The organism is Kribbella sp. NBC_01510 (assembly GCF_045040325.1).
Taxonomy (GTDB): domain Bacteria; phylum Actinomycetota; class Actinomycetes; order Propionibacteriales; family Kribbellaceae; genus Kribbella.
This window is the reverse complement of the sequence record NZ_CP109418.1, coordinates 2,892,815-2,950,485: the sequence shown is the minus strand read 5'-3', so window position 1 is coordinate 2,950,485 and position 57,671 is coordinate 2,892,815. Positions and strand designations below refer to the sequence as shown.

General features: G+C 69.1%; 47 protein-coding genes (2 of these 47 running past the window's edge). 19 read left to right on the top strand and 28 right to left on the bottom strand.

The features are described from left to right. Both OG558_RS14635 and OG558_RS14630 read right to left on the bottom strand, forming a co-directional pair. On the bottom strand, positions 1-628 hold the 5' portion of the coding sequence (locus tag OG558_RS14635) for a response regulator transcription factor (RefSeq protein WP_329483774.1). 29 nt of this gene lie to the left of the window's left edge; only the first 628 of its 657 coding nucleotides appear in the window; its start codon is at positions 626-628; its stop codon lies beyond the left edge, outside the window. Then, a complete protein-coding gene (locus OG558_RS14630; protein WP_405070744.1) occupies positions 625-1,815 on the bottom strand; it encodes a sensor histidine kinase in 1,191 nt (396 codons plus the stop codon). The genes OG558_RS14635 and OG558_RS14630 overlap by 4 nt, the downstream gene beginning before the upstream one ends. Before the next feature lie 143 nt (positions 1,816-1,958). Here OG558_RS14630 and OG558_RS14625 point away from each other — a divergent pair, with 143 nt between their 5' ends. The 3 genes from OG558_RS14625 (at position 1,959) to OG558_RS14615 (ending at position 4,074) form a co-directional block, all read left to right on the top strand. Next, the gene (locus OG558_RS14625; protein ID WP_405070743.1) at positions 1,959-2,846 is read left to right on the top strand and encodes an ABC transporter ATP-binding protein; all 888 of its coding nucleotides are present in this window, start codon (positions 1,959-1,961) and stop codon (positions 2,844-2,846) included. 28 nt (positions 2,847-2,874) lie between these two features. Next, complete coding sequence (locus tag OG558_RS14620) at positions 2,875-3,681, top strand: ABC transporter permease (RefSeq protein WP_405070742.1); 807 nt, start codon at positions 2,875-2,877, stop codon at positions 3,679-3,681. Positions 3,682-3,885: 204 nt separating this feature from the next. Further along, positions 3,886-4,074: a DUF3073 domain-containing protein gene (locus tag OG558_RS14615; RefSeq protein ID WP_329483770.1), complete on the top strand. Its 189-nt coding sequence runs from the start codon at positions 3,886-3,888 to the stop codon at positions 4,072-4,074. 159 nt (positions 4,075-4,233) lie between these two features. On the opposite strand, the gene purM is transcribed toward OG558_RS14615, so the two are convergent. Both purM and purF read right to left on the bottom strand, forming a co-directional pair. Further along, entirely contained in the window at positions 4,234-5,307 is a 1,074-nt protein-coding gene (gene purM, locus OG558_RS14610) for a phosphoribosylformylglycinamidine cyclo-ligase (RefSeq protein ID WP_405070741.1), read from the bottom strand. Positions 5,308-5,332: 25 nt separating this feature from the next. Beyond that, a complete protein-coding gene (gene purF, locus OG558_RS14605) occupies positions 5,333-6,895 on the bottom strand; it encodes an amidophosphoribosyltransferase (protein ID WP_405070740.1) in 1,563 nt (520 codons plus the stop codon). Positions 6,896-7,197: 302 nt separating this feature from the next. Here purF and OG558_RS14600 point away from each other — a divergent pair, with 302 nt between their 5' ends. Further along, positions 7,198-8,181, top strand: coding sequence for a LuxR C-terminal-related transcriptional regulator (locus OG558_RS14600; RefSeq protein ID WP_405070739.1), 984 nt, complete (start codon positions 7,198-7,200; stop codon positions 8,179-8,181). A 31-nt stretch (positions 8,182-8,212) separates the two neighbouring features. Next, a complete protein-coding gene (locus OG558_RS14595) occupies positions 8,213-8,518 on the top strand; it encodes a hypothetical protein (RefSeq protein WP_405070738.1) in 306 nt (101 codons plus the stop codon). Positions 8,519-9,520: 1,002 nt separating this feature from the next. Here the strand turns inward: OG558_RS14595 and OG558_RS14590 are convergent. The 4 genes from OG558_RS14590 to OG558_RS14575 are packed head-to-tail and all read right to left on the bottom strand — an operon-like array spanning position 9,521 to position 13,692. Continuing rightward, positions 9,521-10,891 carry an NAD(P)(+) transhydrogenase (Re/Si-specific) subunit beta gene (locus tag OG558_RS14590; RefSeq protein WP_405070737.1) on the bottom strand — a complete coding sequence of 457 codons (1,371 nt, stop codon included), beginning with the start codon at positions 10,889-10,891 and terminating at the stop codon, positions 9,521-9,523. Next, positions 10,888-11,193 (bottom strand): NAD(P) transhydrogenase subunit alpha, encoded by a 306-nt coding sequence (locus OG558_RS14585; RefSeq protein WP_328525458.1) that lies wholly within the window; start codon positions 11,191-11,193, stop codon positions 10,888-10,890. The genes OG558_RS14590 and OG558_RS14585 overlap by 4 nt, the downstream gene beginning before the upstream one ends. Continuing rightward, positions 11,190-12,314, bottom strand: coding sequence for an NAD(P) transhydrogenase subunit alpha (locus OG558_RS14580; RefSeq protein ID WP_329483764.1), 1,125 nt, complete (start codon positions 12,312-12,314; stop codon positions 11,190-11,192). Before OG558_RS14580 ends, OG558_RS14585 begins: the two co-directional genes overlap by 4 nt. A gap of 43 nt (positions 12,315-12,357) precedes the next feature. Then, entirely contained in the window at positions 12,358-13,692 is a 1,335-nt protein-coding gene (locus OG558_RS14575) for a dipeptidase (RefSeq protein ID WP_405070736.1), read from the bottom strand. A 120-nt stretch (positions 13,693-13,812) separates the two neighbouring features. On the opposite strand from OG558_RS14575, the gene OG558_RS14570 reads away from it, so the two are divergent. Continuing rightward, complete coding sequence (locus OG558_RS14570; protein ID WP_405070735.1) at positions 13,813-14,754, top strand: hypothetical protein; 942 nt, start codon at positions 13,813-13,815, stop codon at positions 14,752-14,754. Here the strand turns inward: OG558_RS14570 and OG558_RS14565 are convergent. Further along, a complete protein-coding gene (locus tag OG558_RS14565) occupies positions 14,751-16,274 on the bottom strand; it encodes a serine/threonine-protein kinase (protein WP_405070734.1) in 1,524 nt (507 codons plus the stop codon). The two genes, OG558_RS14570 and OG558_RS14565, sit on opposite strands and share 4 nt — an antisense overlap. 172 nt (positions 16,275-16,446) lie before the next feature. Between OG558_RS14565 and OG558_RS14560 the strand changes: the two genes are divergently transcribed. The 8 genes from OG558_RS14560 (at position 16,447) to OG558_RS14525 (ending at position 24,435) form a co-directional block, all read left to right on the top strand. Next, positions 16,447-17,610, top strand: a complete 1,164-nt coding sequence (locus OG558_RS14560) for a hypothetical protein (protein ID WP_405070733.1) — start codon at positions 16,447-16,449, stop codon at positions 17,608-17,610. Between the two features lie 55 nt (positions 17,611-17,665). Further along, the gene (locus tag OG558_RS14555) at positions 17,666-18,403 is read left to right on the top strand and encodes a metallophosphoesterase family protein (protein WP_405070732.1); all 738 of its coding nucleotides are present in this window, start codon (positions 17,666-17,668) and stop codon (positions 18,401-18,403) included. A gap of 17 nt (positions 18,404-18,420) precedes the next feature. Next, a complete protein-coding gene (locus tag OG558_RS14550; protein WP_405070731.1) occupies positions 18,421-19,551 on the top strand; it encodes a histidine kinase in 1,131 nt (376 codons plus the stop codon). A gap of 9 nt (positions 19,552-19,560) precedes the next feature. After that, entirely contained in the window at positions 19,561-20,310 is a 750-nt protein-coding gene (locus OG558_RS14545; protein ID WP_405070730.1) for a LytR/AlgR family response regulator transcription factor, read from the top strand. 15 nt (positions 20,311-20,325) lie between these two features. Further along, a complete protein-coding gene (locus OG558_RS14540; protein ID WP_329483756.1) occupies positions 20,326-20,706 on the top strand; it encodes a hypothetical protein in 381 nt (126 codons plus the stop codon). A gap of 25 nt (positions 20,707-20,731) precedes the next feature. Further along, positions 20,732-22,270 carry a cation acetate symporter gene (locus tag OG558_RS14535; protein WP_405070729.1) on the top strand — a complete coding sequence of 513 codons (1,539 nt, stop codon included), beginning with the start codon at positions 20,732-20,734 and terminating at the stop codon, positions 22,268-22,270. Between the two features lie 189 nt (positions 22,271-22,459). Beyond that, positions 22,460-22,792, top strand: coding sequence for a DUF485 domain-containing protein (locus tag OG558_RS14530; protein ID WP_405070727.1), 333 nt, complete (start codon positions 22,460-22,462; stop codon positions 22,790-22,792). An 11-nt stretch (positions 22,793-22,803) separates the two neighbouring features. Beyond that, positions 22,804-24,435 carry a cation acetate symporter gene (locus OG558_RS14525; RefSeq protein ID WP_405072165.1) on the top strand — a complete coding sequence of 544 codons (1,632 nt, stop codon included), beginning with the start codon at positions 22,804-22,806 and terminating at the stop codon, positions 24,433-24,435. Positions 24,436-25,519: 1,084 nt separating this feature from the next. Here the strand turns inward: OG558_RS14525 and OG558_RS14520 are convergent. From OG558_RS14520 to OG558_RS14510, 3 genes are read right to left on the bottom strand one after another with little or no spacing between them, the layout of a single operon-like run. Continuing rightward, positions 25,520-27,010: a CHAD domain-containing protein gene (locus tag OG558_RS14520; RefSeq protein WP_405070726.1), complete on the bottom strand. Its 1,491-nt coding sequence runs from the start codon at positions 27,008-27,010 to the stop codon at positions 25,520-25,522. Positions 27,011-27,041: 31 nt separating this feature from the next. Then, on the bottom strand, positions 27,042-27,185 hold the full coding sequence (locus tag OG558_RS14515) for a hypothetical protein (RefSeq protein ID WP_405070725.1): 144 nt from the start codon (positions 27,183-27,185) through the stop codon (positions 27,042-27,044). Beyond that, on the bottom strand, positions 27,182-27,982 hold the full coding sequence (locus OG558_RS14510; RefSeq protein WP_405070723.1) for a methyltransferase: 801 nt from the start codon (positions 27,980-27,982) through the stop codon (positions 27,182-27,184). Before OG558_RS14510 ends, OG558_RS14515 begins: the two co-directional genes overlap by 4 nt. A 28-nt stretch (positions 27,983-28,010) precedes the next feature. On the opposite strand from OG558_RS14510, the gene OG558_RS14505 reads away from it, so the two are divergent. Beyond that, entirely contained in the window at positions 28,011-29,738 is a 1,728-nt protein-coding gene (locus tag OG558_RS14505; protein ID WP_405070722.1) for a PLP-dependent aminotransferase family protein, read from the top strand. A 103-nt stretch (positions 29,739-29,841) separates the two neighbouring features. Here the strand turns inward: OG558_RS14505 and OG558_RS14500 are convergent, their stop codons facing one another. The 3 genes from OG558_RS14500 to OG558_RS14490 form a co-directional block, all read right to left on the bottom strand. Continuing rightward, positions 29,842-30,810, bottom strand: coding sequence for a hypothetical protein (locus OG558_RS14500; RefSeq protein WP_405070720.1), 969 nt, complete (start codon positions 30,808-30,810; stop codon positions 29,842-29,844). Positions 30,811-30,822: 12 nt separating this feature from the next. Continuing rightward, positions 30,823-32,109 (bottom strand): MFS transporter, encoded by a 1,287-nt coding sequence (locus OG558_RS14495; RefSeq protein WP_405070719.1) that lies wholly within the window; start codon positions 32,107-32,109, stop codon positions 30,823-30,825. Between the two features lie 120 nt (positions 32,110-32,229). Continuing rightward, positions 32,230-32,574, bottom strand: coding sequence for a sterol carrier family protein (locus OG558_RS14490; protein ID WP_405070718.1), 345 nt, complete (start codon positions 32,572-32,574; stop codon positions 32,230-32,232). Between the two features lie 113 nt (positions 32,575-32,687). On the opposite strand from OG558_RS14490, the gene OG558_RS14485 reads away from it, so the two are divergent. Next, positions 32,688-33,317 carry a hypothetical protein gene (locus tag OG558_RS14485; protein WP_405070716.1) on the top strand — a complete coding sequence of 210 codons (630 nt, stop codon included), beginning with the start codon at positions 32,688-32,690 and terminating at the stop codon, positions 33,315-33,317. A 25-nt stretch (positions 33,318-33,342) separates the two neighbouring features. On the opposite strand, the gene OG558_RS14480 is transcribed toward OG558_RS14485, so the two are convergent. From OG558_RS14480 to OG558_RS14450, 7 genes are all read right to left on the bottom strand, one after another. Continuing rightward, positions 33,343-34,881, bottom strand: coding sequence for an alpha/beta hydrolase (locus OG558_RS14480; protein WP_405070715.1), 1,539 nt, complete (start codon positions 34,879-34,881; stop codon positions 33,343-33,345). Further along, entirely contained in the window at positions 34,878-35,921 is a 1,044-nt protein-coding gene (locus OG558_RS14475) for a stage 0 sporulation family protein (RefSeq protein WP_405072164.1), read from the bottom strand. Before OG558_RS14475 ends, OG558_RS14480 begins: the two co-directional genes overlap by 4 nt. A gap of 96 nt (positions 35,922-36,017) precedes the next feature. Beyond that, positions 36,018-36,992 carry a DUF4190 domain-containing protein gene (locus OG558_RS14470; protein WP_405070714.1) on the bottom strand — a complete coding sequence of 325 codons (975 nt, stop codon included), beginning with the start codon at positions 36,990-36,992 and terminating at the stop codon, positions 36,018-36,020. A gap of 16 nt (positions 36,993-37,008) precedes the next feature. Next, positions 37,009-37,677 (bottom strand): DUF4190 domain-containing protein, encoded by a 669-nt coding sequence (locus tag OG558_RS14465; protein WP_405070713.1) that lies wholly within the window; start codon positions 37,675-37,677, stop codon positions 37,009-37,011. A 123-nt stretch (positions 37,678-37,800) separates the two neighbouring features. Further along, positions 37,801-39,009, bottom strand: coding sequence for a DNA polymerase III subunit delta' (locus OG558_RS14460; RefSeq protein ID WP_329483742.1), 1,209 nt, complete (start codon positions 39,007-39,009; stop codon positions 37,801-37,803). Then, positions 39,006-40,991 carry a dTMP kinase gene (gene tmk, locus OG558_RS14455; RefSeq protein ID WP_405070712.1) on the bottom strand — a complete coding sequence of 662 codons (1,986 nt, stop codon included), beginning with the start codon at positions 40,989-40,991 and terminating at the stop codon, positions 39,006-39,008. Before tmk ends, OG558_RS14460 begins: the two co-directional genes overlap by 4 nt. A 9-nt stretch (positions 40,992-41,000) precedes the next feature. Beyond that, positions 41,001-42,101: a pyridoxal phosphate-dependent aminotransferase gene (locus OG558_RS14450; protein ID WP_405070711.1), complete on the bottom strand. Its 1,101-nt coding sequence runs from the start codon at positions 42,099-42,101 to the stop codon at positions 41,001-41,003. A 78-nt stretch (positions 42,102-42,179) separates the two neighbouring features. Here OG558_RS14450 and OG558_RS14445 point away from each other — a divergent pair, with 78 nt between their 5' ends. After that, positions 42,180-43,583 carry a PLP-dependent aminotransferase family protein gene (locus OG558_RS14445; RefSeq protein ID WP_405070710.1) on the top strand — a complete coding sequence of 468 codons (1,404 nt, stop codon included), beginning with the start codon at positions 42,180-42,182 and terminating at the stop codon, positions 43,581-43,583. A 274-nt stretch (positions 43,584-43,857) separates the two neighbouring features. Here the strand turns inward: OG558_RS14445 and OG558_RS14440 are convergent, their stop codons facing one another. Then, positions 43,858-44,787: a LysR family transcriptional regulator gene (locus tag OG558_RS14440; protein ID WP_405070709.1), complete on the bottom strand. Its 930-nt coding sequence runs from the start codon at positions 44,785-44,787 to the stop codon at positions 43,858-43,860. Between OG558_RS14440 and OG558_RS14435 the strand changes: the two genes are divergently transcribed. Next, a complete protein-coding gene (locus tag OG558_RS14435) occupies positions 44,786-45,709 on the top strand; it encodes a zinc-binding dehydrogenase (protein ID WP_405070708.1) in 924 nt (307 codons plus the stop codon). The two genes, OG558_RS14440 and OG558_RS14435, sit on opposite strands and share 2 nt — an antisense overlap. Positions 45,710-45,842: 133 nt before the next feature. Here the strand turns inward: OG558_RS14435 and OG558_RS14430 are convergent, their stop codons facing one another. From OG558_RS14430 to OG558_RS14410, 5 genes are all read right to left on the bottom strand, one after another. After that, the gene (locus OG558_RS14430; RefSeq protein WP_405070707.1) at positions 45,843-48,638 is read right to left on the bottom strand and encodes a glycoside hydrolase family 2 TIM barrel-domain containing protein; all 2,796 of its coding nucleotides are present in this window, start codon (positions 48,636-48,638) and stop codon (positions 45,843-45,845) included. Positions 48,639-48,737: 99 nt separating this feature from the next. After that, positions 48,738-50,516, bottom strand: a complete 1,779-nt coding sequence (locus OG558_RS14425) for a sialidase family protein (protein WP_405070706.1) — start codon at positions 50,514-50,516, stop codon at positions 48,738-48,740. 125 nt (positions 50,517-50,641) lie between these two features. Continuing rightward, entirely contained in the window at positions 50,642-51,079 is a 438-nt protein-coding gene (locus OG558_RS14420; protein WP_405070705.1) for a Fur family transcriptional regulator, read from the bottom strand. Between the two features lie 133 nt (positions 51,080-51,212). Continuing rightward, positions 51,213-53,954: a type I DNA topoisomerase gene (gene topA, locus OG558_RS14415; RefSeq protein WP_405070704.1), complete on the bottom strand. Its 2,742-nt coding sequence runs from the start codon at positions 53,952-53,954 to the stop codon at positions 51,213-51,215. A gap of 258 nt (positions 53,955-54,212) precedes the next feature. Then, positions 54,213-55,547 (bottom strand): alpha/beta hydrolase family protein, encoded by a 1,335-nt coding sequence (locus OG558_RS14410; protein WP_405070702.1) that lies wholly within the window; start codon positions 55,545-55,547, stop codon positions 54,213-54,215. Positions 55,548-55,704: 157 nt separating this feature from the next. Here OG558_RS14410 and OG558_RS14405 point away from each other — a divergent pair, with 157 nt between their 5' ends. Beyond that, positions 55,705-57,671, top strand: partial view of an NPCBM/NEW2 domain-containing protein gene (locus tag OG558_RS14405; protein ID WP_405070701.1) — the 5' portion only. Its footprint extends 1,711 nt past the window's final position; 1,967 of the gene's 3,678 nt are visible here — the first part of the coding sequence; its start codon is at positions 55,705-55,707; its stop codon lies off the right edge, out of view.

Below are 57,671 nucleotides of genomic sequence, written 5' to 3'. Positions count from 1 at the left end.
CGAGGATCGCGACCTGGACCCGGTTGGTGGCCGAGAGTTTCACCAGCGTCCGCGAGACATGCGCCTTCACCGTCGCCTCGCTCATGAACAGCGTCTTGCCGATATCGGAGTTCTGCAGTCCGCGGCCGACCTCGATCAGCACCTCCCGCTCCCGTTCGGTGAGTTTGCTGATCCGCTCCTGGGCCAGCCGCCGCCGATCCGCGCGCGGGTCCGCGGCGAAGTGCCCGATCAGCCGCCGGGTCACCGCCGGCGAGAGCATCGCGTTCCCGGCCGCCACGATCTTGATCGCCTGCACCAGCTCACGCGGCGGTGTGTCCTTCAGCAGGAAGCCACTCGCGCCTGCCTGCAGCGCCCGGAACACGTAGTCGTCCAGGTCGAACGTCGTCAGGACGACGATCTTCGGCGGATCCGGCAGCGCCTGCACCGCGCGGGTAGCGGCCAAGCCGTCCAACCGCGGCATCCGGATGTCCATCAGAACGACATCGGGACGGTGCTCCTTCACCATGGCCGCCGCGTCGGCTCCGTCATCGGCCTCGGCGACCACCTCGAGGTCGTCGTCCGACTCGAGGATCATCTTCAGCCCGGCCCGCACCAGCGCCTCGTCGTCCACGATCAGCAGCCGCGTCATCGTTCCCCTTCATCCACGAACACAGGCTCAGCACTCCGTCGGTGGTCTTCCCAGGGCAGCCAGGCTTCCACCCGCCAACCGCCTTCCGCCGTCGGCCCGGTCGTCAGCCGACCGCCCACCAGTTGCACTCGCTCCCGCAGGCCGACCAGTCCGGCCCCGGCGCCCGGGAGCAGTGAACCAGCAGCCACCGGCCGCACGTTCGTCACCCTGACCGTGACGCCTTCACCAGGAGCGCCGTGCACTTGCACCTCGGTCGACGCTCCCCGCGCATGCTTGTGGACGTTGGTCAGCGACTCCTGGACCACGCGATAGATCGTCCGCCCGAGCGACGTCGGTACGTCGTCCGGCAGCGCGAACTCGCTCGTCACGCTGACCCCCGCGTCCCGCGACGCCGCGACCAGCCGTTCGAGATCCGCCGCCTGCGGCACCGGAGCCAGGTCGGCGCCGTCCACACTGACGTCGGAGCGCAGTACGCCGAGAACCTCGCGAAGATCCTCCATCGCCTGCCGCGCGGTCTCCCGGATCAGCCGGGCCGACCCTTCCACCTTGTCCGGGCCGACAGCCGGGTTCACCTCGAGGCCGCCGGCGTGCAGTGCGATCAGCGAGACCTTGTGCGCGAGTACGTCGTGCATCTCCTGGGCGATCCGGGCACGCTCCCCCAACCGGGCCTGCTCGCTGCGCAGCTCGCGCTCCGCCTCGGCCCGCTCGGCCCGGTCCCGCAACGACACCATCAGGTCGCGGCGGGCGCCGATGTACGCGCCGATCGCGACCCAGGTCCCGATCAGGAACAGCCCGGTGAACACCGGCACCCAGAACTGGCCGTCGGTGCGCCAGGTGTTGAGGACAGAGGCGGCGTACGCGGCCAGGCTCAGGAGCACCAGGACCAGGTCGCGCCGGCGGATCGCCAGGGTCAGCAGGGCGAGGCCCATCGGGACGAAGATGCCCGCGGTCAGCATCGCGAGTACGGCGATCGCGGTGACGGTCGCCGGGAACCGCCGGCGCCAGAGCAACGCGACCGACGCCACCACACCGGCGCCCAGGACGAACCAGTCCTTGATCGTCCAGCCCCCACCACCGGAGGCGGCCTGCGCGACGATGGTGAGCAGGCTGAAGCCGGCGAACAGGAAGTCGCGCAGGCGCGCGGCATGCCTGACCCACCAGGCGTACCACCGGCGCAACCGTCGCATTCTGTCAGCGTAGTTGTCCGGTGGACGTGCTCACGTCCCCCTTCCGGGTGTGATCCAGGGCGTTCCCGGACGACTTTCGTAGGGGGTCGGTGCAGCCGGTCGTCCGATGTGCGACAGGGGTCGCCGACGGTTGACTCGTTGCCATGATCACCGTCGAGAATCTGACCAAGCGCTACGGCAGCACCACGGCTGTCCAGGATGTTTCGTTCACGGTCCAGCCCGGCAGCATCACCGGCTTCCTCGGCCCGAACGGCGCCGGCAAGTCCACCACACTGCGGATGCTGACCGGGCTCACCCCGCCGTCGTCCGGCACCGCGACCATCACCGGCAAGCGGTACGCCGACCTGCCGAATCCGGGCCGGGTAGTCGGGGTCATGCTCGACGCCGCCGCGCAGCACCCCGGCCGCACCGGCCGGGAGACGCTGCTGCTGAACGCGAGCCTGCTCGGCGTCCCGAAGGGCCGCACCGACGAGATGCTCGAGGCGGTCGGACTCAGCGACGCCGCGAAGCGCCGCGTCGGGCAGTACTCGCTCGGCATGCGGCAGCGGCTCGGTATCGCTTCGGCGCTGCTGGGCGATCCCGCCGTACTGATTCTCGACGAGCCGGCCAACGGCATGGACCCGGAAGGCATCCGGTGGATGCGCGGTCTGCTGCAGGACTTCGCTGCCCGCGGCGGCACAGTGATCCTGTCCAGCCACCTGCTGGGCGAGGTGCAGGCGACGGTCGACCGGCTGGTCGTCATCGGCGGCGGCCGGATCGTCGCCAACGGCTCGCTGCAGGAGTTGCTGGCCGGGACCGGCACGCTCGTCCGCGGTCTCGACCCGATCGGCCTGAACCAGGCCCTGACCGCCGCCGGCCTGGACCTCGAGCCGCTGCACGACGGCGCGCTGCGGGTCGACGCCACCGCCGAGCAGGTCGGGCGGGCCGCCGCGGCCGCCGGTCAGATCCTTCTCGAACTCCGCCAGAGCGACGGTGCCGGCCTGGAGGACCTGTTCTTCCAGCTGACCGCCCCGGTCGCCGCAGCGGCCTGATCACACCTACTTCTTGGAGCTCATACTCATGACCACCGTCACTGACATCGCGCCCACGGCGCCTGCGAAGCACCGGGCCGAGGTGGCGACCGCGCTGCCACCGGCCCGCGGGCAGTCCTTCCTGAAACTCGTCACCATCGAGCTGCGCAAGTCCGTGAACACCCGCAGCGGCCGGGTCCTGATCGCGGCGATCCTGTTGCTCGCGGCGGTCGCGATCACCTGGCAGCTCACTCACCTGCCGGAGGGGCCGGCCGGCTTCGACGGCTTCCTCGGCGCCGCATCGACCGGCGTCATGCTGATCCTGCCGGTGATCGGCGTGATGGCGATGACCAGCGAGTGGACCCAGCGGACCGCGCTGACCACGTTCACGCTGTCGCCCCGCCGGGTGCGGGTCCAGCTGGCCAAGTTCGTCTCCGCGATCGTGCTGAGTGTCGTGGTGATGACCGCGGTCGTCGTACTCGCGTTCGCCGGTACTGCGCTGGCCGGAGCGGTCACCGACCACACAACGACGTACGCCGGACTCGGCGGACAGCTCGCCGGGGCCTACCTGACTGTCGCGCTGAACGTGGTGATGGGCGCCGCCTTCGGTGCGGTGATCGCCCAGACCGCGGTCGCGATCCTGGTGTACTTCATCGCTCCGACCGCCTGGTCGCTGGCCGGGCCGGCGCTGTTCAAGGACAACGCGAACTGGCTGGACCTGTTCGGCGCCTTCGGCCGGATCGCGGAGCGTGATCTGCACGGGATGCTGCCCGAGACGCTGGTCGCGGTCGGGGTCTGGATCGTCGTCCCGACCATCGTCGGACTGTGGGCAAGCTCACGTCGCGAGGTCAAGTAACGGGGCCGAACGCGGCGGGGTGGGCCGGTTTGAGGGGACCGGCCCACCCCGCCGGCGGTGTGATCGGACCTCTCCGGATTCCAGCCAGGGGGCGGTGCGTGTGTCGATCCCCCGCTCCGGGTATCCTTTAACCACGATTACTGACGACTGATCCGTGGGCGCCACGCTGCGTACCCGGTTGACTTGTGCGAGGGGGTCGACGCTATGGGGCGCGGCCGTGCAAAGGCCAAGCAGACGAAGGTCGCTCGCGACCTGAAGTACCGCACCTGGGACACCGACTTGGACCAGCTCAAGCGTGAGCTGTCCGGCGGCGACCAAGGTGGCGACCGTTCTGCCAACGGCGAGAACGACGGCGACGACTACGACGCCGACGACTACCACCCCCGTCGGTAAGCAACACCAGCCCGGCTGACTGCTCAGCACCCACCAGGGTGCCTGAGCAGTTCACCGTGCGCCGACGAGTTCCACCACACCAGCAGTACCCGATGCAGTGCCGCCTACCCTGAAACCTCGGCGCGCTCCTGCGTGCCGTGATCTCGGGGTAGGCGGGGCCTACTTCGCGTAGGTGCCCTCGAGGGTGACCGTGCCACCGGCGTTCGCGGTGACCTCACCGCACACCCAGGCCGGGATGTCGCGCGCCGCCAGTGCGGCGATCGCGGCATCGGCTGCGGACGGGTCGAGTACGGCGACCATGCCGGCGCCCATGTTCAGGGTCTTCTCCAGCTCCGGCAGTGCGACGTCGCCGAGCAACCCGACCAGGCCGAAGATCGGCGCCGGCGACCACGTGGACCGGTCGATACGGACTGACAGCTCGTCCGGGATCACCCGCGCCAGGTTCGCCGCGAAGCCACCGCCGGTGATGTGTGACATCGCGTGCAGCGGTCGTTCGTCCCCGGCGTTCAGCTCCTGGATCAGCTCCAGGCAGTGCTTGGCGTACACCCGGGTCGGCGTCAGCAGCACCTCGCCGAGCGTGGCGCCCAGCTCCGGGACCTCCCGGTCCAGCGTCCACTTGGCCCGCTCGAAGAACACGTGCCGGACCAGGCTGTACCCGTTCGAGTGCAGCCCCGACGACGCCATCGCCACGACGACATCGCCCGCGCGCACCCGCTCCGCGCCGAGCACCTCGTCGGCCTCGACCACACCGGTCGCCGCGCCGGCCACGTCGTACTCGTCCGGCTCGAGCAGGCCGGGGTGTTCCGCGGTCTCTCCGCCGACGAGCGCCGTACCGGCCTCGACGCACGCCTCGGCGATGCCCTTCACGATCTGCGCGATCGTCTCCGGGACCACCTTGCCGGTGCAGATGTAGTCGGTCATGAACAGCGGCTCGGCGCCGCACACGACCAGGTCGTCGACGACCATCCCGACCAGGTCGAACCCGATCGTGTCGTGCTTGTCCAGCTTCTGCGCGATCGCGACCTTGGTCCCGATCCCGTCGGTCGAGGTCGCCAGCAGCGGCCGCCGGTACGACGTCAGCGCGGTCGCGTCGAACAGCCCGGCGAACCCGCCGAGCCCGCCGACCACCTCCGGGCGGGTCGCCTTGGCCACCCACTCCTTCATCAGCTCGACGGCCCGGTCACCGGCCTCGATGTCGACTCCGGCCGCGGCGTAGCTCGCGCCTTGACTCACGTTCTTCTCTCCTTGGTACGGCGTACTACGGGCGGCTGAGCGCGTCGGCGGCGCCACCACCGCCGGAAACCGTGGCCAGCCCGTCGGCGTCGGTGGCCACCGGCAGCTCGAGCAGGTGCTTGCCGAGCTGCTCCGGCTCCGGTAGTGCGACGGGGTAGACACCGTCGAAGCAGGCGCGGCAGAGCCGCTCCTTCGGCACCGTGGTCGCCTCGACCAACACATCCAGGCTGATGTACCCGAGCGAGTCGGCGCCGAGCGAGCGGCAGATCTCCTCGGTGTTCAAGCCGTTCGCGATCAGTTCCGCGCGGCTGGCGAAGTCGATGCCGTAGAAGCACGGCCACTTCACCGGCGGCGCGGTGATCCGGACGTGGATCTCCCTCGCGCCGGCTTCACGCAGCATCCGGATCACCGCGCGCTGGGTGTTGCCGCGCACGATCGTGTCGTCGACCACAACCAGCCGCTTGCCCTCGATCACCTCGCGCAGCGGGTTCAGCTTGAGCCGGATGCCGAGCTGGCGGATGGTCTGACTCGGCTGGATGAACGTGCGGCCGACGTACGCGTTCTTGACCAGGCCGGACCCGTACGGGATGCCGGACTCTTCGGCGTACCCGATCGCGCCCGGTACGCCGGACTCCGGGGTGGCTATGACGAGGTCGGCCTCGGCCGGGTGCTCACGCGCCAACCGGCGGCCGATCTCGACTCGGGTGGAGTGGATCCGCTGGCCGGAGATCTGAGTGTCCGGGCGGGCCAGGTAGACGAACTCGAACAGACAGCCCTTCGGGTCCGGCTCGGCGAACTTGGTCGAGCGGAGCCCCTCGGCGTCGATCGCGACGATCTCACCCGGCTCGACCTCGCGGATGAAGCTCGCGCCGACGATGTCGAGGGCCGCGGTCTCGCTGGCGATCACCCAGCCGCGCTCCAGCCGGCCCAGCACCAACGGGCGGATGCCCTGCGGGTCGCGAGCGGCGTACAGGGTGTTCTCGTCCATGAAGATCAGGCTGTAGGCGCCCTTGACCTTCGGCAGCACCTTCGCGGCGGCCTGCTCGATGGTGAGGTCCGGGTAGCCGGCGAGCATCGAGGTGAGGATGTCGGTGTCGGACGAGGCGCTGTGCTTGGCGTTCGCCTTCGCGTGCTCGACCTCGACGTCCAGGCCGAGATCGAGATCACCCTCGCCGTTCAGACTGGCGGCCAGTTCACCGGTGTTGGTCAGGTTGCCGTTGTGACCGAGCGCGATCGAGCCGCTCGCGGTGGACCGGAAGGTCGGCTGCGCGTTCGCCCAGACACTGGACCCGGTCGTCGAGTAGCGGCAGTGCCCGATCGCGATATGCCCTCGGAGCGACGCGAGCGTCGCCTCGTCGAACGCCTGACTGACCAGCCCCATGTCCTTGTAGACCAGAATCTGGCTGCCGTTACTGACCGCGATCCCCGCCGACTCCTGCCCGCGATGCTGCAAGGCGTAGAGCCCGAAATAGGTGAGCTTGGCAACCTCTTCGCCAGGAGCCCAGACCCCGAAGACGCCACACGCGTCCTGCGGCCCCAGGTCCTGAGGGTCAAGTTCATGAGTAAGCCGACCATCGCCACGAGCCACACCAGCAGTCTACGGGACGCGGACAGGTGCACCGTCCGGGCGGGTCCAGCACGCAGACTCGCCCGGCGGCCACAACAACTCCTTACGACAGCCAGCACACTCCAGCTGGACCGCATTCCGGGTAGGCGGCGTCGGCCGCGAGCGGTGAGAGCGCCCCGAGCACAAGCGCCAAACTAGCTACTGTCAGCAACTTCTTGATCACAAGCAGCCCTTTCGAAATAATCCGACCCGATCTATTGAGTGCTCTTTGTCGACGCACTCTGTATATGGTCGGTTCCGACAAGTTCTGGAGGAGAGGGATCGTGCTCGAACCGCTGGGTGTGGACGAAGCCACCTTTGCGGTCTACCACGCCCTGCTCAGCCACCCAGACAGTACGCCGGAGCAGATTGCCGCGCTAGTAAATAGTCCATTGACCGGCGTGATCGAACTGATGGACAGGCTCCGGGACCTGGAGTTGCTGGTGCCGACCTGGACCAACCCCGAGGGCGAGCACGCCGTCCATCCACGCGTAGGGCTGACCGGGCTGGCTGAACGGCGCCGTGCGGAGCTCAACAAGATGCTCGGTGAACTCAAGGAGGCCGAGGCAACAGCCGAAGTAGTCGCCGAGCAGTACAACGAGCTACTCACGTCCCGTAGTAGTGGTGACGTCGAGGTCCTCCAGGGGCGCGCGAATGCCTCTCGCCGCATCGAGGAGCTTGGTCTGAAGGCGACCGAGTCGTTCTGGGGCCTGCTGCCCGCACACGTGGACGACACGATCCTGCCGCTCGAGCGATCGCCGGATCTGCCCCTGCTCGAGCGAGGGCTGAAGATGCGGACGGTCTACCTGCAGAGTATGACCACATCGAAGCAGGCGCACGACTACGCCGCGATGATCCACCGACTCGGCGGTGAAGTGCGGGCTACCCCCACGCTTCCGATGCGTCTGCTGATCTTCGACCAGGAGATCGCGATCATGCCGATGGACCCCGAGAACCCGACGGCCGGCGCAGTCATCCACCGCACCCCCGCGGTCGTCTCCGTTGCTCTCGCCCTGTTCGACGCCTACTGGGCGCGCGCGACCGAGATGTTCGACCCGGACGAGCGCGACGACGACAGCCCCCTCACTCCGCACGAGGCCGAGGTACTGCGTCTCCTCGCCGGCGGAGCCAAGGACGAACAGGTCGCCCGTCTGCTCGGCATCTCGCTCCGCACCGCCCGCCGCATCACCGCCAACCTCTCCGAACGCCTCGATGCCGCGAGCCGCTTCGAACTCGGCGTGGCTGCTGCCAAGCGTGGCTGGGTCTAGTCCGAGGGCCGGCTTGTTCGAATCGTTAGGTTTGGCGGAGCGCACCCTCACCGTTTATCGAGCGTTGTTGCAGCGGCCAGAGCTGATCCGACGCAACAGATTGCTGGATCTTTGCACCGAACTCCAACTCAGCGCAGACGAGGCGATTGCCGAACTTGATCCGCTCCGCAAACTGGGCCTGCTTGTTCCTCGCTGGAGCGCTGCAGACGAGGAATACCCCTTGCACCCTGCTGTGGGATTCGAGCGCCTCGCCGCCAGGCGCCAACAGGCAATTGATGCCATGGTGAACACACTTCGCCACGACCAGCAGGCAGCGAGCCACTTCGTCGCGGACTAAGTGAGTTCGTCAGGCAATCCAATGTCGCGGATGTTGAGGTGCTCGAGGGCCGCGACAAGGCGTACCAACGCATGCAGCATTTCCAACCCACCAAATCGGTGTGGGCAATTCTCCCACCGCCTCACGTCGCGCCATCCCATGAGCCGCACGAAAGTCCGGACATTCCATTCCTCGAGCGCGGAGTAGATGCGCGCACTCTGATGGCCGAATCTGTCCTGAATATTACGGCCGTCCGGAGGCATTTCCGCTACCTACTGGGATTCGGCTCACAGTTCCGGACGATGCCGACCGTACCCCCGAAGTTGGTCATCTTCGATGGGGAGTCCGTGGTCTTGGGGATCGATCCTGACGACCCATCCGTTGGCGCGGTGGTGCACCACAGCCGAGCGGTAGTCAGGATGGCCCAGGAACTCTTCCTTAGCTACTGGGCCAGGGCAGTCGACCCCTTCGCCGCGCATCGGATTAACGGCAAGGAGGTATCAACGACCAAGAGAGAGCATTTCTCGGCCTCCTCGTACAGGGCGCGACCGACGAGCAGGTTGGGCGGAAGTTGGGGTTTTCTCTGCGGACTGTTCGGCGGATGGCTGCGAAATTGAGTGAGCAGGTGGGGGCTTCGGGGCGGTTTGAGTTAGGGGTTCGGCCGGCGCAGCGTGGGTGGGTGGATTAGTCAGCCCCAGTCCCAGGCGCGGCGGGGTTTGCTGGATGGGCAGCACAAAATGATCTCCTCTGTGATGGGCGGCGAGAGGGACTGGCGCGCGCGGCCCATATTCCTCATCGCCCGAAGTCAAACAGAGGCGCAAGTTGGGGGTCAACGATCCGCGGTGGCCGGGGTGGGTCGTTGGCCGCAGGCGGCCAGGTCGTCGTCAACAACTATCGGCGTGGGCAAGAAACCGGACTGGACCGCTTGAAAGCCGTCCAGTCCGGAAGTGTCAACGATTTGCCACAAAGGCTCAGCACGTGGTGTAGTTCGCGACTTTCCCAGGTGACAACGAAATCCCCGAGTCAGACCGTCTTGAGGGCGGCCAGGAGTTTGGTCAGGGAGTCTCGGGCGTCGCCGAACAGGAGGGTGGTTCGGGGGTCGTAGAGGAGTTCGTTCTCGATGCCGGCGAAACCGGGGCGCATGGAGCGTTTGAGGAAGATGACTCGCTGGGCCTCGTCGGCGTTCAGGATGGGCATGCCGTAGATGGGGGCCGACGGAGTGTTGCGGGCTGCTGGGTTGACTACGTCGTTGGCACCGACGACCAGGACGACGTCCGTGGACTTGAAGTCGCCGTTGATGTCGTCCATCTCGCGAAGCTGGTCGTAGGGGACCTGAGCCTCGGCCAACAGCACGTTCATGTGGCCGGGCATCCGGCCCGCGACCGGGTGGATCGCGTAGTCGACCTTGACGCCGCGGCTCTGCAGCTCCTCGACCAGGTCGCGCAGGGTGTGCTGGGCCTGGGCGACCGCGAGACCGTACCCGGGCACGATGATGACCCGGTTCGCGTACCCGAGCAGGATCGCGACGTCCTCCGCGCCACCCGAGATCACCGGCCGCTCGGACACCGTGCCGGCACCCAGTGTCGACCCGCCGCGGACGGCACCGAAGAGGATGTTGAAGACCGACCGCCCCATCGCGTCGGCCATCAGCTTGGTCAGCAACGTACCGGCCGCGCCGACCAGCGTGCCCGCCACCAGCAGCAGCGTGTTGCCGAGCACGTAACCACTCGCGGCCACCGTCAGACCGGTGAACGCGTTCAGCAGCGAGATGACGATCGGTACGTCGGCCCCGCCCACCGGCAGCACCAGCATCACACCGATCGCGAGACCGACCAGGCAGAGCAGTACGCCGACCCACACGCGCGGATCGGAGACCAGCCAGCCGGCCAGCGCGAGACCGCCGAGGATCGAGGCGATGAACAGCACCGGCAGGCCGGGGAACGTCACCGGCCGCGTCGTCATCAGCTCCTGCAGCTTGGTGAACGTCACCACCGAACCGGAGAAGCTGACCGCACCGACCAGGATCGTGAATGCCGAGGCAATCGCCGCCACCGTCGCGTCGTCGGAGACCTCGCCCAGCTCGATCAACGCGACCAGCGCCGCCGCGCCGCCGCCGACGCCGTTGAACAAGGCAACGAGCTGCGGCATGTGCGTCATCTGCACCCGCCGTGACCCGACCACGCCGCCGACCGTGCCGACCGCGAGCGCGATCAGGATCGGGGCCAGGTGGTCCGGCTTGTACGCGACGAACGTGATGATCACCGCGAGCACCGCACCCGCGGCGCCGAGCAGGTTGCCGGCCCGGGCGCTCCGCGGCGACGACAGCGCCTTCAGGGCGACGATGAAGCAGACCGCGGCGACCAGATAACCGATCTGGGCCCAGGTGGGGATCACTTGTGCAGCTCCTTCTTGCGAGCGCCCGGACCTTTGAACATCTCCAGCATCCGGTCGGTGACCACGAACCCGCCGACCATGTTCACCGTCGCCAGTACGACGGCCAGCAGCCCGACGATCACCACGATCGTCGAGTCGGCCTGCCCGGTGACGATGATGGCGCCGACCAGGATGACGCCGTGGATCGCGTTCGCCCCGGACATCAGCGGGGTGTGCAGGGTCGAGGAGACCTTGCTGATCACCTCGACCCCGACGAACGCGGCCAGCACGAAGATCGTCAGCAGCGCGATGGACTCACTCACAGGCCCTGTCCTTCTAGGAGTTCGCGGGTTGGCTCGTGCAGGACGCTGCCGTCGTGGGTGACGCAGCAGCCGCGGACGATCTCGTCGTTGAAGTCGGGGTCGAAGGCGGCATTGCGGGTCATCAGCCGGATCAGGTTGGTGAGGTTCTGACCGTAGAGCCGGCTGGCCGGTCCGGCCAGCTGGCTCGCGACGTTCGCGCCACCCCAGACCAGCGCGTTCCCGATCGTCAGTTCCGTGCCGGCCACGGATCCCTCGACGTTGCCGCCCTGCTCGGACGCCAGGTCGACCACGACCGACCCCGGCTTCATCTGCTCGACCATCGACCGCGACACCAGCATCGGCGCCGTCCGGCCGGGTACGGCGGCTGTCGTGATCAGAGCGTCCGCGGCGGCGACGTACGGCGCGAGCAGCTCGCGCTGGAGTTGAGCCCGCTCGGCCGTCATCTCGCGGGCGTATCCACCGGGGCCGTCGAGGGTGCCGAGCTCCAGTTCGATCGGTACGGCGCCCACCGAGGCGATCTCCTCAGCGGCCGCCGTACGGACGTCGTACGCCTTGACCACCGCTCCGAGACGCTTGCAGGTCGCGATCGCCTGCAGGCCGGCCACGCCGGCGCCGAGGACGAGCACCTGGGCCGGCGGGACGGTGCCGGCCGCGGTCATGTTCAGCGGGAAGAAACGCGGCAGCCGCTCGGCCGCGACGATCGCGGCCCGGTAGCCGGCGACCAGGGCCTGGGAGGACAGCGCGTCCATCGACTGGGCCCGGGAGATCCGCGGGATGAGCTCCATCGCGAACGCGGTCAGCTTGGCCCGCGTGGCGGTCCGGACCACATCCGGCGGATTCGTCGGCAGGAACGACATCAGCGCCGTACCGGCGTGCAACCGCTGCAGGCGCTCGCGCTCGAGCGGCTGCACCGACGTCACGATGGTGGCCGCGTGGTCGGCACCCCAGGCGACCTCGGCACCGGCGTCGCGGTACTGCTCGTCGGAGAACAGTGCGCGCTCCCCGGCGGCCGGCTCGACCGCCACCTCGTAGCCGAGCTCGATGAGTTTCGCGACTTGTTCCGGCACCAGCGCGACCCGGCGCTCGGCCGGTCTGGTCTCCCGCACGACTGCGATCTTCACTCGCCGAAACCTATGCCAAACACTGGGTCGCCGGAAAGCCCGATCACGCCTGGTCTGCCAGGTTTTGAAGCAATAACGCCTCGGCGAGACAGACCTTGGCGAACTCGGCGAGGTGCAGACCTTCGTCGATGCCGTGGGCGCGGGTGTCCGGATCCTCCACGCCGGTGACCAGGATCGAGGCCTGCGGGAAGGTCTGCTGGAACTCCGCGATGAACGGGATCGAGCCGCCCATGCCCATGTCGATCGGCTCGACGCCCCACGCGGTCGCGAAAGCGGAGCGGGCCGCCTCGTACCCGGCGCCGCGGGCGTTGACGCTGCACGGCTGGCCGGTCTGTCCCTCGGTGACCGTGACCTGGGCACCCCAGGACGCGTGCGACTCGAGGTGCTCCTTCAGCGCGGCACTCGCCTTGGTCGCGTCGTCGCCCGGCGCGACCCGCAGGCTGACCTTGGCCCGCGCGACCGGCACCAGCGTGTTGCTGGCCTCCGCGACCGACGGTGCGTCGATCCCCAGTACGGCGATCGACGGGCGGGTCCACAGGCGGTCGACGAGCGAACCCGAACCGGTCAGTCGCACGGACTCCAGCACACTCGACTCAGCCCGCAGCCGATCCTCGGGATACTCCACCTCCGCCGCCCGGGAGGCGTGCAACCCGTCCACCGCGACGTCACCCTTCTCGTCGTGCAGTGTGGCCAGCAGCCTGCACAGCGTCGACAGCGCATCCGGGATCGGACCGCCGAACAACCCGGAGTGGACCGCGTGATCGAGCGTCCGCACCTCGACGTACGCCTCGACCAGGCCGCGCAGCGACACCGTCAGCGCCGGCCGGCCGACGTCCCAATTGCCCGAGTCGGCGATCACGATCGCGTCGGCGGCGAGCTCGTCGGAGTACTCGTCCAGCAGTTGCAGCAGAGTCGGCGAGCCGATCTCCTCCTCGCCCTCGACGAACACGGTCACGCCGACGGGCAGGTCGTTGCCGAAGGCCCGTACGGCGGCCAGGTGCGCGGCGATGCCCGCCTTGTCGTCGGCCGCGCCCCGGCCGTACAGCCGGTCGCCCCGCTCGGTCGGTTCGAACGGGTCCGACGTCCACTGCTCGACCGGTCCGGTCGGCTGGACATCGTGGTGCGCGTACAAGAGGACGGTCGGCTTCCCGGCCGGCGCGGCCTTCTTCGCGATCACGGCGGGCGCGCCGTCGTTGACCCGGACGATCTTCACCGTGAAACCCTCGGCCTCGAACAGCGCCGCGGTCGCCGCGGCGGAGCGCTGGACGTCGGCCGCACGGGCCGGTTCGTAGCTGACCGACGGGATCCGGATGAGGTCCTCGAGGTCGGCACGGACACTGGGCAGAACGCGGTCGATCGCCGCTGACAGATCGGTCATGCGCCTACCGTACGGCGTCCGTTCGCGGAGCCGACGCCCGGGAAACCCTCGCGCGTTACTCATTGGCGATCTAATCTGGAATTCTCGTAGGTTTCCGCCCAACCTCCAGACGATCCCATCATGGCCAAACGCCGTTCAGCCATCCTCACCGCCCTCATCACGGCCGGCGCCGCGCTCACCGCTGCACTGCCGGCGCACGCCGCGATCAGCTGTGACACCGACACCACCGGAGGCTCGACGTTCTACGACGGGCCGTCCGCGTCCAAGAAGTACGACGCCCGCTTCAGCAACAGCGCGAGTATCCCCAACCTGAGCACGCAGACCCCACAGGGCGCGGGCACTTGGTACAACTGGGACGGCTCCGGCAAGAACCTGCTCCTGGTCGGGTCGTACCGCGACGGCGCCGACTCGCAGATCTACGGCATCGACCCGGCCACCGGCTCCACCGTCGGCATCGTGGCGATCGCCGAGTCCCACGTCGGCGGCATCACCGTGAGCAAAGGCTGGGCGTTCGTGTCCGGCGCCGGTAGCAGCATCCGCAAGTACAGCCTGACCGCGCTGCGCGACGCCATGAAGGCAGCGGGTACGCCGTACCTCACGCAGGTGGGGACCGCGCGGGACGTGGCCGGAGCATCGTTCATCGGCAGCTACGGGGACTCACTGTTCGCCGGCACGTTCAACGAGACGGGCCGCGGCACCATGTACGAGTACAAGATCGCCGACGACGGCACCCTGACCACGGTCGCCGGTGCGTGGGAGGTGCCGACCAAGACGCAGGGTCTGACGGTCACCGCGAATCACTTCATCTACAGCACGTCGTACGGGCGCGGGAACCGCAGCAACATCTATGTGGTGAAGCGCGGCCAGAAGGACCTCGACGCGGCGGCCTTGAGCTGCTTCCGCGCGCCGAGCATGACCGAGGGCATCACCGAGTACAACGGAACGGCGTACCTGGTCTACGAGTCCGGCTCATACCTCTACGCCTCGGACTCGGCCACCCTCAACGTCATCCCCCGCATGCACAAGGCAACCATCTCGTCCCTGACGTCGCTCGTCCCCTAAGGCGTGTAGGCCGCCGAATCCAGTACGGCCTGACGTTCCTTCGTATCCCCGCGCACCTGAATCCGAAGCTGCGTCGTGTCGTTCACCTGCCGGTACTGCTCCACGACCGGCGGGTGGCCGTCGCAGCTGTGCTGGAAGGTGACGATCTGCACGCCGCCGGCTGTCTGACCACGATCCGCGGTGCCAGCTGTGCATCCCGGTGGTGCGCTGGCGCTGTTCGGCAGCGTTGACGAGGCGACCAGCCCGACGAAGACACCCTGGGTGTCCGAGTTGGTCTGCCACGTCGACGTGCTCGTGCTCACCACCAGCGATTTGCCGGGGTCAACCGCCTTCTGCGACCAGGACCGCGGCACATCGACCGACAGGTGATCGGTCGTCACCTTCACTGGGCGAGTCAGGACGTAGCGGTACCCGCCGTAGCCTCCAGCGGCCGCCAGCAGGAGCGCGACGAGGACGGCGATCACCCGGGAGCGAGCAGACCGCTTCGGTCGGGTGGCGACGGTCGACTGGTTGGACCTGGGCGGCTGGGTCGGCTCGGCCGCACTTGCTGGCTGACCAGCGTCCGTCAACTGGCTCACGCTGGTCGGCTCGGCCGCGCTTGTTGGCTGGCTGGCTCCGGACAGGGCCGTCGCCTGATCGACGGCACCGGTCGCGGGGACCGGTGTGGGCATCTCGTCGGCCGGGACCAGCCCGGGTGGGACCTTCCCGGTGGTGTGGGCCTCCCGCAACGCGTTGAGGAAGCTGTCCAGGTCCGGCCAGCGCTTGTCCCGGTTCGGCTCGAGGGCACGGCGTACGACAACATCGATCGCGTCCGGGACGTCCGCGCGCAATGTGGTCATCGACGGCGGTGGCTTCTCGATCTGCATCACCGCACCGAGGCTGGCCACGCCGTGCGGCGCCTGTCCGGTGAAGGCGGCGTACGCGACCGCTCCGAGCGAGTACAGGTCCGCACGCTGGTCCAGCCGCTCTCCGAGCACCTGCTCGGGCGCGACGTACGCCGGAGTGCCGCCAGGCAACGTGATCCGGGAGACCTCGGCCAGCGACTTGCCCAGACCGAGGTCTGACAGCATCGCCCGATCGCCGGCCGGATCGGTGTGGAACAGCACGTTGGCCGGCTTCACGTCGCGGTGCAGGACGCCGCGGGCATGCAGGTGCTTCAGCCCTCGGCCGACCTGGGTGATGATGCGCACGACCTCGGCGAACTCCATCGGGCCGGCCTTGATCCGGTCCGCGAGCGTGCCGCCGTCGGCGTACGTGAGGACCATGAACGGGCGTCCGTCGTCGGCCTCTCCGATGTCGTGCACGCCGACGACGTACAGCGAGTCGACCTTGCGGAGGAACCGCCCCTCGGCCAGGAACCGGCGCCGGACGTCGTCGTCCTCGATCCAGTTCTCGGACAGGATCTTGACCGCGACCTCGGCGTCCAGTTGCTCGTCGCGGGCCAGCCAAACGGTCGCGAAACCCCCGGCACCCACCCGGCGGACCAGGGAGTACCGGCCGATCCGCGGTGGCTGGTCCATGGCGCAATTATGCTCGATCGCTCCTGCGACTCGCTCGCCGGAGCAAACAATCGGGCGTCTTGGTGCGTCACACGGGGATGGATATGGGACGAGTGGCAGCGCGAAAGCGGCCGCCGGTGGCTGTGGTCCTCCGAACCGCTGCTGCTCGGGTCATGACGTTAGGAGTCCGCTGATGCGGCAGAAGTACGGGGGGCTGATCGCCCTCGTCGCAGCCGTCGCCGTGGCCGCCATCGCCACCGGGGGAGCCCTCGCCTACCGCCAGGGCCCCCAGGACAACGCCCTGGCCAACGCCGCCCCGCTCTCCGGCACGCCGTCCCCCACCCCGACGCCCACTCCGACCGCAACCCCTTCGGCGCCCCCATCGAGTTCCCCGACGCCGAAGCCCACCCCCACCAAGTCCGGTCCACTCAAGACCAAGGTCGAGCTCGCCAAACTCACCCAGGGCCGTGCCCCGCAGGTCACCTACCTGTCCGGCCGCACGGTCCGCGGTGGAGCCGGCCGCGACGTGAAGGTCCCGGGCACGGAGGACATCCAGGACGTCGCCCGCCTGAACCAGTCGGTGCTGGCCGTCGTCAGCAAGGGCACCGACACCGAGATGCTGACGATCGACGACTTCAGCGGCAAGGTGCTCCGGCACACCCCGGACGTCACCAGGATCGTGACGACCGAGGACGGCCGGGCTGCCGCCTATGTCGCCCTGCGCAGATCCGCGGAGAGTGACTCGACGCCGGGCGCCGTCATCTACGCGGAGCAGGAATCGGTCCAGAAGCTCACCCTGCCGGACGTCTGGGATCCTGTTCCGCTCGGCTACGTCGACGGCAAGGTCTACTTCCGGGCCGAGTCCGCCCAGGGCGCGCTCACCTGGACCCTGTACGAGTGGGTGCCGGGCGCCTCGAAGGCGACCGCGATCAAGACCGTGCCGAAGGCGACCGCCCTGACCGGCGACGGCAAGCTCGCCGCGTCGCTGAGCAATCTGACCGACTACAACAGCTGCTCCACCGTCGTCGAGGTCGCGACCGGCACGCGGCTCTGGCGTACCTGTGACTACCAGATCCACGGCTTCACCCTCGACGGCTCGACCGCCTTCGGCGGTCCGTTCTACGAGGACGGGTATGGCAACGGCGTCGCTTCGGCCTTGGACGCCAAGACGGGCGCCCTGCTGCACGAGTGGTCCGGGATCTTCCGGCAGACGGTCCCCGAAGACGACCAGCACCTGCTGATCCTGGCCGATGACGGCGAAGAGACACCCGCCTCGATCATCCGCTGCACGATCCCGACCGGCACCTGCGAACTCGCCACGCCGCTGGCCAAGGGCAATCTGCTCATCGGCAGTTGATCTGCCGTGAGCAGATACCCCTGTGATGCAAGGGGTTTGAGGGCAGACTGACGCCATGGAGCGGATAGCGGTGCTGGCAGATGTGCATGGCGTGTTGCCGGCGTTGGAGGCGGTGCTGGCCGAGGAGGACGTGCTGGCGGCCGATGTGATCGTGCTGGCGGGGGACATCGCCAGCGGGCCGCAGCCGGTGGAGACCTTGGACTTGCTCACGGAGTTGGGTGAGCGGGTGGTGTGGGTTCGGGGGAACGCCGACCGGGAGCTGGTGGAGATGGCCCGGGGTGCGTTCGACCGCGAGGCGCCGGATGCGGTGAGTCCCTGGGCCGCTGAGCAGTTGCGGGCGGACCAGGTGGAGTTGCTGGCTGGGTTGCCGACCACGGTGACGATCGGGGACACGGTGTTCTGCCATGCGACGCCGCGCGACGACGAGGAGATGGTGCTGGTGGACAGCCCGATCTCCCGCTGGGCCACGGTGTTCGACGGAGTGCCTGCAGACATCCGGACAATCGTCTGCGGGCACACGCACATGCCGTTCGCCCGGCAGGTCGATCGGCGGCTGGTGGTCAACGCCGGCAGTGTCGGCATGCCGTACGGCGCTCCCGGGCCGAGCTGGGCTCTGCTGACTCCGGATGGCGTGCAGCTGCGGCGTGCACCACTCGACGCGGTGAAGGCTGCGGAACGCATCGTTGCCGAGTCGGCGTTCCCGGATCGCCGCGCCTGGGTGGACGAGTATCTGCTGAACACCTACTCCGACACCCAGGCCTTGGACGCGTTCAGACCACGTGCGGAGGGTTGAACAGCTACCGTCGAGGCATGTTCGCGCGGCGGCGGAAGCATTTCGGGACTCCGGCTGACAAGGCGACGTATGCGACCCTGCATACCGCCTCGCTGGCCACGCCGCACCTGCGCGAGGGTCTGACGCCCGCAGCGGCGGGTAAGGCGAGCCGCCACCTCAGAGACCTCCTCGGTACGGCGGCCATCGCGATCTGCGACTCCTCCGGCGTACTGGCATGGGACGGCATCGGTGGACCCTACGAGAGCAATCACCGTGGTGATGCGAAGGCCATCGCGGCCCCAACACTGCGGTCCGGACGTACGGCGGTGCTCGGCGCACATGACGTGGCCTGTGGCGATCCGCAATGCCCGATCCGTACGGCGGTGGTCGCGCCGATCGTCACCGAGGAGCGAGTGGTCGCGGTACTGGTCGCGTACAGCATCCGCACGTCGGCTGCACTGGTCAGAGCGACTGAAGAGGTCGCCCGCTGGGTCTCGGGCCAGGTAGAGCTGGCGGAGCTCAACAAGGAACGTACTCGTGCCATGGAGGCCGAGCTGCGCGCACTGCGGGCGCAGATCAGCCCGCATTTCATCTACAACGCCCTGGCCGCGATCGCGTCGTTCGTCCGGACCGATCCGGAGCGGGCGCGTGAGCTGTTGCTCGAGTTCGCGGACTTCTCCCGGTATGCGCTGCGGCGCGGCGGCGAGTTCACCACACTGTCGGACGAGCTGCGCAACGTGGAGCGCTATCTGGTGCTGGAGCAGGCCAGATTCGGCGACCGGCTCAAGGTGTCGCTGCTGATCGCGCCCGAGGTTCTTCCGGTGGTCATCCCCTTCCTCGTCGTGCAGCCGCTGGTCGAGAACGCCGTACGGCATGGTCTGGAAGGTACAACTGGCGTCGGCCGGATCACGATCCACGCGCGGGATCGGATCAACGAGGCGGAGATCAGCGTCGAGGACGACGGCGCCGGCAGCGACCCCGAGGTGATCCGGGCCGCGTTGTCCGGCGAGTCCGGCAGCGACTCGGTCGGCCTCGGCAACGTCGACGCCCGGCTGCGGCAGGTCTACGGCGACGCGTACGGCCTGGTCGTGGAGACCGCCGTCGACGCGGGCACCAAGGTGACTTTCCGAGTACCCAAATACTCCTCAGGGGTGCACGCTTCGCCGTAGGGTGACGCCATGGCCGACACTCCGCTGCGCGCGCTGGTCGCGGACGACGAGGAGCCCGCCCTGGCCGAACTGGTGTACCTGCTCGAGCGCGACCCCCGGATCGGCCAGATCAGGACGGCGTCGAACGGACCGGACGCGCTGAAGATCCTGCACGAGACGGACCTGGACGTCGTGTTCTGCGACATCAAGATGCCGGGCCTGGATGGCATCGACCTGGCCCGGGTGCTGTCCAAGTTCCGCCAGCCGCACCCGCAGATCGTCTTCGTCACCGCGTACGACGAACACGCGGTGGCCGCGTTCGACCTCCAGGCGGCCGACTACGTGATGAAGCCGGTCCGGGCCGAGCGGCTGGCCGAGGCTGTTCGCCGGGTCGTCACCGCTGGCGCACCGGCCGCGCTGCAGACACCCGACGAGACCGAGGACGCGACGATCCCGGTCGAACTGGCCGGGGTGACCCGCTGGGTGAAGCGCTCGTCGGTCCGGTACGTCGAAGCGCAAGGGGACTACGCCCGCCTGCACACCGGGCAGAACTCACACCTGGTCCGGATCCCGCTCAGCACACTGGAGGAACGCTGGCGCGACGCCGGCTTCACCCGGATCCACCGCAGCACGTTGGTCGCCCTCGCCCACGTGGACGAGATGCGCGTCGACGGCGGCCGGTGCGCCATCCGCGTCGGCGACGACTGGCTCCCGGTCAGCCGCCGCCATACCCGTGAACTCCGCGACCTCCTGGTCCGCTCGACCGCCCTGCGCGGATGACGTGAGGCGGATGACATGAGTACGGCGGAAGGCCCGCGACGGGTCCGGGTCACGAGCCCGCGGACCAGCGCAGCCCGCCGGCCCATCATCCCGACCGGTACGCGCGAGATCGACGAGCAGACCCGGCTCGGCGAGATCTACATGCACTCACTGATCCAGTCCCAGCTACGACTTGCGCTCGCCGTCATCGGCGGCGTCCTCCTCGTCCTCGGCAGCATCCCGTTGCTGTTCTGGCTGGTCCCGCCGACTCGCACGCTGTCCGTCCTCGGGCTGCCGTTGCCCTGGGTGCTGCTCGGCATCGCGATCTATCCCGTGGTTTATGGCGCCGCCCGCATCTATGTCCGCAATGCCGAGCGGATCGAGGCGGAGTTCACCGAGTTCGTCGGGAGGCAGTAATGCCTGCCCCGTCGGGAGGCACTAAATGTCTGCCGCGATGAGCGTGACCGCGATCGGATTGGTGATCGTGGCAACGATCGGGATCGGTCTGTTCGGGCTGCGGATCTCGCGGACCACCAGCGACTTCTACGTCGCCAGCCGCGCGGTCTCCCCGCGCTGGAACGCATCCGCGATCAGTGGTGAGTACCTGTCGGCGGCGTCGTTCCTCGGTGTCGCGGGCCTGGTGCTGGTGAACGGCGCCGACATGCTGTGGTTCTCGGTCGGGTACACCGTCGGCTATCTGATGCTGCTCGTGCTGGTCGCCGCCCCGCTGCGCCGCTCGGGCGCCTACACGTTGCCCGACTTCGCCGAGACCCGCTTCGAGTCCCCGATAGTCCGCCGGATCTGCTCCGGCCTGGTCGTCGGCATCGGCACGCTCTACCTGCTCCCGCAGTTGCACGGAGCCGGACTGGCCGTGCAGACCGTTACGGGCGCGCCGCCCTACGTCGGGGCTGCGATTGTCGCGGTGATCGTGGTGATGAACGTCGCCGCCGGCGGCATGCGCTCGATCACGTTCGTGCAGGCCTTCCAGTACTGGCTGAAACTCACCGCGCTCGCCACGCCGATCTTCGTCATCCTGATCGTCTGGCACCAACCGGTCGGCGTACTCGACTCCTTGCACGGTGCGGCGGCGCAATGGGCCGAGCCGCTGTCCCGGGCCGGTGGTCGCGACCACCCGCTGTACGCGACGTACTCGTTGCTCTTGGCCCTTTGTTTCGGGACGATGGGCCTTCCGCACGTGCTCGTGCGGTTCTACACCAATCCGGATGGACGGGCAGCACGCCGTACGACGGTCGTCGTACTGGCGCTCCTCGGGTTCTTCTACTTGTTCCCACCCATGTACGCCGTTCTCGGCCGATCGTTCGCGCCTGACCTGGTGAGCAGTGGTGCGGACACCGTCGTACTCAAGCTGCCCGGGCTCGTTTTGCCTGGCACAGCAGGGGATTTGCTCGGGGCGCTGGTTGCGGCCGGGGCGTTCGCGGCGTTCCTCTCGACGTCGTCCGGGCTGACGGTCGCCATCGCCGGAGTGATCGACCAGGACCTGTTGCGGAGCCGGTTGCATCGGTGGACCGGTGGGGACTACGTGGCGGTGAACAGCTTCCGGATCGCGGCGCTGCTGGCGATGACCGTGCCGTACCTGGCGTTCACGGTGACCGGTGCGTTGAGTCTCGCGGACACTGTCGGACTCGCGTTCGCCGTGGCCGCGTCGACGTTCTGTCCGCTGCTGGTGCTGGGGATCTGGTGGCGGCGGATGTCGACGACCGGTGCGGCGGCCGGGCTGGTCGTCGGCGGGATCGCCGCGAGCGCGGCGGCCCTGGTGAACGTGGTCGGCGCACCGCACGGCGGCTGGCCGCGGGCGCTGGTCGGCCAGCCGGCAGCGTGGACGATGCCGCTCGCGTTCCTCACCGTGATCGTGGTCTCGAAGCTCACCCCGGACCGCATCCCGGCCGGCACCGCCCGCAGCATGGTCCGCCTCCACACCCCCGAAGCAGTCGACGTTGATCGAGGCCTTCCCACCCGATGAGACCGCTCGTCGTGTGATTCCTACCGCTCATCGCAACCGAGTGATCCACCGGCCGACTGGTCTGCTCCGCTGAGCGCTCGTTGCGTGTGGGTGCTGTCGGTGCGACGTGACCGGGACCACAGTACGAGCAGCAGCAGCCCCTGCCGGTCCAAGCCGCCCGGCCTCATCCCCCCGTCTGGAGGTCACGCGATGAGTGATACGCGCGATCCGGACCTGACGACGTACCGAGATGTCCAGTTGTCCCCGGACTTCTCCGAATTGCGTCGCCGGTTCCGCAACTTCGTGTTCCCGATGACCGGACTGTTCCTGGTCTGGTACTTCGTCTACGTCCTGCTCGCCGCCTACGCGCACGACTTCATGTCGCACAAGGTCGGCGGCAACATCACCGTGGCCCTGTTGTTCGGGCTCGGCCAGTTCGTGTCGACGTTCGCCATCACGCTGATCTACGTCCGCTGGGCCGATCGCCGGCTCGACCCGGACGCCGAGAAGCTGCGCCACCAGATCGAGGGAGCCGAGCAGTGACCGCCCCATTGATGTTGCCGCTGGCAACCGAAATCGGCAATCCGACCGTCAACATCATCATCTTCGCGCTGTTCGTGGTCGCCACCTTGGCGATCGTGCTCCGGGCGTCGCGGAACAACAAGACCGCGGCCGACTACTACGCCGGCGGCCGGTCCTTCACCGGCCCGCAGAACGGCATGGCGATCTCCGGCGACTACCTGTCCGCCGCGTCGTTCCTAGGCATCGCCGGCGCGATCGCCCTGAACGGGTACGACGGTTTCCTGTACTCGATCGGCTTCCTGGTGGCGTGGCTGGTGGCCCTGTTGCTGGTCGCCGAACTGATCCGGAACACCGGCCGCTTCACGATGGCCGACGTCCTGTCGTTCCGGCTCAAGGAGCGACCGGTCCGGATGGCCGCCGCGATCTCGACCCTCGGCGTCTGCTTCTTCTACCTGCTGGCGCAGATGGCCGGCGCCGGGGGTCTGGTCGCCCTGCTGCTCGGTGTCTCCGGACGGACCGGACAGAGCATCGTGATCGCCGTGGTCGGCGCGATCATGATCACCTACGTGCTGGTCGGCGGCATGAAGGGCACCACCTGGGTGCAGATCATCAAGGCCGTCCTGCTGGTGGTCGGCGCCGGTATCATGACGATCTGGGTGCTGGCGAAGTACACCTTCAATCTGTCCAGCCTGCTCGGTGCGGCCGTCGACAAGAGCCCGGCGGCCGGCGAGAAGCTGCTGAGCCCGGGTCTCCAGTACGGCGCAACGGGGATCAGCAAGCTGGACTTCATCTCACTGGCGCTCGCGCTGGTGCTCGGTACAGCGGGCCTCCCGCACGTGCTGATGCGGTTCTACACGGTGCCGAACTCCAAGGAGGCCCGGCGCAGTGTCAGCTGGGCGATCTGGATCATCGGCATCTTCTACCTGTTCACCCTGGTGCTCGGGTACGGCGCCGCCGCGATCGTCGGCCCGGACCGGATCAAGGCCGCGCCGGGCAAGGCGAACTCGGCCGCACCACTGCTGGCGTTCGAGCTCGGCGGTGAGCTCCTGCTCGGTGTCATCTCCGCAGTCGCCTTCGCCACCATCCTGGCGGTCGTGGCCGGCCTGACGATCACCGCGAGTACGTCGTTCGCCCATGACATCTACGGCTCGATCATCAAGAAGGGCCAGATCAGCGGCGACGGCGAGGTCCGGGTGGCCCGCTACACCGCGGTGGTGATCGGCCTGGTCGCGATCGTCGGCGGCATCTTCGCCAACGGCCAGAACATCGCCTTCCTGGTGGCGCTCGCGTTCGCGGTCGCGGCCAGTGCGAACCTGCCGACCATTCTGTACTCGCTGTTCTGGCGGCGGTTCAACACCCGCGGCGCGCTGTGGAGCATCTACGGCGGTCTGAGCTCGGCGATCATCCTGATCGCATTCAGCCCGGTCGTCTCCGGCAAGGTGGACGCGAAGACCCACGCCAGCCTGTCGATGATCACCGACACCTCGATCGACTTCCACTGGTTCCCGCTGGACAACCCCGGCATCGTCTCGATCCCGCTGGCCTTCTTCCTCGGCTGGCTCGGCACGGTCACCAGCAAGGAGCCGGTCGACATCGACAAGTTCGCCGAGATGGAGGTCCGCTCCCTGACCGGCGCGGGCGCCGAGAAGGCGGTGCAGCACTAGACCTGTCAGCCAGGCCCTGCTGACTCGACGCGAACCTGCCTGACAGCCCCGCCCCGAGAGACGGACCCGGCCCCCGCCGGGTCCGTCTCTCGTTCAAAACAACAAGCAAATACCGAAAAGCCGAGATACATGCAGCCGGGATCCGTGGACCGTTCCGGCGCGTCCCCCGATCCACCAGCCCACCGCGCAACTTCGGGGGATATCGGGCTCTCCTGACGTATCCGTGGGTGGTTGGTTCGCCTCCTTCGCGTCCCGGGCAGGCGGCCGTGTTGTGTCGGTTGCCGCCGGGGTGGGGAGGATCTCGTCCCGGGTCCGGTGGGCAGATCCTCCCCAGCCTGACCCCGGACGGCCCGCGGGTCTCGACCTGGGCGGACGTGGCGCACTCACTAACCCGGTCCGTCAGCCACCGAGTGCACGCGGCCGAGCGTGGCAACTCTGGCATCGCGTTGCTTGTGAGTGGTGCAGGTCCGGCCAGCGTCCCGGCATCACCAACCCCGCCACCACCGCCGGGCCACGTATGGCGGACTTCCAGGCCATCACAATCACCCAGACGCTGCGATAGCCCGCGGGAGGCCGTCGTCCTCGCCTCGTTGTGATGGCCTGGCGGTCCGGCCGGACAGCACGGGACCTGGGAGACCATGTCGAGGCCTGTGGGACAGGTTGTGAGGTGTACCAGGTCCCGACATGGTGTCCACGCCCCCGCCGCCAGACCGCACCCCGACGATGGGCCGGATATCCGTGCGTGGATTGGGTTCCCCGCTGGTGTGCGCGGAGAGAACCCACAACAGCAGCGGATAACCCATGACCTGAACGCCATCCCGGGGTGCCGGACTGGTCAGCATCCACAGATCCGCGTATAGGCAGGTGGTGGCGCAGGCTCTCATTCATCTGAAGCATCGGTCCACGCAACAGTGAGCTGTTTGGGAACAACGCCCGCCTCGCGCAACTCCGCCTCCTCGAGAGGAGTACCACGGAGAGTCGCTATGGCCTGTGCGGGCAACACGCCTTCGATGTATCCGGTGATCGCCCGGGCCGGCAATCGCTGGGGTGCAGGCGCCGCCAACCGGCAGTCCGTGTCGTGCTGTCAGCGGGCCTCGAGGGTGGGCCAGAGAGCGAAGAAGGCGTCGCGGGAGCGGGTGCCGCGGAGTTCCTCGGCGGCGTGCAGGCGGCCGAAGGTGAAGGAGTTGCCACCCTCGAGGTAGACCTCGACGGCCAGTTGGCGCAGGAGGTCGCGCGACACGACGCTGTCCTGGTGTTCGCCGAGAACCTCCTGGACTTCCTCGGCGCGGGCGGCGAGGGAAGCGGCATCGTCCCCCAGGACGGGTACGGCGGACTCGGCGGCGTACCGGAGTCGCTTGGCAGCCTTGCGGACCTCGTGGAGTTCGTGGTCCAGCTCGGCGCTGGTCTCGGCCGACTCGGCGCGCCGGACGGCCTTGCGCAGGCGGCGCCGGTCATGGTGGAGGAGGTCGGGGACCTGCTTGGCGGCCTTGCGATCGTCGTCCGTCAGCGGCGGCTTGGCAATCAGCTCGTCCAGCGCTTCGAGCAGGCGGAAGTAGCGCTCAGTCTCCAGCGCGGCGAGCGCGCCCGCCAGGCCGGCCTTGTAGACCCCGCGCAGATGGTCGTCGATGCGGCCGGCCACGCGGCCCATCACCAGTTCGACCGGCTGCTCGGCGACCTCCGCCGCGAAATGCTCACGCTGAACCTCGGCGTCTCGCGCTGCTCCGAGCTCACCCGCCAGCCACTTCAGCTCGACGCGGATCAGGTGCCCGGCCGCACGATCCACGACCGGCCGGTACGTCGCCAGTGCCGACCGCAGTCGCCGTGTCGCCACCCGGAACTTGTGGATCGAGTCCGGGACATCCCGCCGTACCTCGGGGTCACGCTCGCGGATCGCCTGCACCTGGGCACCGGCGTACGCGCGGAACACGTCCGACGTCCTCGGCTTCTTCGGCAGCTCCAACGACTCGGGCGGCGGCACGCGGTCGCCGAGCGCCCGCGCGAGCTTGCTCGGACCTACGGCCGGCTGGGCCCCCGCGGACCGCAGCAGCTCGCCCGCGGCCGCCAGGAACGCGTGGTCCCCGTTGACGAGCTCGACCTCCCACTCCCGCCAGCTCTCGGGCTCGCCACCCTCGACGGTCGCGGTGACGCGGTCGTCGGCGAACTCGGCGAGCACCTCGCCGGCCTCGTCCAGGACGCGATGCACGACGCGCTTGGTGTTCAGCGCGACGACGGGCACGAGCTCCTGCTCCCGGACATGCACCCGCACCGAGCGGACGACCGCGACCGGGACCTTGCGAACCGCCCGCCCGAGCGGATGGTGGACCTCCAGCCGCTCGCCGTTCGACCTGGGGAACTTTACGTGCCAGCCGTCGTCCTCGCCGCCGGTGCGCCGACGCAAGGTCACCTTGTTCGCAGCCAGGTCCAGCCCGGCGGTGTCGAAGTACACGGCCTCCAGCTCGAGCTTGACCGGTCGCGACACCCTCGCGACACCGGGGAGATCGCGCAACGCCGGCAGGCTTGCGCTCTCGTCGACGTCGTACTTGGTCTCGATCTCCAGCTGTTCGGTCGGAGGCATACGTACTGTTTACCAGGCATTCATGAACTGGTCAGCTAAGTGCGCGCAGGTCGGCGATGAGGCGCTCCATGTCCCGGTCCGGCACGCCGTTGGGTGACGTCGGCCGGAGTTGCCGCCGCTGGTTGCGGTTGAGCCCCCGCCAGATCAGTACGACGAGAGCCAGCAACGTGATCATGTCCGTCCCACCGCCTTGAAGAACGTGTAGTGAAAGGTGCCGCCGGAAGCCGCGGCCTTCTCCAGATCACGGATCCCCGCCGCCCACTCGGCCGGGGTGCGCATCCCAGCGGCGATGGCGCGTTCGCGGACCGACTCGACCATCGCAATGAACGTCTTGCGGGTGAAGCCGTCGACCAGGTGCGGCAGCGTCTCGTCGGCGTACACGGTGCACGGCCGGGCGCGGACGTCGTCGTACCCGGCATCCTTGAGCAACGGCTGCAGGCGCCGGCCGATCAGCGCGTCGCCGCCGGTCTCGGCCTGGAGGTCGCTGAGGCAGTCGATCACCGCTTGCGCCGCCGTACTGCGGGGGTGGAAGAAGGCTGACCCGTGGTCGCCCTCGATGACGGTGATCGTGCCGCCGGGCTTGAGCAGGCGGCGCAGTCCGGTGAGCGCGGCGTGCGGGTCCGGCAGGTGCTCGAGGACGAAGCAGAGGAAGAGGTGGTCGAACTCCTCCGCAGGCAGGTCGTGCAGGTCCGCGTGCCGCCAGTCGACTTGGGCGTCCGGTGCGATGGCGGCGACCCGGGCCTTGGCTCGCGCGAGTGATTCCTCGGAGATGTCGACGGAGACGAGGTCGATGCCGGGGCTGCGGGTCACCAGTTGCACCGTCTGTGCGCCGACCCCGCAGCCCGCCTCGAGGACGCGGCTCCCGGCCGGGTAGCTGGTGCCGTCGTGGAGAAGATCGGCCAGGGTCTGCGCCTGGTCCGTCAGCCGGCGGGTCTCCGCCAGCGTGTAGCCGTGCACGTAGTCGGTTCCCATAACTCCACGGTGCCGCCACAATGGTCCGGTGCACAGGTCCAATCCGAGCCAAAGTGGCAGGTCCAATGGATCGGCCGCCGGTACGTCGCCGACCGGCCCCGACTCCCCGCACCAGAGCCCGGCCGGCGCCGACTTCCTGCAACTGAATCCGGCGGACGCACCCGCGGGCGGCCTCGCGGACTGGCTCACCGACCGCCTCCGCACCGCCATCTCCGACGGCCGCCTCCCCCTCGGCACCCGCCTACCCGCCACCCGAGTCCTGGCCGCCGAACTCCACATCTCCCGAGGTGTAGTCACCGAGGCCTACCAACGCCTGACCGAAGATGGCCACGTGGCCGGCCGCGGCCGAGCCGGCACCATCGTCGTCGCCGCCCCCATCGGCACTCCCGCACCTGCCGAGCGCCGGGCTGGCGACGTGACAGCCGCCGGACGAGAGGGAGCGGCGGCGCAGCACGGTGGGGAGGTCGACGGCTCTCGGCGACTTCCCACCGAAGGCAGCCCTCGGCCGCGGCGGGACGGGGAGGCGGACGCCGCACCGCACGCTGGGGTAAGGGACGCCGCTCGGCCGATCCTCACTGAAGGCCGTGGCCCTCGGGCGGATGGGACAGGGGCGATGATCGAGCAGCCCGGCTTGGATGTGTTTGACAGTTTGCGGGCTGCGCCGGCGCGGATCGATCTGACGCCTGGGGTGCCGGATCTGGCGGCCTTTCCGCGGAGTGCCTGGTTGCGGGCCGAGCGGGCGGTGCTGAACGATCTGGAGTCCTCCGCATTCGGGTACGGCGATCCAGCCGGGACGCCGGCGCTGCGCCGGGCAGTCGCGAACTGGCTGGCGCGCAACCGGGGTGTCGGCGCAGACCCGGATGACCTGATCATCGTGGCGGGCGTCTCACAGGCGATCGGCCTGGTCGCACAGGTCCTCAAGAACCGCGGCATCACCGAGATCGCCGTCGAGGACCCCGGCTCGCTCGGCTCCCGGCAGCACCTGCAGAACTGGGGTCTGACGACGATCCCGATCCCGGTCGACGGTGACGGCCTCCGGGTCGACCTGCTCCGCGCGTCCGGCGCCGGCGTCGTGATGGCGACTCCCGCGCACCACTTCCCGACCGGCGTCGTACTGGAAGGGGAACGGCGGCGGGAGCTGATCCAGTGGGCCGCCGAGGGCGGGCTGATCCTGGAGGACGACTACGACGCCGAGCACCGGTACGACCGTCCCCCGGTTCCCGCTCTGCGCGCGATGCTCACGGATCAGGTCATCTACGCCGGCAGCGTGTCGAAGCTGCTCGCACCCTCGCTCCGGATCGGGTGGATGCTGCCGCCGCCGCAGTACAAGGACGCGCTGATCGGCATGAAGCGCCTGGCCGACCTCGGCAACGCCGCGCTCCCCCAGCTCACCCTCGCCCAGCTGATGGAGTCCGGCGAGCTCGAACGCCAACTGCGCTTCCTCCGCCGCCGGCACCGGACCCGCCGCGACGCCATGGTCGACGCCGTCCACAACTACTTGCCCACAGCAACGGTCCACGGCGCCGCGGCCGGCCTGCACCTGACCATCACCTTCGACGACTCGTCCAACGACGTCGAGCTGGCCGCAGCCGCACTGCACAAGGGAGTCAAGACCCACCCCCTCTCCTGGCACTGCCAACTCCCGCACGCCCCCGGCCTCGTCCTCGGGTACGCCGCCCGCACCCCCACCGAGATCACCGAAGCCATCGCCACCATCGCCGAGGTCAGGGCTGGCGTACCGAAGAACGGGTGGTAGTCGCCGCAACCCCGGCCACTCGCGCCGATCCACGCCTGGACTCCCCAACTGGAGGCCGAATCAGCCGACTACTACCCGTCCTTCGGTACAGAAAGGCACGGTTTCAGCGGGTGTACAGCGGGGACATCGCCAGGGCGAAGGTGGTCATCAGGTCCGGGTCGATCGGCCGGGCAGGCAGTGGGACGAGGTCGACCAGCTTGTCGTCGCCGACCCGGATCGTGGTCCGCCCGGTCGCGGTGTCGACGTACGCCTCGTCGCCCAGCGGGATCGGCTGCGACGTCGCGGCCTTCCGCATCGGCGCCATCAAGGCCTCCGCGTTCGGAGTACGCCGTACTGATGTGGAGAGCACGCTCGTCGGGTTCACCCAGCCACAGACCAGGTCACCGAGCGCGGTCTGACCGTCCCGGCGGACCATCGCGGGCGCGCCCATCACCTTCTCCGCCGCGGCCGATCCGCGCTCACAGTCCGGCCGCGCGATCAGCGGCTGCGCCTCCGGCAACCCGGGCGCCTGCCGGACCACCTCCTGCCCGAGTACGACGTACTTCGCCAGGGTCGCCGGTGGTCCGCTGACCTTGTACAACCGCCCGTCCAGCAGGAACACCACGAACGTGCTGGTCCCGTAGCCACCCTCACCCACGACCACGGGCTTGGCCTTCTCGCCCTTCGTCGCGGCATAGGCCTTCTGCGCCGCCGCCAGCGTCGCCTTGGTTGCCGGAAGCACCGAAGTCCCGACCCGCAGGACCGGCCCGTTCGGACTGGTGCTGAGACCGAGCTGACAGACGTCGTACGTCGGCAACCCGAACTCGGCCGGGATCGCCTTGGGCTGGATCTGCACCACCGGCACCGCGAGCGTCGACTGCACCAGCGACTGATCCATCCGCACACACAGCGTGTCAGCGACCTTGGACGTGGCCGGACCGCTCGGGGTCTCGGACGGCGTCTCCGACGGGGTCTCGGTAGGCGCGGTGCTGACCGAGACCAACGGCGGCACGTTCGGGGCATCCTCCTGTCCGGGACCACTACACCCCGCGACGACCAGCAGGCCGACGATCAGTACAAGGCGGATACGCATGATGCCAAGACTTTAACTGGCTGTGCGTAGTTCCCTTTCGCGGACCGCGTGTTCGTCGGTGCGGGAGTCGTACTGCCAGAACTCGCGCAGCCAGGCCGCGGTCCCGATCACGCCGACGACGCACAAGGCGCCACCGCTGACGATCGCCGCCCGGACACCGGTGAGGTCCGCGACCAGGCCGGAACGGGCCTGGCCGCCGAGCGGACCGAGGGAGTAGCCGAGCATCTCGATGCCCGCGAGCCGGCCGCGCATCTCGTCGGGGATCGTCTGATTCCAGATCACCGATCGGAACAGCACCGAGACCATGTCCGCGGCACCGGCTACGGCGAAGAACGCAATGGCGAACCAGATGTTCGGCGCCAGCCCGGCGATCCCGACCGCGGCACCCCAGCAGATGGTGGCGAGGACGACCGCCCGGCCCTGGTGGTGGACGTGTTTCGCCCAGCCGCTGGTGAGGCTGGCGCACATCGCCCCGATCGCCTCGGCGCTGTAGAGGAGACCGAGCAGTTTCGGCTGCTGCAGGACCTCGGTGGCGAAGGCCGGGAACAGCACGATCGGCATCGCCAGGAACATCCCGACCATGTCCACCAGGTAGGTGGCGAGCAGATCTCTGCGGCGGAACGCGTACACGATCCCGCCGCCGATCGCGCGCAGGCTCGGCGGCGTGCTGTGCTCATTCGTCCGGTACGGGCGCAGGCCGAGGTAGAGCGCGGTCGCGAGCACCAGGCCGGTCAGCTCGACCGCGAACGCCCAGGTCACGCCGACCGCTCCGACCAGCAGGCCGGCGAGCGCCGGGCCCGCGAGCTGGCCGACCTGCATCGTCAGCGAGCTGAGCGCGACCGCGGCCGGGATCTCCTGGTGCCGCACGACCCGTGGGAGGAGGGCCTCCCGGCTCGGCCGCTGCAGGGAGGTGGCGATTGCGTTCAGCGCGCCGCAGACGTAGATGAGCCACACCTGCGGGTGGTCCAGCAACGAGTTGCCGAGCAGTGCCGCGCAGATCAGGGCCTGCGCCATGCCGGTGCCGATCAGCAGCTTCCGGCGGTCCACATGGTCCGCGAGGGCGCCGCCGTACAGGCCGAAGACGACGAGCGGCGCGATCGTCACCAGACCCATCGCACCGACGGCGAAGTTGGAGCCGGTGAGCTGGTACAGCTGGTACGGCAGCGCGACGTACCCGAACATGCCGCCCAGGAAGAAGACCGATCCCGACACCAGCAGGATGCGGTAGTCGCGAGAGCTGTGCCACGGGGTCAGATCGACGCGGAGCCGGGCCAGCCACGCGGGGACACTTGCTGCCACTGGCACATAGTGCCAGCTCCGATCGCCGGGGAAGAACCGATTTGTCCCTACCGTGAGACGCACGCGGCCGCGGCATCCTGGGGGTGCCGCGGCTCAGTGCTGTCTGCGATGTGCGCGCTCTCAGGCCAGTGGCAGCAGGGCGCTCAGGTCGGTGCGTTCGCCGCTGGCGCGGAGTTTGCCGGACTGGCGGGCGTCCGCCCAGGCGACGCGGCCGAGGGCCAGGTCGATCCAGAGCTCGGGCGGGAGCTCGACCACGGCGCCCGGCGTACCCCGGGTGTGCCGCGGACCCTCGATGCACTGGACCGCGCCGTACGGCGGGACCCGCACCTCGACCGCGTGTCCGGGAGCCTTCGCGACCAGGAGCTTCAGCAGCTGCTTGGTGAGCAACTTGAGGTCGGCGCGTTCCGCCGTACCGGCGTCATATCGCTGCAGGGCCTGGTGAAATGCGGGGTCGTGCGTGCTCACGAGGTGTCAGCGTACTGCCGCGACGAAGTTTGGTGCTCATCCGTAGCGGCCGATTGCGGAGACGCCCCTCTTGTCGGGGATAATCGGCCGGGAGAGAGGGAAGCGAGGTCGGGATGCTCACGCCCAGGCACCAGGCACTGCTGATGACGCTGGCGGGAATGACCGTCGGCGTAGCCGTGTTCGGCGCGGTGCTCGCCTTCAACGGCAATCCGTTGGCAGGTGACGACACCCCTGCCGGGATCGTGAACAGTCAACCCGCCGCCAGCACGCCGGCCCGGACCGACGGGCTCCAGCCCGACTCGCTGCAGTACGCCGTACAGACCTTCGGCAGCGCGGACACACCGGTGTCGGCCGAGGTCCCGACCGGATGGAAGAGTTCCCAGGCCGGCACGCGGCCGCGGTTCCTCGACCCGACCGGCGTCTGGCAGCTCCGGTTCGACACCCGCGGCAGCAAGCAGTCCCCGGACGAGCTGGTAGCGGCCCGGGCCCGCAGCATCAACGAGCGGGATCTCAAGGTGATCAGCCGCGACAACGGCACGCTGATCTACACGTACGTCGACCAGACGCGCGGGCCGCGGATGGGCTTGTCCCGCTGGATCTCCACCGACGGCGGCACGAGCTCCGCGGTCGAGATCACCGTCGGCGGGCGCCCGCAGGACGAGGCCGGCCTGCGCGCCATCCTCCAGCACGCCACCGACACGCTGCAGCTCCCGCCGTCAGCGGGCGACACCCGTCCGAACTGAACAGACTTCCGGCGCTACGCGCGGGCTAACACTTGATGTCGCTGGTCGGCGCCGTGCCTTGCAGCAGGTAGCTCTCCACGGCGTTGTCCACGCACGGATTGCCCTGCTTGTAGCCGGTGTGGCCGTCGCCGTCGCGGGTGATCAGCACGCCGCTCTCCAGCTGGTGCGCGAGCCCGACGGCCCACTCGTACGGCGTCGCGGGGTCGCGAGTGGTGCCGACGACCATGATCGGCTTCGCGCCGGCCGCCTTGATCGTGTGCGGCTTGTCCTCGGCCTTCACCGGCCAGTTCGCGCACGGCAGCGAGCCCCAGAGCAGCGCGCTCCCGAACCGCGGCGAGGCCGCCTCGTACTCCGGCATCTCTGCCTTGGCCTCCGCGACCGAGGTGATGTCCGGGCGATCCAGGCAGTTGACCGCATAGATCGCCTCGTTGGCGTTGTCCGAGTACCCCGACGGCTCGCGGTCGGTGTACTGATCGGCCAGCGCGAGCAGGCGAGCGCCGTTCCCGGCCAGGCCGTCGAGGACCGCGTCCTCGAGCTGCGGCCACAGCTGCTTCAGGTAGAGCGGGGACAGCACGCCGAGCAACACCAGCGCCTGCGTGACCTCGCGTTTCCCGTCGCCGGGCAGCGGGGTCGCGTCACTGTCGTTGATCAGCTTGTCGATCTTCGCGAGCACCTCGGCCTTGCTGCTGCCGAGCCGGCACGACCGCTGGGCACAGTCCTCCGCGAACGCGTCCAGCGCGGTGTCGAAGCCCTTCGCCTGGGCGATGTTGTTCTGCTTCGCGGTCTTCGACGGGTCGACCGCGCCGTCGAGCACCAGCCGGCCGACGTTCTTCGGGAAGAGTTCGGCGTACGTCGCGCCCAGGTAGGTGCCGTACGAGAAGCCGAGGTAGTACAGCTCCGGGTCGCCGACGATCCCCCGCAGTACGTCGATGTCGCGCGCGGCGTCCTTGGTCGACACGTGCGGCAGCAGCTCGCCGGACCGCTGCTCACAGCCGTCCGCGAGGATCTTCGCCTCGTTGTTGAGGTCGGTGATCTCGGCCTCGTTGTCCGGGCTGCCGTCGGTCGCGATGAACTTGTCCATCTGCGCGGTGTCCAGGCAGCGCACCGGCGTCGACTGCCCGACGCCGCGCGGGTCCCAGCCGATCACGTCGAACTTCCGCAGCAGCGACGAGCCCAGCACGAACCCGGCCGAGGCGGCGAACTTCTCCCCGGAGGCACCCGGCCCGCCCGGATTGATGAACAACGTCCCGATCTTCCCGGCCCGGTCCCTGGCCGGCACCTTCCGCGCCCGCAGCTCGATCGTCTGACCGGTCGGCTTGGTGTAGTCCAGCGGCACCGTGATCGTGGCGCACTGCTGGTTGGAGCCACAGCGCTGCCAGTCCGGCTGCTGCTGGTAGAACTTCTCCAGCCCGGCCGGGATCGGCCCGACCGGCCCCTTGGGCGGGTTGGCCCCCGTCCCGGTCGCCGTACCGTCACCCGCATCCTGCGCGCGACTCGCCACCCCACACCCACTCACCAGCACCGCCAGGGCTGCCACCAGCACCGTTGTCCTGCGGAATCTCACTGCGGGCTTTCTCCCTCGTCTTCGTGGTGCAGTCGGCGCCGGCGCCGTGGCTTGCGTGGCCGCCGCTCCTCGGGCGCCTCGGCCGCCGTTGTCTCGGCCGCCGTTCCAGCTGGTGGCGTCTCGGCCGCCGCCTGGGCTGCTGGTGCGTCCGTGACCCCGGGTTCGTCCGGTACGACGTCGGCCGGCTCCTCGGGCAGTGGTGCGTCGGAGGTTGTCGTACTGGATGCTTCGTACTGTTGCCGCGGCGAGCACACGTCCGCGCGGCTGCACGCGCACCGCCGGCCGGATGCCGCCAGCCGGACCACCACGGTGTCGCTCGGAACGTTGTGCCCAACCACCACTCCATCACCCGCGGGGGTCTCCACCTGGGTCCCGGCCGCCGGCGCCTTCGCGTTGAACTCCTGGTAGAGCGGGTGCTCATACTTCAGGCAGCACATCAGCCGCCCGCACGCGCCGGAGATCTTCAACGGGTTCAGCGGCAGGTCCTGGTCCTTCGCCATCCGCACGCTGACCGGCTCGAAGTCCTTCAGGAACGTCGCGCAGCACAGGTCCCGCCCGCACGGCCCGATCCCGCCCTGCAGCCGGGCCTCGTCGCGCGCACCCACCTGCCGCAGCTCGATCCGCGCCCGGAGCGCCCTGGCCAGATCCCGCACGAGCTCGCGGAAATCGACCCGGTGCGGCGCGGAGAAGTACACGATGACGAGCTGATCGACGTCCGCGCGGCGGTCGACGAAGTCGATGCCGACCACCTTCATCGGCAGGCTGTGCTGCCGGATCGTCCGTTTCGCGATCACCCGGGCGTCGGCGCGCCGCTGCCGGTTCTGCTCGTCGCGATCCAGGTCCGCGGCCGTGGCGATGCCCTCACACAGCGGCAGACCGCCGATCTCCTCGGTGACGTACTGCGGCGCCCACACGCACTCCGCCACCTCCGGCCCGTCATCGGTCGGAACCAGCACTTTGTCCCCGACACGCGGACGATGCGGGCCGGGGTCCAGGTAGTAGAGCCGCCCATACCGCTCGAACGACACAGCCATAACCATGCCCACGGCGCCAGGGTACTTGCCGGAAGCCAGCTCCACCCCTGCGCGCTCCTACTCACCCGACGTCTTCTTGCCTGCGTCGCACGAGTGGGGTGCCTAGCGGTGGGTGCCCTTCACGCTCCCGGTGAGCGGCTCGTCGTCCGGTCCGTACGCCGCACAGACCACCAGGCGGTCGTTGTGGTTCCACAGGCTCTCATCGGGTGACCAGTACACGAACTCGAGCTCGGACTCGTCCGCCGGGGTGCCGACGTACGTGCCGAACTCCGTCGCACAGGTGTTGTCGGCAGCCTTGCGAACACCCTTGTCGCCCGGGTACGGACCGTCCGGGAGCGTGACATCGGCGATGATCTCGGCGTCGTGCGGCTCCGCACAGGGCTTTCGGATCGCCTCGTTCTCGTCCTCGCCGTCGTCGTAGCAGTCGCCGACGGCCAGGTATTCGACGTACGTGATGTCGGCCGGAGCTGACGAGACGGGCTCGGCGCCGCTGGAGGTGTCGTCGACTGTTGAGCCGATCGCGATGAGGACGCCGAAGAGGACGAGGTAGCCGATGGTGGTCAGGGAGCCGATGACCAGGCCGGCGATCGCCATTCCCTTGCCGGTTTCCTGGCGCTTCCTGAGTTGGACCAGGGCGGCGATGCCCAGGCCGATCGCCACCGGGGCGGCGAGGCCGAAGAAGATGCCGCCGATGCCGGTCGCCAGCGCCGCCGTGGCCAGCCCGTTGGTGCCACCCGTCGTCCCCGGATACCCGTAGCCGTACCCATAGGGCGCCGGCGCCGGGCCGTACGCCGCCGGATACTGCGGCTGCCCGTACTGCGGTTGGCCGTACGGCGCCTGTCCACCTGGCTGTCCGTACGGCGTTTGCCCACCAGCGTGGCCGTACGGCGGCTGCGTGGGCTGCGTGGGCTGCGGCTGCGGTTGGCCGTACGGCGGTGGCGGCTGAGGCTGGCCTGGGGCGGCCCATGGGGTGGCGGGCTGTTGGGCGTGCGGCTGGTCGGGCCGGCCGTAGTTCGGGAACGACCTCGGCGCGTCCTGTGGGCGGCCCGCGTCCGGGTCGTATGGTGGCTGCGTCACTCTTCCCCCGCGAGTACTACCGTTGCGATCCGCGCATACTACCGGTCAGCCGCATCCCCGGCATTCCGAGCAGGCACAGGACGTTGCCATCAGCAACAGCACGATCTTCCAGGACGACGTAGTACATGTCCAGTTCGGACCGCTCGTACGGCTTCCCGACGAACGCGTTGAACGAGGTCGCGCACTGCTGGGTCGCGACCGTCTGGGTCTGGTCGGCGGCCAGGCCGGTCAGACTGGCGCGGACCTTCGCGTACGCCTCCCCGGTGTGCGCAACCGCACAGTCCGCGATCCGCACCACCCGCAGGGCTGCGGCCTCCAGGTCCGCGTCGAAGCACCGCCCGACGGCGACCTGCGCGATCCCGACGGTCCGGCCGATGCCGGCCCGACGCTCGCCGAGCAGGTTGAGCGTGACCGCGACGCTGGTCGCGAGCACCCAGCACAGACTGACCGCCAAGGCGCCGTACGCGAGTTTCTTGCCGCGGCCGCCGGTCCGCTTGATCCGGCGCAACGCGATCCCGGCCAGCACCAGGGCGATCGGGACCAGGCCGGGAAGGCTGGTCACGAACGCCGCCACGGCGTAGCGGTCCTGCCGCTGCTGCGCCGGTGTCGGTACGCCGGCCAACCACGATTCAGCCGGCGGCAGCGAGGGCCGCGCCGGCTGGATCGGAGGGGGCGGCTGGCTCATTGGCGTCCGTTCGGCGATCGGCCGAGCGGTAGTGCTCGGACACCCAAACATCGGACTGGCCGGTCTCGGTGTTACAGCAGCTGCCCAGTAATCGGACGGCAGTCTCAGACAGTGACCACGCGGTTATCGCTGGACCCGGCGCGGGACGTGCGGGCCGTCGTTGCGGCCCTCGAACAGCGACACGGTCATCGCCTCGAGGGCGAGCAGCGGTGCGACGTTGGCCTCGATGGCCTCACGACAGGCAGTGATCGCATCGATACGGCGAATGGTCTGCTCCGGCGTGGTCCGGCCGGCCAGTTGCTCGATGGTGCGGTGCAGCTCGGCGTTGATCAACTCGGTGCCGGCGTTGGTCTGCACGACCAGCACGTCCCGGTAGAGCGCCATCAGATCGACGAGTGACCGGTCGAGCACGTCGCGTTCCCAGCGCTTGGCGCGCGCCTTCTGCTGCTCGTCGAGCTCCTTCAGCGCGGCGTTGGCCTCGCGCGGCTTGGCGCCCTTGGTCCCGACGCCGAGCGCCTGCTCGAGCGCGGCCCGCTCCTTCTCGTCGACCTTCTCGGCGCTGGCCTTGGCCTCGTCCTTGGCCGCCTCGACCAACTGCTGGGCAGCCTTCAGGCACGCCCCGAGATCCCGTAGTGCGAACGGAACCTCGAGCACCTTGTTCCGCCGGTCGCGCACCTCTTCGTCGCGCGCCAGCGCCCGCGCCCGCCCGATGTGCCCCTGCGCCGCCCGCGCCGCGAACCCGGCCAGCTCCGGATCCACCCCCAGCTTGCTGGTCAGCATGTCCGCCACCGCGGCCACCGGCGGCGTCCGCAGCACCAGGAGCCGGCACCGCGATCGGATCGTCGGTACGACGTCCTCCACGGTCGGCGCGCACAGCACCCAGACCGTCCGGGGCGCGGGCTCCTCGATGCTCTTCAGCAACGCGTCGGCGGCCTGCTCGGTCAACCGGTCCGCGTCCTCGACGACCATCACCTGCCACCGGCCCTGGGTCGGGCTCATCGCCGCCCGGCGGACCAGTTCACGGATCTCGCTGACCCGGATCGACAGCAGTTCGGTGCGGATCAGCGACACATCCGGGTGCGCGCCGCTGAGCGCCGTACGGCAGTCCTTGCACTCGCCACAGCCCAGGTCCTGACACTGCAGCGCGGCCGCGAACGCCCGCCCGGCGTTCGACCGGCCGGATCCGGGCGGGCCGGTGATCAACCACGCATGCGTCATCCCGGCCACCGCGGCGCCGGTCTCGCCCCGCATCCCGGCCGCCGCGCCGGCCACGGCCCTCGTCAGCACGGCGACGGCCGGCTCCTGCCCGACCAGGTCGTCCCACACACTCATAGGTCCACCTTCGGAAGGATCGGCTGGAGCCGGGCGCGGATCTGCTTGGCGAGGTCGTCGCGGTCCTGCGTGGCGTCGAGGACCAGGTAGTGCTGGGGCTCCGCGGCGGCGAGCTCGAGGAACGCGGTCCGGACCCGCTCGTGGAAGTCGTGCGACTGCGACTCGATCCGGTCCCGCTCAGCGAAGCGGCCGAGGCCGCTCTTCGGGGGCAGGTCGAGCAGGATGGTCAGGTTCGGCCGGAGGTCGTCGGTCGCCCAGCGGTTCACCCGCTCGACGTCGGACAGGTCGAGGTCTCGCCCGGATCCCTGGTACGCCAGCGCGGAGTCGACGTACCGATCGGTGATGACGACGGCACCGGCCTTGAGCGCGGGCTTGATCACCGAGTCCACGTGCTCGGCCTTGTCGGCGGCGTAGATCAACGCCTCGGCGCGATGCGAGATGTCGCCGGTGGCCGGATCGAGGACGATCTGCCGCAGCGTCTTGCCGAGGTCGGTCGCACCCGGCTCGCGGGTGAGCAGGACCTGCTGGCCCTGCTCCTTGAGCCACTCGACCAGCAGCGCGGACTGCGTCGACTTCCCCGCGCCCTCGCCGCCTTCCAGCGCGATGAACAGTCCAGTGGTCGGATACACACCAGGAGTCTTGCCGAAGCTGCGCCGTAAGTCGCCCCAGAACGGGACGCCCGGTCGGTCGTCCATCTGCCGCCAGGCGATCAGGCCGATCACGCCGGCCACGATCGCGGCGATCAGCATGGTCATCGAAGCGCCGTTGTAGGTGACGGACTTCCCGCCGATCGTGTATGTCTGCCGGCCGATCGCCCCGGCGGCGAACGGCGCGATCGCCAGCGTGACCGCCAGGACCGTGCGGACGGCGGACTGGACGAACGCGAAGGTCCGCCCGCGGACCGCGTCCGGGACCTCGAGACCGAGCAGGGTGTAACCGGAGACCCAGGAGGCGCCGGCGCAGAAGCCGAGCAGGATCGCGATCATCGTGGCGATCTCGATCTGCTGGATCAGTGCCAGGCCGGCCAGGCAGATGCCGGAACCGACCAGTCCGGCGGCGAACAGCCGGCGCCGGGACAGGCCGGAGAAGATCCGCGGCCCGAAGCCCATGCCGAGCGCGAGACCACCGAAGACGGCCCCGAAGAGGACGCCGTACCCGGGATCGCCGGCGCCGAGATCCTCGACGTACGTGCGGCCGAGGCCGATCACCACCGCACCGGCCGCGAACGCGCCGGAGATCCCGACCACGAGGCCGCGGACGACCGGCGTACCGGTGACGTAGGACCAGCCCTCGACCATGGTCCGCCACAGCGTCGGGTGATCCTCGTGCTCGTGGACGGCGCGGCCGATCTCGGCGACCGACAGGATCGCCAAGGCCGAGACGACGAAGGTCGCGGCGTTCACATACACGGCCAGGTTGATGGCGAAGTCGCCGGCCCAGCGAAAGAGGAGGGTGATCGCGGTGAAGATGACCGCGGCCGGCAGGGCGGTCCCGTACGTCGTGATCAGGCTGATCTGGTTGGCCGCCTCGAGCCGGTGCCGGGGCACCAGGTTGGGCACGCTGGCGTCCTTGGCCGGACCCCAGATCAGGCTGACGATCTCGATCAGCACGGTTGCCACCAGCACCCAGGTCAGCGTGCCGACGAGCGGGATGCTGACGAAGAACGCGGCCCGGATCAGATCGCCGATGATCATCGTCCAGCGCCGGTCCAACCGGTCCGCGATCCAGCCGGCCACCGGGCCCATCACCAGGGCGGGCAGCACGCGCAGGAACAGCACCCCGCCGATCGCGAAGTTCGCCGCCTGGTAGTCGTCGCCGGCGAACGCCTTCGCCATCGCCGTCAACGCCAGCAACCCGATCCAGTCGCCGAGACTGGACAGCCCGAACCCGACCCACAGCCGCCGGAACGCCCGGATCCGCAACACCGCACGCACATCGTGCGCCGGTGCAGGATCGGTCAGCGGGTCATAAACCTCCGGCACACCCAAAGCCTAGTGGGCGGCATCGACAGCCTGACGCAGCGCATCCAGGGCCGCCTTCAGCTCGACCGGAGGCGGGAATCCGAACCCCAGCCGGAACACCCCGGGCTCGTCGCCGAACCAGTCGCCGTCGGCCAGTCGCACCCCCAAGTCCGCGGCCGCCCGGCGGAACCGACCCAGATCGACCTGCTGCTTCAGCCGAACCGCGCACAGCGCACCCGCATCCGGCCGGATCCACTCGATCACGTCGCTGTTGTCCCGCACCCACCCCTCGGTGATGGCCAGTCCCTCGGCGAGCGACGCCCGTCGTACGGCGAGAATCTCGTCCTCGCGCTCCAGCACCCGGACGGCGAGCGCCTCGGTCACCGGGGACGCGGACACGACCGTGTTGAACTTCGCGGTCACCACGCGGTCGACCAGGTCCGCATCGGTGCTGACGAGCCAGCCGATCCGCAGCGCGGCCGCGCCGTGGCATTTCGACAGCGACGCGACCGTCACGACCTTCGGGCCGAGGTCGACCGCGGTCGCCGCGACCGGATCGTCGCCGTACGCCGCGGCCCGGTAGGTCTCGTCGACCATCAGGTACGCGTCCGGGCAGATCTCGGCCATGGCGGCGACGATCTCTTCCAGGGTCTGGCGGGGTACGGCGACTCCGGACGGGTTCTGTGGTGTCGTCAGGCTGACCAGCTTGGTGTCGGGCGTGAGCTGCGCACGGACGGCGTCGGCAGTCAGGCGGTAGCCGTCGTCGAAGGTCAGCGGGACCACGCGGACGTCGGCACCGATCGACGCGTAGGCGTTGCCGGTCGACGGGAACAGCGGCTGGGTCGTGACGACCTGACCGCCGCGATCCACCAGCAGGTAGGCGAGCAGGAAGATCGCGTGCATTCCACCGACCGTGACGACGACCTGCTCCGGACGTACGCCGTGGCGTCCCGCGATCGCCGTACGCAGCCGGAGGTCGCCGGGCGCGGTGCCGTAGCCGAGCTCGAGGTCGGCCAACTCCGGGGTCAGGAGGTCGCCCAGGCGCAGGTCCGGCCCGTAGCTCTCGCCCAGGTCGTGCCGGGGATGTTCGGCGGTCAGGGACGCGATGTCGTTGCGGGGAAAGGTGGCCATACCGCCATCGTCCGAGGGTTTCGCTGGCATCCCCAGAGCCAATCCGGCAGAATTGGTTCGCGAATGAGGCCAATCGAGATGGTTGAGCGGTTGGGCCGCTGGTCGTCCGGCCGCGGCCCGCTGTACGTGCTGCTCGCGACCCGGCTCCGCCGGCTGATCGACGACGGCGAACTACCTCCCGGTGTGCTGCTGCCACCGGACCGGGCGCTCGCCGGCGCGCTGGCAGTCGGGCGGACCACGGTCGTCGGGGCGTACGAACTGCTCCGATCGGAGGGGCGGATCACTCGCCGTCAGGGCAGTGGGACGCGGGTCGCTGGTACGCCGACGACCGGTGCTCTTGAGGACGCCCCCGTGGATCCGATCTTCCTCGACTCACTGGAGTCGCGGGACGACGACGTACTGCTCGCGATCTGTGCCGCTCCCGGCGACCCGCCGCCGCAACTGGCCGAGGCGTACGCGCGGATCGTGCCGGAGCTCAGCCGGATCTCGGGTGACATCGGGTACTACCCGTACGGCCATCCGGTACTGCGGGAGGCGCTGGCCGACCGTTATGCCGAGCAGGGTGTGCCGACGACGCCGGACCAGATCCTGGTGACGAACGGGGGTCAGCAAGCGCTGTCGTTGCTGGCCCATGCGTTGCTGTCGCCTGGCGATCAGGTGCTGGTCGAGGCACCGACGTACCCGGGTGCTTTGGAGGCGTTCCGGGAGAAGGGCGCGGTGCTGCGCGGTCTGCCGGTCGGACTCGAGGGCGTCGAGGCCGCCGTCCGGGAGCGTCGTCCAGCGGCCGTCTACGTCATCCCGACGTACCAGAACCCCACCGGCTCGGTGCTCCCCCCGCTGGCCCGTGAGCGACTGGCCAGGGGCGCGGCCGACGTACCACTGATCGAGGACGAAGTGCCGGCCGACCTCGGCTTCCCCGGTGAGCCGCGGCCCATGTCCTTGGCGGCCTTCAGCGACGCTGTCATCTCGGTCGGCTCCCTCAGCAAGAGCATCTGGGGCGGCCTCCGCACCGGCTGGATCCGCGCCGCCGTACCCCTCGTCAACCGCCTGGCCCGCATCCGAGCCGTCCACGACCTGGGCGGCAACGTCCCCGCGCAACTGGCCGCCGCCCACCTGGTCACCCAACTGGACGACCTCGGCCGCGCGGAAGAACTCCAATCCCGCCACGACCACCTCCGGGCCCTCCTAACCGAGCACCTCCCAAGCTGGCAGGTCCCGACCATCCAGGGCGGCCAAACCCTCTGGGTGAAACTCCCCCAAGGCGACGGCAACTCCTTCGCCCAAACAGCCCTCCGCCACGGCCTGGCCATCCTCCCCGGCGCCGGCCTCGACGTCACCGGCGCCAGCGACTCCTACGTCCGCCTCCACTTCCGAGCCCGCCCGGACGACCTCACCGAGGCCGTCACCCGCCTGACCACCGCCTGGCACGCCTACAACCCCCCAGCCGACCGAGTACACCCCCGCCCGACCATCGCCATCTGATCGAGCGATGACGCACAACGCACTGGTCTGAGCGCTTGGACAGCACGTCGCGGGCAGGCCAAATCTCGGACCTATCGCACTGACCAACCCCATGGCGCCCCGACCAACCGTGGACCGCCAGGCCATCACAAGCGCAGGGCTCACAGTACCCGTGCGAGGGAGTTGCCCCCGGGCGCGCGTTTGTGATGGCCTGCCAGTCCGCGTGATTGGCCGACGCCGGACTGCGAACGCGGCGCCGGGCGCCGACGCGTAGGACAGCCCGCCGGAGTGGTCCTCAGCTGGTGGCCTCGGCGCAAGCCTGGACGAACTGCCACAAGGCGGTCGAGGACGCATCGGCCCGCCACGCCAGGACGAGTTCGCTCGGTGGCAGATCGGTGACCGGCACCATGACGACGCAGCCGCGGGCCAGCACCGGAGCGTTGCCTTCGGCAAGCAAGCAGATGCCGCGGCCACCGGCCACGGCCTCGTACGTCGACTCCGGGTCGCTGATGGTCCCGGCGATCACGGGCGGTGCCCCGGCTCGCTCCGGCAGGGCGAGGAAGTGATCCCGTAACGCTCCCGCGCTCCGCGGCAAAGCGAGGATCGGCTCGTCCACGATCTCGGCGAACCGCACCGACTCACGCCGCGCCAGCGGATGGTTCTCCGTCATCGCGACGACCCGCCGCTCCTGTGCCAAGGTCAGCCACCGGTACGCCGACGGCTCCGGCAGCGGCAACCAGCAGAAGGCGGCGTCCGTGGTGCCCGCGGCCAGTCCCGCGGTGGGGTCGTCCCACGGGACCTGACGCAGGTCGAACTCGATCGGCTCGGGCAGGTGATTCCTGATCCGCGGCAGCAGGTTCCGCCCCGGACTCGTCTGCATGCCGATCACCAGGTGATCGCAATGTCCTTCCAGAGTCGCGACCGCGGCCTCCCATCGCTCGATCACCTCACGCACCCGCGGCAGCAGTTCGGCGCCGGCCGGAGTGAGGCAGATCCCGCGACTGTCGCGGCAGAGCAGAACGCGACCCAGGTTCTTCTCCAACGCCCGAACCTGCTTGGACAGCGCCGGCTGGCTCACGTACAACCGCTCGGCCGCCGCGGTGAAGCTCCCTGCCTCGGCCACCGCCACGAAGTACCGCAGATCCCGCACGTGTGCGTCCATAACCAACGGTTGTACCAGCAGGTCTTGGACCACCCGGCCCAGCTCACCACAGGCTGGACGCATGGGTCTTCCTCAGCAGATGCACGCGCTCGTCTTCGATCCCCCGCACGGTCTCCGGATGGCCGAGGCCACCGTCCCGCGACCCGGGCCGGGGCAGGCTCTGATCGCCGTCGAGTACGCCGCGCTCAACTGGGTCGAGGTGGCCCGGATGGACGTCGTCCATCGCCCCGGCGACATCGTCGGGCGAGATTCGGCCGGAATCGTCGTCTGTGCTGCCAAGGACGGCTCGGGCCCGGCCGTCGGTGAGCGCGTGGCCGGCTTCCGGCCGGCCAGTGCATGGGCGGAGTTCCAAGCAGTCGACACCGCGGACATCGCGGTCGTACCGGCCGAGGTCGATCTCGCGTCGGCCGCTGCCCTACCAGGTGCAGCCGTGAGCGCCCTCCAAGCGGTACGGCGGCTCGGCTCCACACTGGGTCGCCGGGTACTGGTCACCGGCGCCTCAGGTGGGGTCGGCCGCGCAGCGGTCCAACTGGCCGCGCTGGCAGGCGCAGAGGTGGTCGCAGCCGTTGGCGCTGCCGGACGAGGTCTCGGTCTGACCGAGCTGGGCGCGAGCGAGGTAGTGACCACACTCGACAACCTCAGCCCGCTGTACGCCGTACTGGACGTGGTTGGCGGTGACACCCTGACGGCGGCGTACGAACTGGTCGAGCCGGATGGCGTCGCCCTGTCGATCGGCAGCACGGCCGGCCAGGTGGTCAGCTTCGACTTCGAGGCAGCCCGGCGCCGCGGCGGACGGCAACCGATCTCGGCCTTCGCCGTCAGCGGGCCGTTCGGTCCAGACCTCGCCTACCTGCTCGACCTCGTGGCCGCCAACCGCTTCGACCCCCAGATCGGCTGGCACGGCTCGTGGCACGACGCTGGCACAGCGATCACAGCCCTCCTCGACCGCAAGGTCCGCGGCAAGGCAGTCCTCCACCTCGACTAGCCGATCGCGCCGTCCACCCACGGATCGCCACGCCATCACAACGCGGAGCCGGCGGCACCGTCGCGCGGGAGTCGCTCGGATTCGCGTCGTTGTGATGGCCTGGCGGTCCGCGTAGGTGGACCGGCGAGGTGACCTATGCCGTGGTGAAGCGGACGGCGAGGGTGGCCGGGGCTGTTGTGAGTTTGTCGCGGTCCGGGAGGGCCGGGCCGCAGGCGGCGGTGCCTACGCCGGATTGGGCGATGTCCAACGTGATGTAGGAGGTCTCGCCGGGCACCAGGTCGGCGGTGTGACTGGCGGTTTCCAGGGCTTGGGTGGTCCAGTCGCGGACGGTGAGGCCGAAGGGGGTGCCGATCGCCTCGACGCGGAGGCCGTCGAAGGCGGCCCAGCGGGTGTCGATGCGGTGGCCGTTCTCCTGGGGGCGGACGTACGGCGTCTGCAGCTCGGCGACCGTGGCCGAGTACTTGCCGACCGCGGCGGCCTCGCGGGTGTCGGCGTACGCCTCGTTGGGGCCGGTGCCGAACCACTCGACGCGCTCCACCTTCGGAAGCTCGAAGGTGACGCCGAGCCGCGGCAGCACCTCCGGGAACAGGCCTTCGGGTACGACGTTCAGCTCGAGAACGACCGCGTCGTCGACGGCGGTCCAGCGCCAGGTGCTGACGAGACCCCACTGCAGTTGCGGCGGCGCCGTGCGGGTCACGACCTCCCACGCGCCGTCGCGCTCACCCTGGGAGACGATCCGGTGCTGCACCCGGTGCAGACCCTGCTCCCGCCAAGCCTTCGCGACCCCCGGGATCGCGTCGTTGTCGATCGGCGCCCGCCAGACATCCAGCCGGGCGTTCTTCACACCGGCGACGGTGATCCCAGCGACGCCTGCCTCACCGTCAGCGGGCGATCCACCAACAACAGCCACAGGCTCAGCCGGCTCGTCCAGCCGGACCTGGCCCCAGGCGATGCGATGCCCGGCGTCGGCCCACGGGGTCGGCGAGGTGAGCTCGGCCGCCACGGTCACCCAGGTGTCGGGCCGACCCGCGTCACCCGCCTTGATCACGCCGGGCGGAAACTCCACCGATACGGTCTCGCCCGGAGCGATCGCCGGGACCGGCAGAGTTCCGCTGCCGACCAGCTCGCCCTCGACCTCGGTCACGATCGTAAAGGTCAGATGACTCGTGTCCAACACCTCGTAGCGGTTCGTGATCGACACCCCACCGTTGCCATCAGCAACGATCCGCAACGGCTCGATCACCTTGACGTACTCGAGCATGCCGGGTGACGGCGTCCGGTCCGGGAACAGCAGCCCGTCGCAGACGAAGTTCCCGTCGTGGATCGTCTCGCCGAAGTCACCGCCGTACGCGTAGACCTCGCGTCCGTCGATCGTGGTCCGGATGCCGTGGTCGATCCACTCCCAGATGAAGCCGCCCTGGCAGCGCGGGTACTTGTCGAACACCTCACGGTAGTCGAGCAGCCCGCCCGGCCCGTTGCCCATCGCGTGGCCGTACTCGCACAGGATGAAGGGCAGGTTCCGGTACAGCGAGGAGTCGGCGCCGATCTCCGCGCAGCCCTCCGGCGAGGTGTACATCCGCGAGTAGATGTCGACGAACTCGGCCTCGGTGTCGCGCTCGTAGTGCACCGGCCGCGACGGGTCGACCTCCTTCGCCAGGTCGTACATCGCGCGCAGGTTCTCGCCCATCCCGCACTCGTTGCCGAGCGACCAGATGATGATCGACGGGTGGTTCTTGTCCCGGTGCACGGTGCGCGCCATCCGCGCCACCAGGTCGTCGCGGAACCGCGGGTCCATCACCGGGTTCGGCAGCTTCGGCGGCTGCGGCTCGTACCCGAACCCGTGCGTCTCCAGGTCACACTCGTCGATCACGTAGAGGCCGTGGGAGTCGCACAGCGAGAGGAAGTGCGGGTGCGGCGGGTAGTGGCTGGTCCGGACCGCGTTGATCCCGGCCCGCTTCATCAGCAGTACGTCGTCCAGCATGTCCTGCTCGGTCAGCGCCCGACCGCGGTCGGGGTGGAACTCGTGCCGGTTGACGCCGTTGAACAGCACCCGGTTGCCGTTGACGGTCAGGATGCCGTCGACGATCGCGACCGTGCGGAAGCCGATCCGCAGCCGCACCTCACCACCCTCGGTCCGCAGCACACCGTCGTACAGGCGTGGCACCTCGGCGCTCCACGGCTCGACGCTCTCGATCCGCGTGTGCTCGCCGGTCGCCAGCTCCAGGCCCAACTCAGGCACCGAAACAGTGCCCGGTACGTCGGACTCCACGAGCAGCGTGCCGGCACCGTCGAGGTGGTCGTACGCCACCTTGACGAAAACGTCGGTCGCGACACCCGGACGCAGGGCGATCAGGTTGACCTCGCGGAAGATCCCGGACAGCCACCACATGTCCTGGTCCTCGACATAACTGCCGGCCGACCACTGGTGCACGCGGACCACGATCCGCGCTTCCTTGCCCGGGGCAACCAGGTCGGTGACGTCGAACTCCGACGGCAGCCGCGAACCGGACGACCAGCCGGCCAGCTCGCCGTTGACGTGCACCGCGAACCGCGAGTCCACACCCTCGAACCGCAGCACCACGCGGGCGCCGGCCCAGTCCGCCGGGATCGCCACGGTCCGGACGTAGTCACCGGTCGGGTTGTCGGTCGGCACGTACGGCGGCTCGAGCGGGAACGGGTAGACCACGTTCGTGTACGCCGGCGCGCCGTACCCACTGAGCTGCCAGTGACCAGGGACGGCGATCGTGTCCCATCCGGAGGTGTCCGGGTCCTTCAGGTCGTCCGGGGCGTCGGCCACGCTCGGCGACAGCCGGAAGCTCCAGTCACCGGACAGCGGCAGCTTGGCCGAGTCGTCGTCCAGCCAGGCCCGCGGGGGAAGCACGTTGGCGCCGGGAGCAAAGTCCTCGACGTAGCTGTGGTCTTGGGTCACAGGTATCGAGCCTAAGCCCTAGCTGTTCACGAATCCACATCGATCAACAGATATGGACAGCCCTGACCCCGATGTGGCCAGGGCTGTCCGTACGTACTCCTATCCGGTGGTGGCGCTGAAGATGTCGTTGTTGCCGAAGTCGGCCGGGCAGTCGCCGAGCGGCCAAGGCGCCGGCAGAACCACCTGGCCGGCATTCGCGGACTGCTGACGCCAGGCGTCGAACGCCGGGCAGTCGGCCGTACGGCGAACGTCGGTCCACACACCGGCGCCGTAGTCACGGGTGGCGATGCTGTAGACATAGTCGCCGAGGAACTCGTTGTACAGGATCCGGCCCTGCGACGAACCGCGCGCATCACCGAGCGGACCGGTGTACTCCGTCGTCCACGCGCCTGGCGCACCACCTGCCCCGATCGCGGCAGTCTGCAGTACGCCGTGCTCCGGCCGCGGATTCGCCGTGGTCGTCTGGAAGGGCTGCGTGAACGACTGCGACGTCACGTACACCCGGGTGCCGTCCGGGCTGATCGCCGGCGCGGCGTACGCCGCGATATCACCCGCCGGCGAGATCGGCGTCGGTGTGCTGAAGGAGGCCGCCCCGTTGGACGAGTAGGCGAAGAACGCCCGTTCGTTGTCGGGACCGTCGCGGCCGTCGACCCACGCGTCGACGATCTCGTTGGTTGCGTCCGCGCCGGTCGGCGCGCCGTTGGCGATGTCGATGCTCGGCATCGCGGCCAGGTCGGTCCGAGCCCCCGAGACCCCGTCGATGATGCACCGCCCGGTCACCGGGTCGTTGTGGAAGCACGGGTCGGTGATCGCCACGACATCCTGCGGCTGCCGCCAGGTCTGGCCGCCGTCCAGCGACTTGATCACGCTGTGGAAGCCGGCCAGGCTCGTCCCGCCGAAGTGCGTGAAGAACACGTAGACGACACCGTGGCTGTCGGTCCGCACGGTGCAACCGTCGTACGAACCTTGTTTGCCGTTGGCGATAGCCGGTGCGACCTGGTGCTGCTTCCAGGTGACCCCGCCGTCACGGGAGGTGGACACCATCGGTTTCAGCGGGAAGGCGTTGCCCCCGCTGAAACTGTGGAAGTCGGAGTAGCAGACGTACACGTTGCCGAAGAACGGGCTGCTCTCGGCGTTGTCCGCCCAGATCTGCTCCTTGTCGAGTCCGGAGCTGAAGGCCGCATGCGGTGCGGCGAAATACGGCTTCGACCAGTTGGACTGGTCGGCGATCCGGGCCGGCGTCGCGCTGTCGATGCTCGAGACGGTCACCCCGGTGGGGCTGTTCTGGCCGCTGCCGTTGCGGATCACGGTGTCGGTGAGGTTCGTGGCCAGAGTGGACAGGTAGAGCCGGTCGCCATTGCCCCAGGAGAATCCGTTCGGACCGGGGGCCGGTCCGAAGGCCACGCCTGGGTCACTGCGCGAACGCAGGCCGTTCTCGTAGTAGTTCGGCACGGTGTGAATCGGGCCGACGTGTGGGACGCAGGGCTCGACGGTCGGACTGCAGTCGGCCGCGGTCAGGCCTGAGTACGTCGGCTGGGTCCAGGTGTGACCGCGGTCGAACGAGAAGTACACACCCGTCAGGCCGACGCCCAGGTTGAAGGTGCCGAGCGGGAACGAACAGGCCGCGTGCTGGGTGGACGCTTCACGCGAGCACGGCTGCATGTCCACCAGGTCGTTGGCGCCGGCCGCGAGTACGTCCGGGCGATGAGCGCTGGCCGCCAGTGCGGGCTCGTTCTGCGCATTGCGTGGGTGGAGGTTCGTGGGACTGGCGACGCTGACCAACGCGTCGACCGCAGGGGCGGAGTGGGCTGCCGGAACGCCGATCGCGCCGAGCGCGAGAGCGGCGGCCAGGATCAGACATCGTCGTAAGGAACGCACGGGGGACTCCTCTCCGCGCGGCCCAGGTCCGGGCAAGCGGCGTTCACCACAGGAATGGCCTGGGCCGTGACAAACGTGTCCGGCGCCAGCGTAAGCCTGGCCGCATCATGCGCCCAGGGCTCACGTCAAGTGCTCTCGGCGCAGTTCTTGCAGGTGCCGACGAGGGCCACCTGTTCCGGGGCCAGGTGGAAGCCGAGCTCGCGCTGGACCTTCTTCCGGGCCGACTCGAGGATGTCGCCGGGAGCGTCGTACACCTTCCCGCACTCGGAGCAGCGCAGGTGCAGATGGCGCGGCGCGAGATCCCCCGCCAGGTGGTACGTCGTCCCCGCCCGGCCGAGGTGGACGTGCGTGACGAGGCCGAACTCACCGAGCGCGTCGAGAGCCCGGTAGACGGTGGCACGGTGGATCCCCGGGCGCAGCTCCTCGGCCCGTTCGCCGATCTGCTCCGCGCTCAAGTGTTCCTCGGTCCCCGCGAGGACCTCGACGACCGCCAGGCGGGCCGGCGTGACCCGCTCACCCCGCTCCCGCAGTCTCTGCGCGCTGACCTCGACCGGACTGGTCATGGGGCCTCCCGGCCTGGACTGAGGAGCGTAGGGAGCGAAGCGACCGGAGCGACGAGGGAAGGCCGGGAGTAAAAGCCCCATGACCCGCCGCGCCGGAGGCGTGGCATCGATGCCGTCACCGGCGCACCCTCTTTCAGGACTTCTTCGCCGCCGTCTTCTTGGCCGTGGTCTTCTTCGCGGCGGTCTTCTTCGTGGCGGTCTTCTTCGTGGCGGTCTTCTTCGCCGTCGTCTTCTTCGCAGCGGTCTTCTTGGTGGCCGACTTCTTGGCGGTCTTCTTCACCGGCCCGCGGGCCCGCTTGTCGGCCAGCAGTTCGGCGGCGCGCAGCAGCGAGATCGTCTCGACCGAGTCGTCCTTGCGCAGCGTCGCGTTCGTCTCGCCGTCGGTCACGTACGGACCGAAGCGGCCCTCCTTCACCACCACCGGCTGACCGGACTCCGGGTCCGCGCCCAGCTCCTTCAGCGGCGGCGCGGCAGCCCGGCGCCCACGCTGCTTCGGCTCGGAGTAGATCTTCAGCGCTTCCTCGAGGGTGATGTCGAACATCTGGTCCTCGGTCTGCAGCGACCGCGAGTCCGTGCCCTTCTTCAGGTACGGCCCGTAGCGCCCGTTCTGCGCCGTGATCTCCTCGCCGGTGGCCGGGTCCTTGCCGACCACTCGCGGCAGCGACAGCAGCTTCATCGCGTCGTCGAGGCCGATGCTGTCCAGTGCCATCGACTTCAGCAGCGAACCGGTCCGCGGCTTCGCGCCCTTCGGCGCGTCCTCCGGCAGGACCTCGGTCACATAGGGTCCGAACCGGCCCGCCTTCGCAACCACGCGCAGGCCGGTGTCCGGCGCCGTACCGAGCTCGTGCTCGACACCGGACGGCTGGGACAGCAGCTCCTGGGCCTTCTCGACGGTCAGCTCGTCCGGCGGCAGGTCCTCCGGTACGTTCGCGCGCCGCTCGTCCTTGTCCTCGACGTACGGCCCGTAGCGCCCGACCCGGAGCACGATGCCGCTGTCGTCACCGCCGACCGGGAACGTCGACATCTCCCGGGCGTCGATGTCGCCCAGGTCGCTCACCATCGACTGCAGACCCTCGAGGTTGGTGTCACCGAAGTAGAACCGGGACAGCACGCCCTCGCGCTGCAGGTCACCGGAGGCGACCTCGTCGAGGACGTCCTCCATGGTGGCCGTGAACGCGTAGTCGACCAGCCGGGTGAAGTGCTCCTCGAGCAGCCGCACCACCGCGAACGCCAGCCAGGCCGGCACCAGCGCCTGGCCCTTCTTGTAGATGTACCCGCGAGCCACGTTCGTGCCGAGGATCGTGGCGTACGTCGACGGCCGCCCGATCTCGCGCTCTTCCATCTCCCGGATCAGCGTCGCCTCGGTGTAGCGCGCCGGCGGCTTGGTCTCGTGCCCGGAGGCGAGCACCTCGATCGCGGGCAGCACGTCGCCCTCGGCGACGTCCGGCAGCCGGGTCTCCTGGTCGTCCGTCCCGGCGGACGGGTCGTCCGCGCCCTCGACGTACGCCTTGAGGAAGCCGTGGAAGGTGATCACCCGGCCGGACGACGTGAACTCGCACTTCTCGCCGGTCGACGCGGTCGCGTCGATCCGGATCGAGACGCTGCGGCCCTCGGCGTCCTTCATCTGGGACGCGATCGTGCGCATCCAGATCAGCTCGTACAGCCGGTACTCCGAGCCGGACAGACCGGTCTGCGCCGGGGTCTGGAAGACCTCGCCGGCCGGCCGGATCGCCTCGTGCGCCTCCTGCGCGTTCTTCACCTTGGAGGTGTAGACCCGCGGCTTGTCCGGCAGGTACGACGCGCCGTACAGCTCGCGGACCTGGGCCCGGGCGGCGGTGATCGCCGTGTCCGACAGCGTGACGCTGTCGGTTCGCATATAGGTGATGTTGCCGTTCTCGTACAGCCGCTGGGCGATCTGCATCGTCTGCGAGGCGGACATGCCGAGCTTGCGGCCGGCCTCCTGCTGCAGCGTGGTGGTCCGGAACGGCGCGTACGGCTTGCGGGTGTACGGCTTGGAGTCGATCGACCGGACCGAGAACTGCGAATCGCGCAGCGCGCCGGCCAGCGCCGTCGCGGTCTCCTCGTTCAAGTGGACCGTGTTCGCGCCCTTCAGCTCACCGATCGAGCTGAAGTCGCGGCCCTGCGCCACCCGCTTGCTGTCCACCGAGACCAGGCGGGAGGGAAACTGCCGCGGCGTCCGGCTCTCGCCGGCGTCCAGCGTGGCGTCCAGGTCCCAGTACGACGCACTCCGGAAGGCGATCCGCTCACGCTCGCGGTCGACCACCATCCTGATCGCAACCGACTGCACCCGGCCCGCCGACAGCCGCGGCATGACCTTCTTCCACAGCACCGGCGAGACCTCGTAGCCGTACAGCCGGTCGAGGATGCGGCGGGCCTCCTGCGCGTCGACCAGGTCCTCGTCGATGTCCCGGGCGTTGCCGACCGCGTCCTGGATCGCCTTCGGCGTGATCTCGTGGAAGACCATCCGCTTGACCGGGACCTTCGGCTTCAGCTCCTCGAGCAGGTGCCAGGCGATCGCCTCGCCCTCGCGGTCCTCATCGGTGGCGAGGAAGAGTTCGTCGGCGCCCTTGAGCAGGTCCTTGAGCTTGCGGATCTGCGCCCGCTTGTCGGCCGGCACGACGTACAGCGGGTCGAAGTGGTCCTCGACGTTCACGCCGAGCCGCGCCCAGGGCAGGCCCTTGTACTTCGCCGGGATCTCGTCCGCCCCACTCGGCAGGTCCCGGATGTGGCCGAAGCTCGACTCCACCACGTACCCGGACCCCAGGAAGCCGGCGATCATCCGCGCCTTCTTCGGCGACTCGACGATCACCAGGCGCCTGCCCGTCGATGTCTTCGTCCCTGCTGCCCCTGCCACTGCGCTCCTTGCTCTCGCCTTCTCGTCCTGCCGACAACGCCCGTGACCGGACGTCTGTTCCCCCGAGCACACTCCGACCACGTCCGAGGACAGAGTACGGCCGACGGCAACGCATTTCTCAACGCACGGTAACCGGTGCGGGCCCGATTACACCCCTCAGGGTTCCAGAGTGTGGCCAACAACCCACTCTCACGCGCGTCACAGCCGCCCCGTTTGACCTCCCCGAGTCCCGCCCGAGCTTTCCGAGCGTACGCCGTCTCAGCGGGCGAAGTGGACTTCCGGGAACTTTGGGGAGTCGCCGCGGAGCAGAAGGGACGGGCGGCGGCGGAGGGTCTGGTCGAAGAAGGCGGCGATGTAGTCGCGCTGGGCCAGCACGCTACGCTGCGGCTCCGCGCCGCCGACAAGAGCCTTCAGCACGGAGGTGATGATCGGGTCGTCGCCGTAGATCTCGTGGAAGAGCTGGTCGAAGATGAACTGGTAGTCGGTGAACGCCTTCTGCTTGGTCCCGGCCAGGCCCAGATTCAGCTTCCCGCCGCGCTGGGCGGCCCAGAAGCTCGCCCAGGACGGGTCGTAGTACTCCTTACCCGGATCGGTGCGCTGGGTGTCGGCCGAGCCGAACAGCAGGAACGGCTGGTCCAGTCCTTTCCGGGCCACCTCGCCGAGCGGACCCTTCGCAGGGTCGTCCTGCAGGCTGCCGTCCAGGTCGATGCCGGCCAGCACCCGCTCGTCCTCGAGCAACGTGTTCGCGGTCGCGTACCCACCGAGCGAGAAGCCGAACATGCCGACCTTGCGCAGGTCCAGCCCGTCGCCCAGCCCGTCCGGGAGATCGTTGCCCTCGGCATCGGGATTCCCGCCGCCGGCGATCCGGTCCAGCTGGTCCAGGACGAACCGCGCGTCCGCGGTCCGGGTCTCGACCGCCTGCCGGGTGAAGTCCGGATCGGGCAGTTGCGAGGCTGGTACGCCGGGCAGGAACCGCCCGCCGGGAAACTCGACCGGTGTCTCGTGCGTGTGGTCCATCGTCACCACGACGTACCCCCTGCTGGCCAGGTCCTCGACCTGCGCGGTGTTCACGAACCGGCTGTACTGATAGCCGGGCGAGAACAGGGCGACCGGATGCCGGATCGGCTGCATCGGCGCGTCGACGCGCGAGTGCGTCACGGTCCCGGCGAAGTCGAACGACCCGGTCGGCAGCGCGAGCCCGTACTCACCGGTCCAGGCATCGTCCACCTCGACCGCGGTCCGGGCCGGCATGTACTTGGCGACGGGCGCGGAGCTGACCACCGAGGCCGGATACCAGAGGCTGATCATCAACTCCCGGCGTCCGCTCGGCATGGTCGGATCCGGCCGGGACTGGTCGACCAGGTGGATCGAGGTCGTCCCGAGCGCACGCCGCCCGGTCGGCGCCGGTAGCCGGAAATTCACCGGATGGAAGTCCGGGTCGCCGGCCGCGCGGGCGGTCGCGTCCGGATCGATCGGGACCGCCCGGGCCAGGCCGGGAGCGGCCAGCGCGAACCCCGCGGCCAGCCCGCCGGTCAGCAGGCCGCGCCGGGTGAGTGAGTGACGGGTGGTGCTGATGGGACGCGAGTTCGCCATGCGACTCATCGTCATCGCCGGTTTTCACCCTGTGATGGAGACCCCGTCTCAACTTGATGACGGCCGACCACGTGACAAGCCGACCACTCTGCGCTTCAATGACCGCATCTTGTTCATTGATGCGTGAAGTGAGGCACTCGTGAGCATCTTTGTCCGCATGAAACGTTCAGTAGTCGTCGCGGCCGCCGCCATGGCCGTGATCACCGGCGTCCTGGTCAACGGCGGGCCCGCGACCGCCCAAACCGCGGCCGGCGACACCACGCTCGGTGACGTGACCGGGTTCTCCGCCGACAAGGCGACGTACACCCTCAGCGCCGGCGCGGCGAAGGTGCGCGTGGTCTTCCTGAAGGACGACGTCTTCCGGCTCTGGCTGGCGCCGGACGGGAACTTCACCGACCCGGCCAGTACGCCGCCCACCGATCCGAACGCACCGGCGTCGACCATCGTCACCAAGACCGACTACGGCACCCCGCACACGGACTGGCGGGACCGCGGCTCCTACTACTCGCTGACGACCGGCAAGGTCGAGGTCCGCGCGCAGAAGTCGCCGCTGAAGTTCTCCCTCTATCGGACGAACGGCCAGCTGGTCTGGGCCGAGACCGCCCCGCTGTCCTGGAACGACACGTCGACCACCCAGTCGCTCGGCCGCGGCCCGAACGAGCAGTTCTTCGGCGGCGGCATGCAGAACGGCCGCTTCTCGCACCGCGACCAGACCATCAAGATCTCCGCCGACTTCAACTGGGAGGATGGCGGCAACCCGAACGCCTCGCCGTACTACATGAGCACCGCGGGGTACGGCGTACTGCGGAACACGTTCAGCCCGGGCAGCTACAGCTTCACCAGCCCCGTGGTCACTACGCACGACGAGCAGCGGTTCGACGCGTACTACTTCGTCGGCGACCTCAAGACCTCGCTGGACCGCTACACCGAGCTCACCGGCCGCCCGTTCATGCCGCCCATCTACGGACTCGAGTACGGCGACTCCGACTGCTACAACCGCGGTCACTACGGGACGGACCCCGATCCGAGCAACGACTGGAAGGTCAACCCGGACAAGGTGACCACGCTGGACGCGGTGAAGGTGGCTCAGCGGTTCAAGGACGAGGACATGCCTGGCGGCTGGATGCTGGTCAACGACGACTACGGCTGCGGCTACTCCGCCAACACAGACTCCGAGCAGGTCGACGGCACGTGGTGGGGCAAGCGCGACATCCCCGCACTCAAGCAGACCGGTGACGAACTGCGGCAGCGCAACCTCCAGATGGGTCTGTGGACGCAGTCCTCGCTGGACCGGCAGCCGGCCGAGGTCGGCGAGGCAGGGGTTCGCGTACGCAAGCTGGACGTCGCCTGGGTCGGCCCTGGCTACCGCTACGCGCTGAGTGCCTGCGACACCGCGCACAACGGCATCGAGCAGTACAGCAACGCTCGTGGTTTCGCCTGGATGGTGGAGGGCTGGGCCGGCGCGCAGCGGTGTGCGGTGCAGTGGACCGGCGACCACAGTGGTTCGCTGGACGCGATCAAGTGGCAGATCCCCGCAATCACCGGCTCCGGCAACTCCGGTATCGCCTACAGCGCCGGTGACGTCGACGGCATCTTCGGCGGCTCGGCCACGTCGTACGTCCGGGACATGCAGTGGAAGGTGTTCAACCCCGCCTTCATGACCATGTCCGGCTGGTCCACCCCGGCGTACAAGCAGCCGTGGGCGTACGGCGATCCCTACACCTCGATCAACCGCAAATACCTCAAGCTTCGCGAGCGCCTGCTCCCGTACTTCTACACGTACGCCGCTGAGGCGCACCGGACCGGAGCACCTCTCAACCGCTCACTGGTGCTGGAGTACCCGGACGACCCGAAGACCTGGGACGACACCACGAAGTACGAGTTCCTGGCCGGCAAGGAGTTCCTCGTCGCACCGATGTGGGGCGCCGACGAGGTGAAGAACGGCATCTACCTGCCCAAGGGCCAGTGGATCGACTACTGGACCGGCCGGGTCTACCAGGGCCCGACCACGGTGAACGGCTACCACGCCGCACTCGACACACTGCCGCTGTTCGTGAAGGCCGGAGCGGTCGTGCCGATGTGGAAGGCCGGGATCAACAACGCCGCCGAGCAGGGCTTCGGCGA

Excerpts from the sequence above, each read along its gene's own strand:
- OG558_RS14530 (WP_405070727.1), top strand. The coding sequence starts at position 22,460 with ATGAGTGATACGCGCGATCCGGACCTGACGACGTACCGAGATGTCCAG.
- OG558_RS14620 (WP_405070742.1), top strand. The coding sequence starts at position 2,875 with ATGACCACCGTCACTGACATCGCGCCCACGGCGCCTGCGAAGCACCGG.
- OG558_RS14445 (WP_405070710.1), top strand. The coding sequence starts at position 42,180 with ATGGTTGAGCGGTTGGGCCGCTGGTCGTCCGGCCGCGGCCCGCTGTAC.
- OG558_RS14545 (WP_405070730.1), top strand. The coding sequence starts at position 19,561 with ATGGCCGACACTCCGCTGCGCGCGCTGGTCGCGGACGACGAGGAGCCC.
- OG558_RS14565 (WP_405070734.1), bottom strand. The coding sequence starts at position 16,274 with ATGGACCAGCCACCGCGGATCGGCCGGTACTCCCTGGTCCGCCGGGTG.
- OG558_RS14500 (WP_405070720.1), bottom strand. The coding sequence starts at position 30,810 with ATGCGTATCCGCCTTGTACTGATCGTCGGCCTGCTGGTCGTCGCGGGG.
- OG558_RS14435 (WP_405070708.1), top strand. The coding sequence starts at position 44,786 with ATGGGTCTTCCTCAGCAGATGCACGCGCTCGTCTTCGATCCCCCGCAC.
- OG558_RS14460 (WP_329483742.1), bottom strand. The coding sequence starts at position 39,009 with ATGAGTGTGTGGGACGACCTGGTCGGGCAGGAGCCGGCCGTCGCCGTG.
- OG558_RS14535 (WP_405070729.1), top strand. The coding sequence starts at position 20,732 with ATGTCTGCCGCGATGAGCGTGACCGCGATCGGATTGGTGATCGTGGCA.
- OG558_RS14615 (WP_329483770.1), top strand. The coding sequence starts at position 3,886 with ATGGGGCGCGGCCGTGCAAAGGCCAAGCAGACGAAGGTCGCTCGCGAC.
- OG558_RS14510 (WP_405070723.1), bottom strand. The coding sequence starts at position 27,982 with ATGGGAACCGACTACGTGCACGGCTACACGCTGGCGGAGACCCGCCGG.
- OG558_RS14465 (WP_405070713.1), bottom strand. The coding sequence starts at position 37,677 with ATGAGCCAGCCGCCCCCTCCGATCCAGCCGGCGCGGCCCTCGCTGCCG.
- OG558_RS14440 (WP_405070709.1), bottom strand. The coding sequence starts at position 44,787 with ATGCGTCCAGCCTGTGGTGAGCTGGGCCGGGTGGTCCAAGACCTGCTG.
- OG558_RS14575 (WP_405070736.1), bottom strand. The coding sequence starts at position 13,692 with ATGACCGATCTGTCAGCGGCGATCGACCGCGTTCTGCCCAGTGTCCGT.
- OG558_RS14550 (WP_405070731.1), top strand. The coding sequence starts at position 18,421 with ATGTTCGCGCGGCGGCGGAAGCATTTCGGGACTCCGGCTGACAAGGCG.
- OG558_RS14555 (WP_405070732.1), top strand. The coding sequence starts at position 17,666 with ATGGAGCGGATAGCGGTGCTGGCAGATGTGCATGGCGTGTTGCCGGCG.
- OG558_RS14475 (WP_405072164.1), bottom strand. The coding sequence starts at position 35,921 with ATGGTTATGGCTGTGTCGTTCGAGCGGTATGGGCGGCTCTACTACCTG.
- OG558_RS14520 (WP_405070726.1), bottom strand. The coding sequence starts at position 27,010 with ATGCCTCCGACCGAACAGCTGGAGATCGAGACCAAGTACGACGTCGAC.
- OG558_RS14625 (WP_405070743.1), top strand. The coding sequence starts at position 1,959 with ATGATCACCGTCGAGAATCTGACCAAGCGCTACGGCAGCACCACGGCT.
- OG558_RS14630 (WP_405070744.1), bottom strand. The coding sequence starts at position 1,815 with ATGCGACGGTTGCGCCGGTGGTACGCCTGGTGGGTCAGGCATGCCGCG.
- OG558_RS14410 (WP_405070702.1), bottom strand. The coding sequence starts at position 55,547 with ATGGCGAACTCGCGTCCCATCAGCACCACCCGTCACTCACTCACCCGG.
- OG558_RS14540 (WP_329483756.1), top strand. The coding sequence starts at position 20,326 with ATGAGTACGGCGGAAGGCCCGCGACGGGTCCGGGTCACGAGCCCGCGG.
- OG558_RS14420 (WP_405070705.1), bottom strand. The coding sequence starts at position 51,079 with ATGACCAGTCCGGTCGAGGTCAGCGCGCAGAGACTGCGGGAGCGGGGT.
- OG558_RS14515 (WP_405070725.1), bottom strand. The coding sequence starts at position 27,185 with ATGATCACGTTGCTGGCTCTCGTCGTACTGATCTGGCGGGGGCTCAAC.
- OG558_RS14450 (WP_405070711.1), bottom strand. The coding sequence starts at position 42,101 with ATGGCCACCTTTCCCCGCAACGACATCGCGTCCCTGACCGCCGAACAT.
- OG558_RS14485 (WP_405070716.1), top strand. The coding sequence starts at position 32,688 with ATGCTCACGCCCAGGCACCAGGCACTGCTGATGACGCTGGCGGGAATG.
- OG558_RS14525 (WP_405072165.1), top strand. The coding sequence starts at position 22,804 with ATGTTGCCGCTGGCAACCGAAATCGGCAATCCGACCGTCAACATCATC.
- OG558_RS14570 (WP_405070735.1), top strand. The coding sequence starts at position 13,813 with ATGGCCAAACGCCGTTCAGCCATCCTCACCGCCCTCATCACGGCCGGC.
- OG558_RS14560 (WP_405070733.1), top strand. The coding sequence starts at position 16,447 with ATGCGGCAGAAGTACGGGGGGCTGATCGCCCTCGTCGCAGCCGTCGCC.